Source organism: Isoptericola sp. S6320L (genome assembly GCF_023015685.1).
Taxonomy (GTDB): Bacteria; Actinomycetota; Actinomycetes; order Actinomycetales; family Cellulomonadaceae; genus Isoptericola; species Isoptericola halotolerans_A.
The window spans coordinates 57,672-98,701 of sequence record NZ_JALKAT010000012.1; the positions used below are offsets into that span (position 1 = coordinate 57,672).

Consider the following 41,030-nt stretch of genomic DNA (forward strand, 5'->3'; position numbering starts at 1 on the left):
AGGTCATCACCGACCGCGACGAGACGGGCGACCTGCCCGCCAACGTCCGCGAGGTGGTGCTCGACTACCTCGCGGCGGGCATCGACCCGCGCCGCACCACCGTGTTCGCGCACTCCGCGGTGGCGGCCCTGCACCAGCTCATGCTGCCGTTCCTGTCGCTGGTGACGGTCGCCGAGCTGGAGCGCAACCCCACCGTGAAGGCCGAGTCCGTCGACGCCGCCACCCGGCAGGGCCGGAGCATGTCGGGCCTCCTGCTCACGTACCCGGTCCACCAGGCCGCCGACATCCTCGCGGTGCACGGCAACCTCGTGCCCGTGGGTACCGACCAGCTGCCCCACCTGGAGACGTCCCGCACGGTCGCCCGGCGCTTCAACCAGCGCTACACCGCCGCGCAGCCGTACTTCGCCGAGCCGGAGGCGCTGCTCGCCGACATGCCGACGGTCCTCGGGAACGACGGCGCGAAGATGTCGACGTCGCGCGGCAACGCGCTCGAGCTGCGGGCGGACGAGGACGAGACGGCCGTGTACCTGCGGCGAGCGCGGACCGACTCCCACCGGCACATCACGTTCGAGCCGGGGTCCCGCCCCGAGGTGGCCAGCCTGCTGCGCCTCGGCGCCCACTTCGCGGGGACGACGCCGGAGGCCCTCGCGGACACGATCGGCGCGGACGGCGCCGGGCGGCTCAAGGAGGTCGTCACCGAGGTGGTGGTCGAAGGGCTCCGCCCGATCCGTGCCCGACGGCGGGACCTCGCCGCGGACGGTCGCGCCGTCGTCGGCGAGGTCCTCGCCCGGGGAGCCGCGCGGGCGACCGTGCTCGGCGAGGGCACGCTGGCCGACGTCCGCGAGCTCATGGGCACGGTGTACTCGTGACCGCCTCCGGCACCGAGCGCACCGTCAGCGGAGCCGCGCGGTGAGCCCCGCCAGCTGCTCCCGCAGCGCCGCCGGGGTGCGGTCGCCGAAGGTGTCGAAGAACTCGCCGGTCAGCTCGGCCTCGGCGAGCCATGCCTCCGCGGGCACGTCGAACAGGGCCGCCAGGTCGTCCTCGGACAGGTCGAGCCCGTCGACGTCGAGGGCGCCGGGCGCGGGGAGCAGGCCGACGGGGGAGGGGACGGCCCCTGCGTCGGTGCGCACGCCGCGGGAGCGGTCGATCTGCTCGGTGATCCACTTGACCACGCGGGAGTTCTCGCCGAAACCGGGCCAGATGAACGCCCCGTCGGCGTCCTTGCGGAACCAGTTGACCTGGAAGATCTTCGGGCGGGTGGCGGAGTCCAGGCCGGCGCCCACCTCGAGCCAGTGCGACCAGTGGTCGGCCATGTTGTAGCCGCAGAACGGGAGCATGGCGAACGGGTCGCGCCGCAGCTCGCCGACGGCGCCCTCGGCCGCGGCCGTGCGCTCGGAGCTGATGGTGGCGCCCATGAACACGCCGTGCTCCCAGCTCGTGGCCTGGGCGACCAGCGGCACGTTGCTCGCGCGGCGGCCGCCGAAGACGATCGCGTCGACGGGGACCCCGGCGGGGTCCTCCCAGACGTCCGCGATGGACGGGCACTGCGCCGCCGACACCGTGAACCGCGAGTTGGGGTGCGCGGCCGGCCGACCGGCCTCCCCGTCGGCCGGCGTCCAGTCGTCGCCCCGCCAGTCCACGAGGTGCTCCGGCGGCTCCGGGGTGAGGCCCTCCCACCAGACGTCGCCGTCGTCCGTGAGCGCCACGTTCGTGAAGATCACGTCGTGGGTGAGCGTCTCGATCGCCGTCGGGTTGGTCTCGACGCCGGTGCCCGGGGCGACGCCGAAGAACCCGGCCTCGGGGTTGATGGCGCGCAGCGTGCCGTCGGGGCCGGGGCGCATCCAGACGATGTCGTCGCCGATCGTCTCGACCGTCCAGCCGGGCACGGTGGGCTGGAGCATGGCGAGGTTCGTCTTGCCGCAGGCGCTGGGGAACGCCGCGGCCAGGTGGTACTGGCGCTGCTCGGGCGAGGTGATGCGGATGAGCAGCATGTGCTCGGCCAGCCAGCCCTCGTCGCGGGCCATCGCGGAGGCGATGCGCAGCGCGAAGCACTTCTTGCCGAGCAGCGCGTTGCCGCCGTAGCCGGAGCCGTAGGACCAGATCTCCCGCGTCTGCGGGTAGTGGACGATGTACTTGGTCTCGTTGCACGGCCAGGGGACGTCGGCCGTGCGCTCGCCGTGCTCGTCGACGAGCGGGGCGCCCACCGAGTGGACGGCGGGGACCCACTGCTGACCGCTCTCGATGAGGTCGAGGACCTCGCCGGAGACCCGCGTCATCACGTGCATGGAGACGACGACGTAGGGCGAGTCGGTGATCTCGATGCCGACCTGGGAGATCGGTCCGCCCACCGGGCCCATCGAGAAGGGCACCACGTACATCGTGCGGCCCTTCATGGAGCCGGCGAAGACGCCGTCCAGCTCGGAGCGCATCTCGGCCGGGGCGCGCCAGTTGTTCGTGGGGCCGGCGTCAACCTCGCGCTCGGAGCAGATGAAGGTGCGGGACTCGACGCGCGCGACGTCGGACGGGTCGGAGCGGGCGAGGTAGGAACCGGGACGCTTGGTCTCGTCGAGCCGGAGCAGGGTGCCTGTCGCCACCATCTGGTCGATCAGCCGCTGCTTCTCCTCGGCGGACCCGTCGCACCACACCACGTCGTCCGGCTGGGTCAGCTCGGCGATCTCGGCCACCCAGGCGAACGGGTCGCGGTGCGGCGCCGGGGCCGATGCGGCGAGCGGCCGCGGGAAGCCGGCCGCGTCGGTGCGGGCGAGGGTGTCCGGCGCGAGCTCGGCGACCGCGAGGCGCGTCCTGCGGGGATTGGCGGTAAAGGTCATGGTGGCTCCGTCCGTCGTGGTGTCCCGTCGCGGAGGACGAGCTTCCTGTCTCCAGCCTGTCCCGTGACTCCGGGGACTTTCCAGGTCAACGGCCGTGAAGAATCGCTGATCTTCACGTAGCGTGAAGCCATGACCGCGACGACGCCCTCGGAGACCCCGGACCTCATCACGTTGGGCCGCCGCATCCGGCACGCGCGCACCTCCCGGGGGCTGACCCTGGACGCCCTCGGCCGGGCCGTGGACGCCGCGCCCAGCCTGCTGTCGCTGGTGGAGAACGGGCGCCGCGAGCCGCGGCTCTCCCTGCTGCGGGCGATCGCCGAGGCGCTCGACGTCGCGCTCGCCGACCTCCTCGCGGACGAGCCGCCGTCGCGCCGCGCCGAGCTCGAGATCGCGTTGGAGCGCGCGCAGCGCGGGCCGCTGTTCGCGGCGCTCGGGCTGCCGGGGATCAAGCCGAGCCAGAAGCTGCCCGTGCCCGTCCTCGAGCAGCTCGTGGGACTCCACGGCGAGCTGGCCCGCCGTGAGGAGGAGGCGATCGCGACGCCGGAGGAGGCGCGCCGCGCCAACACGATGCTGCGCCACGAGCGCCAGGAGCGCGGCAACCACATGCCGCACATCGAGGAGATCGGCGAGGACATGGCGCGCCGCGCCGGGTACACGGGCGGCGCGCTGACGCACCGCACCGTGGCGCGGATCGCCGAGGACCTGGGGCTCACGATCCTGCACGTGGACGACCTGCCGCGTTCGGCCCGCTCGGTCACCGACTGGAAGAACGGCCGCATCTACCTGCCGCCTGCCTCGATCCCGGGCGGGCACGGACTGCGCTCGCTGGCGCTGCAGGCCGTCGCGCACCGCGTGCTCGGCCACGAACGGCCCCGCTCCTACGCCGAGTTCCTGCGCCAGCGCGTCGAGATCACCTACTTCGCCGCCGCCTGCCTCATCCCCGAGTCGGCCGCGGTGGAGTTCCTGTCGCAGCGCAAGCGTGACAAGGACCTCGCGGTGGAGGACTTCCGCGACGCGTTCGGCGTCACCCACGAGGCGGCCGCGATGCGGCTGACCAACCTCGCCACGGTCCACCTCGGCATCCCGCTCCACTTCCTGCGGGTCGGCGACGACGGTGCGCTGTTCCGCGGCTACGCCAACGACGGGCTGCCGCTGCCGCAGGACGTCACCGGCGCCATCGAGGGCCAGCTCGTGTGCCGCCGGTGGCCGGCGCGCGAGGCCTTCACCCGGCGCGACCGGGCCTCGGAGTCGTATCAGTACACCGACACGCCGGCCGGCACGTTCTGGGACTCCGTGCAGACGGGCACCGCGGCGGACGGGCGCCAGTTCTCCATCACCGTGGGCGTGCCGTACGCCCACGCCAAGTGGTTCCGCGGCCGGGACACCCAGGTGCGGCGCAGCTCGACCTGCCCCGACCCCGCCTGCTGCCAGCGACCGCCGACCGACCTCACCGAGCGCTGGCAGGCGCACTCGTGGCCGAGCGCGCGCATGCACCAGCAGGTGCTCGCGGCGCTGCCGCGCGGGGTGTTCCCGGGGGTGGACGACACCGACGTCTACCGTTTCCTCGAGCGGCACGCGCCGGCGTCCGACACGGCACCTGACGACGCTCCCTAGGATCGAGGCGTGACCACGAGCCCCGCCCCCCACGACGGTGCCCGACCCTCGCTGCGCGAGACGGCGTACGAGACGCTCAAGTCCCGCATCATCGGGCTCGACCTGCATCCCGGTCAGCGGCTCGTCGAACGCGACCTGGCGACCGAGACGGGGGTCTCGCGCGTCCCGCTGCGCGAGGCGCTGCACCAGCTGGAGCGGGAGGGGCTGGTCGTGCTCGTCCCGCGGCAGGGCGCGCTCGTGGCGCCGTTCACCCGTGACGACGTCGAGCACCTGTTCGAGGTGCGCGAGAGCGTCGAGGTGCTGGCCTTCCGGCTGGCCGCGCTGCGGCGTTCCGCGGCGGACCTCGCCGCGATGTCCGCCGCCGTCGACGCCGCCCGGGACGCCCTCGCCCGCCGGGACGACGCCGCGACGGCGGCGGCGAACGCCGGGTTCCACGCCGTGGTGGTCCAGGCGTGCGGCAACCCGCTGCTGCAGTCCATGCTGGCGCCGCTCGACGCCCGGGTGCGGTGGTTGTTCCACCTGACCAAGCGCCGGGACACGCGCGAGCAGTGCGAGGAGCACGCGGCGATGCTCGCGGCGATCGAGGCGCGGGACGCGGACGGCGTGGGCGCGCTCGCGCACGCGCACGTCGCCTCGGGACGGGAGCCGAGCCTGGCGCTCGCCGAGACGTGGGCGTCCTCGCCGATCGACCCCGTCGCGGTGACGCGCACGCGCAACCGAGGGCGGCACGGCTCCTGACCCGGGCACGCTCCTGGCTCCGGCACCGGCCGGACGGTCACGCAGCATTTACGGCCGCTTGATGCGTCGGAAACACTCGGCCAGCAGACTCCTCGATTAGTGGTATACCGCTAACTCGACCAGGAGGACACATGCGCTTCAGCCGCCCCACCCCCGTCTCCGGCTCGTCCGACCGCCCCACCCGTCTCCGCGCCGCCGCCGGAGCCCTGATCGTCGGCGGGCTCCTGGCGGCCTGCAGCACCGGCACGGCCGACGCCGACACCGAGGCCGGCGACGACGCGGCCGCCACGGAGGAAGCACTGACGGTCGGGGTGTTCCTGCCGGGCTCCACCTCCGACACCGGCTTCATGGAGTCGGCCTACCTCGGCTACGAGCGGCTCGAGGAGGAGCTCGGTGACGAGGTCGAGCTGTCCTTCGTCGAGGAGGTGGCCTCCGCCGACTACGAGCAGACCCTCGTGCGCTTCGCCAGCTCCTCCGACCTGGTGATCTCCGTGGGTGGCCAGACGGACGCCGACCTGCGCAAGGTCGCCCCGCAGTTCCCCGACGTGAAGTTCGTCGAGATCGGCGGTCCCGCGGACGCCGAGCCCCTCGAGAACCTCGCCTACTACGACCCGCAGCAGGCCGAGGCGGAGTACCTGTCCGGCGCCGTCGCCGCGCTCTCCTCGGAGTCCGGCAAGGTCGGGTTCATCGGCGGCGTCGAGCTGCCCGCCATCGTCAACGCGTCCTCCGCGTTCGCCCGCGGCGCCGAGGCGGCCGTGCCCGGCACCGAGGTCGTCACCCCGCAGTACCTCGGCGACTTCAACGACCCGGCCAAGGCCAAGCAGGCCGCCGCCGCCAACTACGGCGTGGGGGTCGACGTGATCGGCCAGATCGTCAACCTCGGCAAGCAGGGCATCGAGCAGGCCGCGCAGGACGCGGACGCCTCGATGATCGGCGGCCCGATCCCGGGCGAGTGCGCCGAGGGCAGCCCCTACGTCGGCTACGTCCGCACCGACATCGGCACCGAGGTCGAGCACGCCGTGCACTCCGTGCTCGACGGCACCTGGGAAGCCGCACAGGTGCCGTTCGGCCTGACGTCCGACCTCGGCGGCACCGAGTTCGTGCTGTGCAGCGAGGACCCGGAGACCGTCGCCGCCCTCGACGAGATCACCGCGTCGGTCGCCAGCGGTGAGGTCGCGCCGTACTGACCCGGGCCGAGACCAGCACCCCACGACACCGAGAGGAGCCCCCATGCCGACGACCCTCCCGCCGGCCCCGGCGGCGCACGACGTGCAGGACGGCGCGACGGCTGCGCCCGCCCTCGCACTGCGGAACGTGACCCGGGTCTTCGGCGCCCACACGGCGCTCGACGGCGTCGACCTCGAGATCGCCGGCGGGGAGGTGCACTGCGTGCTCGGCGAGAACGGCGCGGGCAAGTCCACGCTGTGCAACATCGTGTTCGGGTCGTTGCCGCCCACCTCCGGCCAGGTGCTCCTGGGTGGCGAACGGTTCGCACCCGCCTCCCCGGCGGACGCGCTCGCCCGCGGCGTGGCGATGGTGCACCAGCACTTCTCGCTGGTGCCGACGCTCACCGTCGAGGAGAACATGCTGCTGGGTCGGGGCGTGCGTCGGCTGCGCCCCGACCGGGCAGGGCTGGCCGCGCGGCTCGCCGCGATCGCCGAGACGCTCGGCCTGCGGGTCGACCTCGACGCGCGGGCCGAGGACCTCAGCGTCGGGGCGCGCCAGCGGGTCGAGATCGTCAAGGCGCTGCTCGACGACCCGAGGATCCTGCTGCTCGACGAGCCGACGGCGGTCCTCGGTCCCGAGGAGGTCGACAGCCTGCTCGCCACCTGCCGCCGCGTCGCGGCGGCAGGCACCGCCGTCGTGCTCGTCACCCACAAGCTCGGCGAGGTCATGCGGGTCGGCGACCGCGCCACCGTGCTGCGGGGCGGCCGGGTCGCCGGGAGCGGGCCGCTGGCCCGCGACGACGCTCCGGACCGCCCGGGCGGGCTCGGCGCCGCGGACCTCGTCGGTCTCATGGTCGGCCGGGACGCCTCGAGCCTCGACCCGGTGCTCGCCGCGAGCGTCGGCGTCGTCGGCCAGGAACCTGCACCGCAGGGCAGGCAGGGAGCAGCTCGGACCGCCGACCGGACCACCGACCGGACCGTCGTGGAGGACACGACCGGCGGCCGGGACGCCGGGACGCCGCCCGTGCTCGTGGTGTCCGGGCTCTGCGTCGACGACGCCGACGGTGCCCGCCGGGTCGACGACGTCGACCTGGCGGTGCGGCCCGGCGAGATCGTCGGCATCGCCGGGGTGGAGGGCAACGGCCAGAGCGAGCTCGTGGCCGCGCTGTCCGGCGCGCTGCGACCGTCGCGAGGGACGGTCCGGCTCGGTGGCACGGACATCACCGGTGCCGGACCGCGCCGCCGCACCGCGCTCGGGCTCGGCGTCGTCCCCGAGGACCGCCACCACGAAGGGGTGGTGACCGGGCTCAGCGTCACCACCAACCTCCTGCTGGGCCGGCTGCGCCGGTTCCGCCGGTTCGGGCTCCTCGACCGCCGGGCGATGCAGGACTCGGCGGCGGACCTGGCCCGGCGCTTCGACGTGCGCACCGCGAGCCTCGACGCCCCCGTGTCCTCCCTGTCCGGGGGCAACCAGCAGAAGGCCGTCCTCGCGCGCGAGCTCAGCCTCGACCCGCTGCGCTGCGTCGTCGCCGCCCAACCGACCCGGGGCCTCGACCTCGGCGCCGTGGACGACGTCGTCGGGCATCTGCGGGCCGCCGCCTCCGCCGGGGTCGGCGTGCTCGTCGTCTCGAGCGAGCTGTCCGAGCTGCTCGTGCTGTGCGACCGCGTCCACGTCGCCTACCGGGGAGAGCTGCGCGGCCCGGTCCCCACCGATGCACCCGACGCGCGCGACCGCGTCGCCCACCTCATGACGGGAGCTGCGGCATGACCGCCCCGACCTCCGCACCCGGTGCGGCCGCCGGCTCGCCCGGCCGTGACGCACCAGCCGACACCGGACGCCCGCCGGGCGGGCATCTTCCCGGCGCCCCCACCACCGCGTGGCGCGACCGTCTGCTGGACGCCCGGCCCGTGCTCGTCCCCGTCGCGGCCGTCCTCGGCGCCCTGGCCGTCAGCACCGGCCTCGCCGCGCTCGCCGGGGCGACCCCCGTCGAGGCCGCGACCGCCCTCTGGGAGGGCATGGTCGGCACCCCGTACGCCATCGGCTCCTCCCTCAACGTCGCCGCCGTCCTGCTGCTCGTCGCCACCGGATTCCTCGTCGCGCACCGGGCCGGCCTGGTGAACGTCGGCGGCGAGGGGCAGATCGCGGTCGGCGCGGTCGCCGCCACCGCCGTCGGCACCACGCTGCCGCCCGCGGTCCCGGCCGCCGTCGCCCTGCCGCTGCTGCTGCTCGCCGCGGCGTTCGGCGGTGCCGCCTGGGCGTCGATCGCGGCGTGGCTCGCCGTCCGGCGGGGGGTCAGCGAGGTCATCACGACCCTGCTGCTGAACTTCGTCGGCGTCGCCGTGCTCGTGCTGTCCATCCACGAGGAGGCGCTGCTGCGCCAGCCCGTCACCAGCTCGGAGACGCTGCCGCAGTCCTCCCCGCTCGTGGACAGCGCCCACCTGCCGTTGCTCGGCCTGCCCGACTCGCCGGCGACGACGGCGGTCGTGCTGGCCCTGGCGGGCGCCGTCGCCGGCTCGCTCGTCCTGCGCCGCACCGCCACCGGTGTCCGGCTCGCCGCCGTCGGGATGTCGCGGCCCGCCGCGCTGCGCCTCGGGCTCCCGGTGGACCGGCTGCGCTTCTCCGCCCTCACCACCGCCGGTGCGGCGTCCGGCGTCGCCGGCGGCGTGCTCGTCGCCTCCGTGCCCTACGTGCTCGACGAAGGGCTCGCCTCCGGCTACGGGTTCTCCGGGCTGGTCGTCGGGCTGCTCGCCCGCGGCTCCTTCACCGCGGCCGTCGGCATCGCCACCGCCCTCGGGTTCCTCGTCTCGGGCGGGATCAACCTCCAGCTCGCGGCGGGCGTCCCGGCGTCGATCACCCAGATCGCCGAGAGCCTCATCATCCTCGGCGTCGCCGGCACCGCGATCTGGACCGTGCGCCGCACGGCCCGCCCCACCGGCACCCGACCCTGGCGTCCGTGGCGGCGCCCGGCCACCCCCGACCGCACCGGCACGGAGGTCACCTCATGATCCCCACCCTCACGGACCTGCTCGTCGCGTCCGTCGCGCTCGCCGTCCCCGTGCTCGTCGCCGCCAGCGGTGAGCTTGTCGGCGAACGCGCCGGTGTCCTGACCATGAGCGTCGAGGGCATGATGCTCACCGGTGCGTTCGCGTCCGTGGTCGGCGCGACCGCCAGCGGCTCAGCGTTCTACGGGGTCCTGTGCGGCGCCGTCGCCGGCCTGCTCGTCGGGGTGCTGCAGGCCGTCCTGAGCGTCCTGCTCCGCGCCGACCAGATCGTCACCGGTCTCGCCGCCAACGCGCTGGCGCTCGCCGGCACCACCTTCGGTGCGCGGCTCCTGCTGGACCGCGGCACCACCGTCCCCGGCTTCGCCCGGATCGAGATCCCGCTGCTGGCGGACATCCCCGTGCTGGGCCCGGCCCTGTTCCGCCAGACCGGCCTGGCCTACGCGCTCGTCGCCGCCGTCGTCCTGCTGGCGATCGTGACCTCGCGCCGCACCGGCTGGGGCATCGCCGTCGACGCCGTCGGGCAGGACGCCGCCAGCGCGGACCGCTCCGGCGTCCCCGTGCTGCGGGTGCGCTTCACCGCGGTGCTCGTCGTCGGGCTGCTGTCCGGCCTGGCCGGGACACAGCTCGCCCTGTCCGAGGTGCACACCTTCACGGACAACATGACCGCCGGGACCGGCTACCTCGCCGTCGTGGCCGTCATCGCGGGCAGCTGGCGTCCCGTCGGCGTCGCCGTCGCGGCCGTCGTGTTCGGCCTGGCCCAGGCGCTGCAGTTCACGCTGCCCGCGCTCGGGGTCGACGTGCCGTTCGCGCTGCTGGTCATGCTCCCGTACGTGCTGGCGCTGCTCGCCGTGGCGGGTTTCGTCAGCCACAGCCGGCCGCCCGCCGGTCTCAACAGCGCGTTCGTGCGGCAGGGGCGGCTGGCGTGACGACGTCCCGTACCGCGTCGCTCGCTGGTCTTCCCGTCACCGCCCGCACCGTCCGCCCCGTCCGTCTCCAGGAGGTCCCGTGCCCCTCGTCCTGACCCGTTCCGACCTGATCGGGCTGGTGCAGCCCGCGGAGGTGGTCGACGCCGTCGAGCGGGCCTTCGCCGACCTGTCCGACGGCACGGCCGCGCAGGCCCCGCTCGCCGTCGCCGCGCTCGACGACGCCGCGCACTTCCTGCCGATGACGGCCGTCTCGCGGCGGGCCGGGCTCGCCGGGTCGAAGCTGCTCGCCGACGTCCCGGGCAACCGTGACCGCGGCCTGCCGGCGCAGCGGTCGGTCCTGGTGCTGGTGGACGTCGACGACGGCGGACCCGTGGCGGTGCTCGACGGCGGTCTGCCCACCCGGCTGCGCACCGCGGCGGCGAGCGCGGTCGCGACCCGGTGGCTCGCCCCGCCGTCGGCCCGGGTGCTCGGCCTGGTCGGCGCGGGTGGCCTCGCGCTGGAGCACGTCAGCGCGCTGGCCACGGTGCGGCCGCTGGAGCAGGTGCTCTTCTGGACGCGCTCCGACGCCACCGCGGCGACGTTCGCGGAGCGGACGGCGGCCCGTCACCCCGAGATCAAGGTGACGCGCGTGGGGTCGCCCGAGAGCGCCGTCGGGTCCGCCGACGTCGTGTGCACGCTGACGCCGTCGCGCGAGCCGGTGGTGCGCGGGGAGTGGTTCCACCCGGGGATGCACGTCAACGTCGTGGGCGCGCCCCCGCGCCCGGACCACCGGGAGGTCGACGGCGCGGCGATGGCACGCTCGCGGGTCGTGGTGGACTCGGTGTCCACCGCCCTGGGGGAGTCCGGCGACGTGCTGCTGGCGATCGCGGAGGGCGCGATCGACGCCGCGGCCTGTCGCACCGAGCTCGGTGACGTGGTCACGGGGCGGGCATCCGGTCGCCGGGCGGCCGCGGAGATCACGGTGTTCAACTCGGTCGGCCTCGGGCTGCTGGACGTGGCCGTCGGGCGGTTGCTGCTCGACGCGGCCCGAGCCGCGGGCCGCGGTCTGACCGTCGACCTGTCGGCATGAGCGCGCCGACGTCCGCGGCGGACCGCGAGCACCTGGCCGAGGCCCTGCGGATCGCCCGGGAGACGCTCGCCGACGGCAACAAGCCGTTCGGCGCGGTGCTCGTGGCGGCCGACGGCCGGGTCCTCGCGACGGGCCGTAACACGGCGGCGCAGACCGGGGACCCGACCTCGCACGCCGAGCTGGACGCCGTGCGCGCGGTGGCCCCGGCCGATCGCGGGGCCGTCGTCGGCGCGACGATGTTCGCTTCCGGTGAGCCGTGCCCGATGTGCGCCGCGGCGCTCGTGTGGTCCGGCGTCGCCCGGATCGTCTTCGGCACCGCCGCGGCGGACATCCGTGCCGTGACTCCGGGGCCACCCGGGTTCCGGTTGCGCTGCGCCGAGGTGGTCGCGTCGTCCGACGCCACGATCGAGGTGGTCGGCCCGGCGCTGGGCGACGAGGGCCTGCAACCCTTTCGCGAGCTCCCCGCGAGGTAGTGCACCGCCCGCCGAGGTAGTGCACCGCCTGCCGAGGTAGTCGGCTGGTCCGCGAGGTAGTTGACGCACGCGCGTGCCGGCCGTCGACGCCGCTACGTCGTCGTGCTGTGCTCCCAGGCATCGAGGCGCACCGTCCACGGCCAGGGCAGGACCGCCTGGAGCGCGTCGCGCAGCCGCTCGCCCTCGGCGCGGTGCTCCGTCGCCACGGCGTCGTCGTCCCAGCCGTCGACCGGGTCGTAGTGCTCCTGGAACGTCGCCGCCCAGGCGCGGAGCCGGTTCCGGAGATCGGCACCGAGCCCGGCCACGATGCGCGGCGGAACGTCCCACAGCGGCCGGTCGCAGGCGTACTCGTTCATCAGCCGAGCCTCGTACGGCGGCCGCGGCGCGGGCGTCGCGGCCGGGCCGTCGTCGGAGAACCTGGCGCGGACGGTGGGCGTACGGTCGACGTCCGCCGACCGCTTGTCGCCGGGGAAGTACAGCTGGCCGGACAGCGGGGCGTAGGCGAACCAGCCGGGTGACCGGTCCGTCTTCTCGCGCTCGGTGAGGGGGCCGCCGCGGGCGTCGAGGCGTTCCAGCAGCGTCGCGAACACGTCGCCGGCGCGCAGGCCGTCGTGCTCGAACTCGTTGGTGACCCAGGCACGGGCGTTGCCGACGCGGTCGGCGGTGTCGAGGGACAGCCCGGCGTCGACGAACATGTCGTCGTGGTACACCGCCGCCTCGAGCGGGACCTCGTTCGCGGCCAGCACGTCGAGGTCGTAGAGGTCCCGCCAGTCGTCGCGGGCCGCGAGCGCCTCGGCAGCGGCCCGGAACGGACGCAGGGCCGCGACCTGCTCGAACATCCAGGGGTAGATCATCTCGCCCGTGAACAGCAACGGCCGGGCGTCGACGGCGAAGGCGGTATCGCCGTCCCGCACCCGCTGCGCCGCCCACGCCGTCGGGCCGGTCGCGGCCTGGGCGTAGATCGACTCGTGCAGCACGGCGTACAGCGGGTTGGTCGCGAACCCGGTGGCGGCCTCCACCTCGGCGAGGAAGGTGTCGGTGAGCGTGTCGGCGGCGCCCGGTGCCGACGGATCGTCGAACGCCTCGTCGACGATCCAGTGCACCCGCTCGAACCCCGGGCCCATCCCGAACGCCATGCCGAGCGTCTGGAAGCGCTCGACGCTCAGCAGGTCCCCGCCCGGCAGGCGGACGTCCCCGACGGCGATCCGGTCGGCGATCCGGGCGATGCGCCCGACGTCGTCCGGGTAGCGCTCGTTGTAGAGCGCGTTCTTGGCGACGACGCGCTCCTGCGTGCGCCCGTAGACCTCGTCCGCGCTCGCGTCCAGGCCGGCGAGTCCGCCGGTGACGTACGAGGCCGCGACGCACTCGGGTGCGAGCGACAGGTACGTCAGGGTCAGGAAGCCGCCGTAGGACTGCCCGAGCGTGGACCAGCGCCGACCGCCGTAGACCTCGCGGCGCACGTGCTCGGCGTCGAGCACGATCGAGTCCGCGCGGAAGTGGCTCAGGTGCTCGGCCTGGGCCACGCCGTCGCCGAGCCGCTGCAGCGCAGCCGCCCGGACCGCCGTCGACCGCCCCGTACCCCGCTGGTCGAGCAGCACCACCCGGAACCGCTTCAAGGCCTCGCCGAGCCAGCCGTCCGGGCCGGTGGGCCGCGGGCCCTTGCCGCCCGGTCCGCCCTGGAGGAACACCAGCAGCGGCAGGTCCTCGCCGCGACGCCGGGGTGCGACCACCTCGCGCACGAACAGCGAGAGCGTGCGGTCGTCGTCGGGCGCGGACCAGTCGAGGGGGACCGTGAGGGTCCGGTCGGTGACGTGCGCGCCGGGGATCGTGTACTCGGAGGTCGAGGTGAGGCTCACCGCACCACCCTAGGTCGCCGTCACGCCGGAGGACGCCATCCGAGGATGCTCTCGAGCCCCTTCGCGGCCCGCGGCATCGCCCACCGGCCTACCGTGCGCAGGCCAAGGTCGCGCAGGCCCACCGCCACGGGCGAGCGCCACCGGGTGACGGCGCCGACGCGCGCGGAGGTGCGCGCGATCCTGCGGGTCCGGTCGCGGCGCTGGTCGGTGTAGGACGCCAGGGCAGCCTCGACCCGGTCGGGTCCCGCGGCGTCCACCGTGGCGGCCAGCACCACCGCGTCCTCGATCGCCTGGGCGCCGCCCTGCCCCAGGTTCGGGGTCATGGCGTGCGCCGCGTCCCCGACGAACGCCACGCGCCCGACGTCGTAGCGCGGCAGAGGGGTCCGCAGCCACCGCAGGTCGTGGTGCAGGACCTGCCCCGGCTCCAGGGCGCCGAGCAGCTGGTCGAGCGGGTCGTGCCACCCGGCGAACCGCCGGCGCAGCTCCGCGGCCCCGTCGTGCGAGCGGGTGCCCGGCGGCGCGGTGGCCGTGAGGTACCCGTAGACCCGCCCGTCGGCGAGCGGCATGAGGCCGACGACGGCGCCGCGCCCCCAGGTCTCCGCCAGCTGGACGGGGGCGGGCTCGGCGCTGACGAACCGCCACGCGGTCACGCCGGTGTACGCGGGGCCGGGATGGTCCGGGAAGAGCGCCGCACGCGTGGGGGAGTCGATGCCGTCCGCGGCGACGACGAGGTCGGCGTGCCAGGTGTGGTCACGGGTCGTGACCGTCGCGGTCTCGGTCGGGCCGCCGGCGACCACCCCGGTGACCTCGGCCCCGAGGCGGAGCGCCGCGCCCGGGAGCTCGTCGGTGAGCAGCGACACGAGCTGCGCGCGGTGCAGGAGCACGGTCGACCCGGCCCCTGCCATGGTGGTGTCACCGCGGACCAGCCAGGCGCCGTCGGGCCGGCGGATGCCGACCGCGCCCTGCAGGGACGCCAGCCCGTGCACGCGGTCCCCGGCCCCGACGGCCTCGAGCGCCCGCAGGGCGTTGGGGGCGAGCGCGATCCCCGCACCGACCGGCTCGAGCGATGCGGCCCGCTCGAGCACGCTCACGTCCCAGCCGCGGCGCCGCAGGGCTACCGCGGCGGTGAGGCCACCGATGCCGGCGCCGACGACGACGGCGCTCCTCGTCGTTGTCATGGTCCGATCATCGGGCACGGGCGGCGTGGGGTCGACGCCCGGTCGTGTGACCTTCGTGCCACGGTCGAGGGGACGCCGAGCGCGGCGTCCCCTCGACCGGTCGTGCTACTCGCCGGAGTCCTCGTCCACCCAGTCGAAGGTCTTCGTGACGGCCTTCTTCCACTGCCGGTAGAGGCGCTCGCGCTCGTCCTCGGGCATGGACGGGGTCCAGCGCTTGCCCTCGACCCAGTTCTCGGTGACGTCGGACTCGCCCTGCCAGAACCCGACCGCGATGCCGGCCGCGTAGGCGGCGCCCAGCGCCGTCGTCTCGGCGACCTCGGGGCGGACGACGTCGACGCCGAGCTGGTCGGCCTGGAACTGCATGAGCAGCTCGTTGGCCACCATGCCGCCGTCGACCTTGAGCTCGGTGAGGTCCACCCCCGAGTCCGCGTTCATCGCGTCCATGACCTCGCGGGTCTGGTACGCCGTGGCCTCGAGGGCCGCGCGGGCGATGTGGTTGCGGTCGACGTACCGGGTCAGGCCGACCAGCGCGCCGCGGGCGTCCGGGCGCCAGTACGGGGCGAACAGGCCGGAGAACGCCGGCACGAAGTACGCGCCGCCGTTGTTCTCGACCTTGCGCGCGTAGTACTCGACGTCCGGAGCGTCGGAGAACAGCCCCAGGTTGTCCCGGAGCCACTGGACCAGGGACCCGGTCACCGCGATGGACCCCTCGAGGGCGTAGACGGCGTCGGCGTCACCGATCTTGTAGCAGACCGTGGTGAGCAGCCCGTTCTCCGACGGCACCTTCTCGGTACCGGTGTTGAGCAGCATGAAGTTGCCGGTGCCGTACGTGTTCTTGGCGGTGCCGACCTCGAAGCACGCCTGCCCGAAGGTGGCGGCCTGCTGGTCGCCGAGGATGCCGGCGATCGGCACGCCGGGCACCATCCCGCGCGGACGGCCCCGGCCGTACACCTCGGACGAGGAGCGGATCTCGGGCAGCATCGACAGCGGGATGCCCATGTCGGCCGCGATGTCCTCACGCCAGCTCAGGGTGTCGAGGTCCATGAGCATGGTGCGCGAGGCGTTGGTGACGTCGGTGACGTGCACGCCGCCTTCGGTCCCGCCCGTCATGTTCCACAGCACCCACGTGTCGGTGTTGCCGAACAGCAGGTCCCCGCGCTCCGCGGCCTCGCGCGCCCCGTCGACGTTGTCGAGGATCCACTTGATCTTGGGCCCGGAGAAGTAGGTCGCCAGCGGCAGGCCGACGACCGACTTGTACTTGTCGGGGCCTTCGTCGCCGCCGAGCTCGTCGACGATCGCCTGGGTGCGGGTGTCCTGCCACACGATCGCGTTGTACACCGGCTTGCCGGTGTTCTTGTCCCACACGACGGCGGTCTCGCGCTGGTTGGTGATGCCGACGGCCGCGAGGTCCTCGTGGGAGATGTTGCCGCGGGTCAGGGCCAGGCCCACGACCTCACGGACGTTGTTCCAGATCTGCTCGGCGTTGTGCTCCACCCAGCCGGCCCGGGGGAAGATCTGGTCGTGCTCGATCTGGCCCGTCGAGACGCTGCGGCCCGAGTGGTCGAAGATGATGGCACGCGAGCTCGTCGTGCCCTGGTCGATGGCGAGGACGTAGTCCGCCATGGTGTGCTCCTTTGCTTGACGTGTTCAGGGGAAGAGGCTGCGCGGCGGGTCAGCCGAAGGCCACCGCGGGGGCGAGCAGGCCACCGAGGACGCCGCCGACGATCGGGCCGAGGACGGGGACCCAGGAGTACCCCCAGTCGCTGGACCCCTTGCCCTTGATGGGCAGCAGGGCGTGCGCGATCCGTGGGCCGAGGTCACGTGCCGGGTTGATGGCGTACCCGGTGGGGCCACCGAGGCTGGCGCCGATGCCGACCACGATGAGGGCCACGGCGAGCGGCCCCATGTCGCCCGGCCAGTTGCCGAACGACAGCACGAGGAAGACGAGGAAGAACGTGCCGACCACCTCGGTCACGAAGTTCCACCCGTAGGAGCGGATCTCCGGCCCGGTCGAGAAGACCGCGAGCTTGGTGGCGGGCGGCGCCTCCTCGTCGAAGTGCTTCTTGTAGGCGAGGAACGCCACGGCGGACCCGACGGCGGCGCCGGCCATCTGGGCCGAGATGTAGATGAACCCGTTCGCCGCGTTGACCGGGATGCCGGGGCCGAACTCGGAGGCGCCGCTGGCCCAGATCCCGAAGGTCACCGCCGGGTTGATGTGGGCACCGGAGCTGAAGGCCACGAACACACCGGCGAACACCGCGAGGCCCCAGCCGAAGTTGATCAGCAGCCAGCCACCGTTGAACCCCTTGGTCTTGGGCAGGATGACGTTGGCGACGACGCCGGCACCACCCAGCAGCAGGATCATCGTGCCGAGGAACTCGGTGATGAAGAGCTCACCTGACGACATTGTCGTACTCACCTTCTGTCGGACTTCGTTGTCGTGGCCCCGGCGGCGCCGGGGCCGTACGAGTGGGTGGAGAGGCCGCGCCGTGGCGGGCGGCCGGTCAGCTGCCGCGCAGCGGCTGCATGGGAGCCACGTCGGGAGCCTGGGCCCGTGCCTGCTCGGCGGACCCGTCGTCCGGCTGCCGCGCGGCGTCGTCCTCGGCGTCGGCGCGGGCCCGGTACGCCTCGATCTCGGCCTGCTTCTGCTCCTCGTCCCAGCCGAGCAGCGGTGCGACGACCTCGGCGATCTCGTCGAGGGCGGCCCGGCCCTTGTCGGCCACCTCGTAGACGAGGCGCGTGCGGCGCAGGAGCAGGTCCTCGAGGTGCAGGGCGCCCTCGTGGCTGACGGCGTAGTGGATCTCCGCACGCAGGTACGCCGGGGCGTGCTCCAGCGGGCGGGCGAGCGACAGGTCCTCCTCGCAGAGGGTGACCAGCTCGCGCAGCGCCGAGCCGTAGCGGTGCAGCAGGTGGTCGAGCATCGCGGGGCTCCAGCGGTAGCGCTGCGACCAGGCCCGCGCCTGCCGTCGCACCGCGGAGAGCCCGACGGCCCCGACCAGGGGGATCTGGTGCGTGACCGACGGCAGCGCGTGCGCCCGCTGACCGATCGCGAAGTCCACCGCGTCCTTGGCCATCACCCGGTAGGTGGTGAGCTTGCCGCCCGCGATGACGGTCAGGCCGGGGGCGGGGGACGCCACCGTGTGCTCGCGGGACACCTTGGAGGACCCGGTGCCCTCCTTCGTCCCGGGCTGGAGCAGGGGCCGCAGGCCGGCGTACGTGCCGATGATGTCCTCACGGGTCAGCGGGTGGGCCAGCACGGCGTTCGCGTGGTCCAGCACGTAGTCGATGTCGGCGGCGGTGGCCACGGGGTGCACGGGGTCCTGCTCCCACGGCGTGTCGGTGGTGCCGATGATCCAGTAGCGCGACCACGGGATGATGAACAGCACCGACTTCTCGGTCTGCAGGATCAGACCCACCGTGCCCTTGATGCGCTCGCGCGGCACCACGATGTGGATGCCCTTGGACGCGAGCACCCGCAGGCCGCCCTCGTCGCCGGCGAGCGCCTCGGTGTCCTCCGTCCACACGCCGGTCGCGTTGATCACGTGCCGGGCGCGGACGCTGATCTCGCGGCCCGTCTCCAGGTCGACGACGACGGCGCCGTTGACGGCGCCGGTGCCGCTCTTGGTCAGGGCCACCACCTGGGTGCGCGACGCGGCGTGGGCGCCGTAGTCGACGGCGGTGCGCACGAGCGTGCTCACGAGGCGCGAGTCGTCCACGGACGCGTCCCAGTACTGCACGGCGCCGATGGCGGCCTCGTGCGCCAGGTCGGGGAACTTCTGGGCGATCTGCCGGCGGCCGAGGTGGCGATGGAGCGGCATGGCCCGGCGACCTGGCGCGATCGCGGCCAGGGTGTCGTAGAGGGCGATGCCGGCGCCGACGTAGGCCCGCTCCCACACCCGGTGCTCGAGGGGGTAGAGGAACGGCACGGGCTTGACCAGGTGCGGAGCGATCTGCTTGAGGAGGAGGTCGCGCTCGGTCAGGGCCTCGTGGACCAGCGAGAAGTCGAGCATCTGGAGGTAGCGCAGGCCGCCGTGGACGAGCTTGCTGGACCAGCTGGAGGTGCCGGCCGACCAGTCCTGCGCCTCGACGATCGCGGTGGACAGCCCGCGGGTGACGGCGTCCAGGGCGATGCCGGCGCCGGTGACGCCTCCGCCCACGACGAGCACGTCGAGCTCGGTGGCGGGTTCCTGCGAGCTCTCCAGGGCTGCCAGGGCCCGGGTGCGTGACTCTGCGGTGAGGCGGGAGGCCATCGGTCGTGCTCCTCTCGGTGGGGACGACACCAGGGCAGCACTGCGGGAACGTTCTCGCAACCTGGGTGCACGAACGTGCAAAAAGAAGGTTCCTGCGTCATCCTGGAAAGGTGACGGTCACCCGGGAACGCGACATGGTCATGGCCGCGACCATGTACTACCTCCAGGACATGAAGATGGAGTCGATCGCGCGGCACCTGCGCACGTCGCGGTCGACGGTGTCGCGGCTCCTCAAGCGCGCGCGGGACACCGGCGTCGTCGAGATCACGCTGCGCCCCGCCCACTCCCGGGCCCCCGGGCTCGGGCGCGAGCTGGTCTCGCGGTACGGCATCGAGGCGTACGTCGTGCCCGTGGCGGACTCGGCCGACGACGCCGAGCGGCTCGGCCAGGTCGCCCGCACCGCCGCGCGGCTCGTCTCGCGCTGGTACGACTCCGACATGGTGCTCGGCGTCGCCTGGGGCACGACCCTGGGGGCGGTGGCCCAGCACCTCACGCACAAGGCGACCCGCGGCTCCTCGGTGGTGCAGCTCAACGGCGCGGCCAACACCCGGACCTCCGGCGTGAGCTACGCGGGCGGCCTGATCGACCAGATCGGAGCGGCTTTCGAGGCCAACGTGCACCACTTCCCGGTTCCGGCGTTCTTCGACTACGCCGAGACCCGCGCCGCCATGTGGCGCGAGCGGTCCGTGCGTCGCGTCCTCGACTTCCAGTCCCGCACGGACCTGGCCGTGTTCTCGGTCGGGGCGCTCACCGGGGTGCCGTCCCACGTGTACTCGGCGGGCTACCTGGACCCCGAGGACGTCGCCACGCTCGACCGCGCCGGGGTGGCCGGGGACGTGTGCACCGTGTTCCTGCGGCCCGACGGCACCTACCGCGACATCGCGATCAACGCGCGGGCGACCGGCCCGACGCCGGACCAACTGCGCCGGATCCCGCGCCGGCTCTGCGTCGTGGCCGGGGACAACAAGGTGGGTCCGCTGCGGGCGGCGCTCGCGGCCGGCGTCGTGACCGACCTGGTGATCGACGAGATGACGGCCGTGCGGCTCGCCGACGCCGAGGGCATGCCCTGAACATTCGTGCGTGGCGGTCATAGGGTGGGCGCGTGCCCGAGAGCTTCGCGGTCCGCCCCGCACTGCCCGCCGACGTCCGCGACGTGCGCCGGCTGGTCGAGCCGTACGCCACCGAGCGGATCCTGCTCGCCAAGGAGATGGTCGGCTACTACGAGGCGGTCCAGGAGTTCGTCGTCGCCGACGGCGGGCCCGACCACGGGGTCATCGGCTGCGGCGCGCTGCACGTCATGTGGGAGGACGTCGCCGAGATCCGGACGCTGGCCGTCGACCCGTCCTGGACGGGACGCGGGGTCGGGCACGCGCTCGTCACCGAGCTCGTCGGACGGGCCCGCGCGATGGGCCTGCGCCGGCTGTTCTGCCTGACGTTCGAGGTGGGGTTCTTCGCCGCGCACGGCTTCCAGGAGATCCAGGGGACCCCGGTCTCGCACGAGGTCTACGCCGAGCTGTTGCGCTCCCACGACGACGGCGTCGCCGAGTTCCTCGACCTGGCCCGCGTGAAGCCGAACACTCTGGGCAACACCCGGATGCTGCTCGAGCTCTAGGGAATCATGCCGGCAGCAGGTAGCGCCCGGCGTCGTCGGTCTCCGCCAGGCCGTCCTCGACGAGCCCGGCCAGGCAGCGGTCGAGCTGCCCAGCCGGTCCGGCGTCGGCCAGCAGCGCCCGGGGCACGGGAGCGTCAGCGCCCCGCAGCGCCGCCATGACGCGGCCCCGCACCTGCCGGTCGGTGCCCTCCCAGGCCTGGGTCCGCCGTCGGGCAGCGTGCTCGTCGGCCGGGAACCCCGCGAGCCGCCAGGCGCACACCGCCCGCAGCGGGCACGCGTCGCAGCGCGGGGACCGGGCGGTGCAGACGAGCGCGCCGAGCTCCATCGAGGCGGCGGCCCAGGCGGCAGCCGCGGCGTCGTCTTCGGGCACCAGGGAGGCCGCGAGGGCGCGCTCGGCCGCCGTGTACGACGGCGCGGGCAGCGCGACGCCGGTGACGGCCCGGGCCTGGACCCGGCGCACGTTCGTGTCCACGACGACGGACCGCCGCCCGAACGCGAACGCCTGCACCGCGCCGGCGGTGTACTCGCCGACGCCGGGCAGCGCGCGCAGCGACTCCTCGTCGGCGGGGACCTCGCCGTCGTGCCGCTCGACGACCGCCCGGGCGCAGTCCGCGAGACGCAGCGCACGGCGCGGGTAGCCGAGCCGGCCCCAGGCGCGCAGCACCTCCGCCGTGGGTGCGGCAGCGAGGTCCGCCGGGGTCGGCCAGCGCTGCATCCACGCGCGCCACACCGGCTCGACCCGGACCACGGGCGTCTGCTGCAGCATGACCTCGGAGACCAGCACGCCCCACGGCGTCCGGTCGGCGGCGCGCCACGGCAGCTCCCGGGCGGCGTCCTCGTACCACGCGGTGACCCGCTCGACCAGCTCCTGCACGGCAGCCATTGTGCCTGGTCCGCACCGGTGCCCGGGCACGCCGCCGACCCGGCGCGGCTGCGTGTCCCGGTACCCCGGACGACGTACCGTGGCGCCGGGAAGAGATGTCCAGGAGGCGGGGCGCAGTGGCGGCAGCGAAGGACCGGGGTCGAGCGGGCTCCTCCCGCGGGGGAGGGGCGTCGTCCTCGTCGCGGGCTTCGTCGTCGTCACGTTCCTCGCAGCGCACGACGGCCGCCCGCGGGTCGGCGGGTTCGGCCTCGGCCGCGCGCCGGCAGGGCGCCAGGAAGCCCGCGGCATCGCAGCCCGCCGCGAAGAAGTCGGCCGCCACCAGCAAGCCCAGCACCAGCAAGACCACCGCCAAGAAGCCCGCACCGAAGAAGTCCGCGCCCACGAAGCCGGCCCCGAAGAAGTCCGCGCCGAGCAAGCCCGCGGCGAAGAAGCCGGCCCCGAAGGCGTCGTCCGGGCAGCGGTCGGGAGGCCGGCAGCAGCCCCGGACGTCCACGGGCTCGCGCAAGGCGGCACCGCAGGGGGGTGCGCGGCGGTCGTCGGCCGGTCGCTCGACCGGAGGTTCCTCCGCCCGCACGGTGACCACGAACGGTCTCGTCGCCCCCGGCTCCACGCCGCGCCCCCGGCAGCGGCCGGCACCTCGCCAGGCACCGCAGCGGCGGCCGAGGAAGCCGACGGCGGCCCAGCTCCGCCGTCGGCGCTCGCTGCGCAACGGCGCGCTCCTGGTGCTGCTCTGCGCCGGGCTCCTCGTCGGGCTGGGGACGGCCGCCGGCTACGGCATCGGCCGGGCGGTCGACGGCGTGCGCGACCTGTGGCCCGACCCGCGCCCGGACCTCACCGCGGACAAGGCGGCACCGCCCGAGCCGCTCAACCTCTCCGGGCCCGCCGACACCTGCACCGCGAGCGCCGTCGCCCTGGACCTCTCCGCGGGGGCGACCACGCTGGCCGACGGGGACGTCGTGCCGTTGACGCTGCGCGTGACCAACGAGGGCCGCATGCCGTGCCTGCTGGACGGCCGCTCCTCCAGCATGCAGGTGGTGGTGAGCGACGCCGAGGGGGAGCGGGTGTGGTCCTCCGCCGACTGCGGTGGTGGTGGCGGCGCCGACCTGCTGCTGGGGGTCGGTGACCCCTGGGACACGACGGTCCGCTGGAGCGGCTCGACGTCCGCTCCCGGGTGCGAGGGCAAGCGCGAGCGCGTGCCGGCCGGCGACTACACGGCCGAGATCGTCCTGGGCGACGTCCCCGAGGCGGCCGGGGAGCCGGTGACGCTGACGGTGGCGGAGCCGCCCGCGGAGGAACCTGCTCCCGAGGCGTCCGGGAAGGCGGACGAGCCGACGGACGAGCAGGCCGACACGACGGCCGACGAGAAGAAGACCGAGAAGAAGGCCGACGAGACGGACCCGGCGGCCGAGGACCACGAGAAGAAGGACTGAGTCCTACACGTACCGCTCGAGGATGCTCGACTCCGCGAGGCGGGACAGGCCCTCGCGCACCGCGCGGGCCCGCTGGTCCCCGACGCCGTCGACGCCCATGAGGTCCTCCGCGCTCGCCGCGAGAAGCTTCTGCAGCCCGCCGAAGTGGGCGACCAGCCGGTCGATGATCGACGTCGGCAGGCGGGGCACCTTGGACAGCAGCCGGTACCCGTGCGGCGCGACCGCGGCGTCGAGCGCGACACCGCCACCGGGCAGGGCGAGGACGCGGGCGATCTGGGACAGGTCGAGCAGCTGCGCCGAGTCGAGCGCGGCCAGGTCCGCGTGGACGTCCTGGATGCTGCGGCCCGAGCGGTCCACGTCCACGTAGTCGCGCACGACGAAGTCCCGGTCGGCACCGATGCCGCCGAGCAGCTCGTCGAGCTGCAGGGCGAGGAGGCGGCCGTCGGTGCCGAGCTCGACGACGTAGCCGTCGATCTCGTCGGAGATCCGGCGGACCATCTCCAGGCGCTGCACCACGGCGCAGACGTCGCGGATCGTGACCAGGTCCTCGATCTCCAGCGCGGACAGGGTCCCGGAGACCTCGTCGAGCCGGGAGCGGTACCGCTCCAGCGTGGCGAGGGCCTGGTTGGCGCGGCCCAGGATCGTGTCCGAGTCCTCGAGGACGTGCCGCATCCCGCCGATGTAGATGGCGACGATGCGCATCGACTGGCTCACCGAGACGATCGGCAGGCCGGTCTGCTTGGCCACCCGTTCCGCGGTGCGGTGACGCGTGCCGGACTCGCTGGTCTCGATCGTCGGGTCCGGCAGGAGCTGCACCGCGGCACGGCGGATGCGGGTGGCGTCACGGTCGAGCACCACGGCGCCGTCCATCTTCGACAGCTCGCGCAGGCGGGTCGCCGAGAACTCGACGTCGAGCTCGAACCCGCCGGAGCAGATCTCCTCGACCGTCTTGTCCAGCCCGAGGACGATCAGCGCACCGGTGCGGCCCCGCAGGATCCGTTCCAGGCCGTCGCGCAGCTCGGTGCCGGGGGCGACGGCGGCGAGGGTCTCCCGCAGCAGGGCGTCGGGGTGCGCGTTGGAGGGAGCCACCTGGGCATTCTACGACGGATGGTCCCCGCGGCGCGGGGCCGTCCGCGCCGCGTCCCCCTGGGCCGCGAGCTCCACGGCCTCGGCGATGTGCCGGGCCTCGGCCAGGCGGAGCCCGGCCGGCGCCTTGGCGGCCGTACCGGCGGGGACGACGGCCCGGGTGAACCCGAGGCGGGCGGCCTCGGTGAGGCGTCGCTCCAGCCCGGTGACGGGGCGGATGTCACCGGCGAGACCGACCTCGCCGAGCGCGACGGTGCCCGCGGGCAGCGCGTCGCCGGTCCGGGCCGAGACGATGGCCAGGGCGGTGGCCAGGTCGGCGGCGGGCTCGGTGACCCGGGCGCCGCCGATGGTGGAGGCGTACACGTCGGAGTCGGCCAGCCGCAGGCCGGCGTGCCGGTGCAGCACGGCGAGGATCATGGCGAGCCGCTGCGACTCCACGCCGCTGGTGGCGCGGCGCGGGTTGGCCAGCGGTGAGGGCGCCACGAGCGACTGGATCTCCAGCGCGAGCGGGCGCCGGCCTTCCAACGTCACCGTGACGCAGGTGCCGGGGACGCCCGCGCCCAGGTGGGACAGGAACAACCCGCTCGGGTCGCTCAGCCCCACGATCCCGGACTCCGAGAGGTCGAAGCAGCCGACCTCGTCCGTGGGGCCGAACCGGTTCTTCACCGCGCGCACCATCCGGAGCCGCGAGTGCCGGTCGCCCTCGAACTGGCACACCACGTCGACCAGGTGCTCCAGGGTGCGCGGCCCGGCGACGGTGCCGTCCTTCGTGACGTGGCCGACCAGGAGGACGGGCACCTGCCGTGCCTTCGCGGCGGCGATGAGGGCACCCGCGACCTCGCGCACCTGGCTGACGCCGCCCGGCGCCCCGTCGACCTCCGCGGAGGCGATCGTCTGCACCGAGTCGACGACCAGCAGCGCGGGGTCCGCCGCCTCCAGGTGCCCGAGCACCGTCGCGAGGTCCGTCTCCGCCGCCAGCAGCAGGGTGTCGGCCAGCGCGCCGATCCGCTCGGCGCGCAGCCGCACCTGACCGGCCGACTCCTCGCCCGTCACGTAGAGCACGGGACGTGCCACGCCGTCCGCGCCCCGGGCCGCGTTCGAGGCGACGGAGAGCAGCAGCGTCGACTTGCCCACACCAGGCTCCCCGGCGAGCAGCACGACCGCTCCCGGGACGAGCCCGCCGCCGAGGACCCGGTCCAGCTCCTCCACACCCGTCGGGGTGGCACGGGCCGCGTCGACGTCGATCTCCGCGATCGGCCGCGCGGCCGAGCGCACCGGGTTGACCGCCGTCGTGCGCGGACCCGCCGAGGCCGGGCCCTCCTCGGCGACCGTGCCCCACTCCTGGCACTCGCCGCAGCGACCGACCCACTTCGCGGTGGTCCATCCGCACGCGCTGCAGCGGAAGGCCGGACGGGAGGACTTCGAGGCGCGCGTGCGCGCAGAGGTCGTGGAGCTCACGGACGTCACGCTAGGCGCCGCTACCGACACCGGGCGGCACCAGGCCGTAGGCTGCTGCGCGACGCCGCCGTCGGCAGCGCCGGAGGTGGCGGGAGCAACCAGGAGGACGTCGATGGTCGACCAGAGGCCCGGGTACATGTCCCCGGGATTCCGGACCCCGGGGGACAAGGTGCATCAGAGGAGCTCGCGGGCCGCCGCCGTCCGCCGCCGCAAGATCGGACTGGTCGTCGCGCTGGTGGTGATCGCCGCCGTCGCCGTCGTGACCGCGTTCGTGTGGCCCGGGTTCGCCCGCCAGGAGGCGGAGCCGCTGCCGGACGTCACCGTCACGGCCGCCCCGCCCACCCCGACGGCCGAGCCCGCCGACCTGCCCGAGGACGCCACCGAGCTCCTGTCCTCCATGCCGGGCTCCGTGCTGCAGCTCGTGCGTCTCGAGGCCGCCGAGGACACCGGGTTCGAGGAGGACACGGAGGCGGTCGAGGCGTGGGGCCTCACCTACGGCGACGGGTCCGACGGCGGCGCGGAGGTCGCGCTCCGGGTCGGGCAGTGGGCCGACGCCGACGCCGCCGGCGAGGTGCACGGTGCGCTCCTGGAGGCCGCGGGAGACACCACCGCCGAGGGCGACGTGACGGTCGGCGGCGAGGTCGTGGGCACGTACGCCGTGACCCCCGGCGAGCAGCCCGGCACGTCCGTCGTCACCTGGCGCAACGACACGGTCGTCCTCCAGGCGCGCGGCCCGGAGCAGCTCGTCCAGGACTTCTACCAGGCCTTCCCGCTGTGACAGGAGAGCAGATGACCACGCAGATCACCGGAACCAGGGTCGCGTTCCTCGGTACCGGCACCATGGCCGAGGCCGTCCTCGCGGGAGCCCTCGGCTCCGGGCTCGCGCCGTCCGACGTCGTCGCCACCGTCCGGCGGCCCGAGCGCGGCGCCGAGCTCGCCGAGCGGTACGGGGTGACCACGACGGCGGACAACGCCGAGGCGGTCGCCGGTGCGCGCGTCGTCGTGGTCGGCGTCAAGCCGAAGGACGTCGCCGCGATGCTCGACACGGTGGCGGGTGCCCTGGAGCCGGACGCCGTCGTCGTGAGCGTCGCCGTCGGGCTGCCGCTGTCGCTCTACGCGCGCCACCTGCCCGCGGGGCAGCCGGTGGTGCGGACCATGCCGAACACGCCCGCGCAGGTGGGTGCCGGGGTGACCGCCGTCGTCGCGGGCCCGACGACGGCGGAGGCGGACGTCGCGCTCGTCGAGGCGCTGCTCGCCGGCACCGGTGAGACCGTGCGGATCGCCGAGAAGGAGATCGACGCGTTCGGGGCGCTCGCCGGGTCGGGGCCCGCGTACGTGTTCTACGTCGTCGACGCGATGGCCGAGGCCGGGGTGCTCATGGGCCTGCCGCGTGACGTCGCGCGGCGGCTGGCCGTGCAGACCGTGCTCGGCTCCGGCCGGCTCCTCGCCGAGACGGGTGAGCACCCGGCGATCCTGCGCGAGAAGGTCTCCTCGCCCGGCGGCACCACCGTCCAGGCGCTCAAGCGGCTGGACGACGGCGGGGTGCGGTCCGCGTTCCTCAACGCCCTGGAGGCGGCGCGCGACCGGTCCCGCGAGCTGGCCGCCGAGCTCGGCTGAGGCGGGTCCCCGTGACCGATGACGACGCCCCCCGGCGCGGGCGGCGCCCGGCCGGTCAGGAGACCCGTGCCCAGGTGCTCGACGCGGCCCGGGCGGAGTTCCTCGAGCGCGGCTACGACGCGGTCTCGGTGCGGGGGGTCGCGCGGCGGGCGGGCGTGGACCCGGGCACGGTGCGGCACTGGTTCGCCGGCAAGCGGGAGCTGCTGACGGCCACGCTGGGCATCGCGCCCGTCGACCCGGCCGCGATGGTCCACCAGGTGCTGGCCGGACCGGTCGAGGGGCTGGGGGAGCGGCTGGTCCGGGGCGTGCTGGGGCTCTGGGACGGCGACGAGGGCGCGACGGTGCGGCTCGTGCTGCCGGCCGTGATGGCCGACCCGGGGCTGCGCGGACTGCTGCCGGGCTTCCTGGGGGCGGAGGTCCTGGGCCCCATCGTCGAACGGCTCGGGGTGGCGGACGCCCGCCGGCGCAGCTCCCTGGTCGCCTCCCAGGTCGCCGGCCTGCTCCTCACGCGCTACCTGGTGCCGATCGACCCGCTCGCGTCGATGCCGGCGGACGAGGTCGCGCGCCTGGTCGGGCCGAACGTGCAGCGCTACCTCGCCGGGGATCTGGCCTGACCTCTTGCGCCGGCGGGCCGGCAGGAGCAGAATTCACCACATGGAGAAAAACTGGACCGGGCCGGCGCTGCGGACGCGCGGGCTGGTCGTGGAGCGCGGCGGGCGCACGGTCGTCGACGGCCTCGACCTGGAGGTCCCCGCCGGGCAGGTGATCGGCCTCCTCGGCCCCTCCGGCTCCGGCAAGACCACGCTCATGCGTGCCCTCGTCGGCGTCCAGGACCACGTCGCGGGCGAGGTGACCGTGCTCGGCGAGCCCGCCGGGACCGCGGCGCTGCGACGGCGCGTCGGGTACGTGACGCAGGCCGCGTCCGTCTACACCGACCTCACCGTCGCCCAGAACCTGCGGTACTTCGCGCGGCTGTCCGGGCTGCCGCCGTCGGACGCCGAGGCCGCCGTCGCGGGGGCCGTCGCCACCGTGGACCTGGGCGGGCACGAGAGGCAGGTCGTCGGGACGCTGTCCGGCGGGGAGCGGTCCCGCGTGTCCCTCGCCGCCGCGCTGGTGGGCGACCCCGACGTGCTCGTCCTCGACGAGCCGACCGTCGGCCTCGACCCCGTGCTGCGCCGCGACCTGTGGGCCACGTTCCGCACGCTCGCCGCCGAGGGTCGCACCCTGCTGGTCTCCAGCCACGTCATGGACGAGGCCACGCAGTGCGACCGCCTGCTGCTCCTGCGCGACGGCGCGCTCGTCGCCGACACCACGCCGGACGAGCTGCTCGCCACCACGGGGGCACCGGACGCCGAGCGCGCGTTCCTCGTGCTCATCGACCGTGCGACCCAGGAGGCCCGATGATGCTCACCACCGCCGGGCGCGTGCTCGGTCAGCTGCGCGGCGACCGCCGCACCGTCGCGCTGATCCTCGTGCTGCCGTGCCTCCTGCTCGGGCTGATCGCCTGGATGTTCGAGGGCACGCCCGTGCTCGACCAGTTCGGGCCGCTGCTCGTCGGGATCTTCCCCCTCATCGTCATGTTCCTGGTCACGAGCGTCGCCACGCTGCGCGAACGGCAGTCCGGCACGCTGGAACGGCTCATGACCACGCCGGTGCGCAAGGGCGACCTCGTCGGCGGCTACGCGCTGGCGTTCGGCGGCCTCGCGCTCCTGCAGGCGCTCGTCGTGGTCGGCTTCGCGCTGCTCGTCGGGATGGACGTCGCCGGACCGCTCTGGCTGGTCGTGGTGGTCGCGCTGCTCAACGCGGTCCTGGGATGCTGCCTCGGCCTCGCCGCGTCCGCGCTCGCCCGCACCGAGTTCCAGGCCGTGCAGCTGATGCCCGCGACCATCTTCCCGCAGCTCATCGTGTGCGGGCTGCTCATGCCGCGCGACGAGATGCCCGAGGTGCTCGAGTGGATCTCGCGAGCCTTCCCGCTGACCTATGCGGTCGACGCCATGCAGCAGATCGCCGTGGGCGCCGAGTGGGCGGACGTCGCCGGGTCGGTCGGGGTGACGGCCGCCTTCATCGTGGGCGCCGTCGTGCTGGGCATCGTCACGCTGCGCCGTCGGACGCCGTGAGCCTCCCGCGCGGCGCCGCGGCGGGCGGGCCGCCGCGGCGCCGCACGGGCCGACGGCGTCAGGACCGCGCGGAGAACCGTTCCAGCAGGTCCGCGTGCCCGGAGCAGACCAGCAGGTCGTTGGCGCTGACGCGCGTCTCCGGGGTCGCGTAGGTGAAGTCGATGCCCGGGGACTTCACGCCGATGACCGTGACGCCGTACTTCTTGCGGATGTCCGACTGCGCCAGGGTGAACCCCTGCATCTCGCGCGGGGGTCGCATCTTGACGATCGTGAACCCGTCCTCGACCTCGATGTAGTCGAGCATCTTGCCGCTCACCAGGTGCGCCACGCGCGAGCCCGCGTCCGACTCCGGGAAGACGACGTGGTGCGCGCCGATGCGCGTCAGGATGCGGCCGTGCTCCGCCGACACCGCCTTGGCCCAGATCTGCGGCGTGCCGAGGTCCACGAGGTTGCCCGTGATGAGCACGGACGCCTCCAGCTGGGTCCCCACGCCCACCACCACGACGCCGAAGTCCCGTGCGCCGAGCTGCTCGAGGGCCTCCGGGTTGGAGGCGTCCGCCTCCACGACCGGGAGCCGCCCGGACCACTGGGCCACCAGGCGGTCGTCGCTCTCCACCGCCAGGACGTCCTGGCCGAGCCGGTCGAGCGTCGTCGCGATGGACGAGCCGAACCGGCCGAGCCCGATGACGAGCACGCCGGCATCTCGCTCCGATGCCTTCTTGTCTGCCACGGTTTCCTCTCTCGTTCCCGTCACCCGGTCGCCCCGACCGGTCTCACCCGATCCTGCTGTCGGGTGAGCCTGCGGCTCCGCTGCGGGCGGTGCCTCGTGCCTCGGACCCACCCTCCGCTGCACCTCCGTCTCACCCGATCACGGGGCGCTCCTCGGGGAAGCGTACGACGCGCCGTCGGTCCCGCAGGGCGATCGCGCCGAGCACGGAGATCGTCCCCACACGACCGAGGTACATGAGCGCGCACAGGACGTACTTCCCGGCGTCGGGCAGGTCGCCGGTGATCCCGGTGGACAGGCCCACGGTGGCGAACGCCGAGATCACCTCGAACAGCACCTCCGACAGCGAGAAGTCCGTGATGCGCAGCAGCGCGATGCAGGCGCCCAGCACCATCGTGGCGCCGATGAACACCACGGCGATGGACAGCCGGAGCGTGTCGCGCGGGATGCGTCGGCCGAAGACGTCGATGTCCCGGTCGCCGCGGGCCTCGGCGAGGATCGCCAGGAGCATGACGGCCAGGGTGGTCACCTTGATGCCGCCGGCCGTCGACGCCGACCCGCCGCCCACGAACATCAGGGCGTCGGTGACCAGCCACGTCTCCGGGTTCATCGCGCCGGTGTCGACCGTGCTGAAGCCGCCGGAGCGCGGCATGATCGAGGCGAACGACGCGGACAGCAGCTTGGTCGCCAGGTCCTGGCCGCCGAGGGTGCGGGGGTTGGCCCACTCCATCGCCCCGATGATCACGAACCCCGCCGCGAACAGGGCGACGCTCGTGGTCACGGTGAGCTTCGTGTGCAGCGTCAGGTGGCGGTACCAGCGCCGGCCGTACCGGCGGGCCTGCAGGACGTTCGCCATGACCGGGAAGCCCAGCGCCCCGACGAAGACGCCCAGCCCGATCGGCACGACGACGAGCCAGTCGGACGCGTACACCGAGAGACCCTCGGTGGTCGGGACGAAGCCCGCGTTGTTGAACGCCGAGATGCCGTAGAAGACCGCGTTCCACAGCGCGGTGCCGAAGCTCTCGCCCAGCGCGAGGAACCGGGGGAGCAGGACCAGGGCGACCGTCGCCTCGATCGTCACCGACACCACGATGATGAGCCGGATGAGGTAGCCGACCTCGCCCAGGCTGCTGGTGCGCACCTTCGCCTCGGACGCCGTGAGCAGCTTCTGGGTCAGCCCGATGCGGCGCGAGACCGCCATGCCGAGCAGCGAGGCGAGCGTCATGACGCCGAGCCCGCCGATCTTGATGCCGACGAGGATCACCGCGTGGCCGTAGTCGGACCAGTAGCTGCCGGTGTCGACGACGACCAGCCCGGTGACGCAGACGGCGGACACCGCGGTGAACAGCGCGTCGACGAACCGCGCGCCGTCACCGGACGCCGTGGCCCACGGGGGCAGCAGCAGGATGGTGAAGAGCGCGATGACGGCACCGAACACGGTCATCGCGAGGCGCGCCGGGTACTCCCGCGCGGTGCGGTCCACCCACTCGCGCACCGTCGCACCGCGATCGCGCCACCTCGTCGCCACCGACCGGATCCTCCGTCGTCTCAACCGCCAGTCGTCGGGCCCAGCCTGCCACGGGTTCCGCTACGGTGACGGGATGTCCGTCGCCCGGCTGCTGTGGAGCCCCGAGCTCCTGACCTACGACTTCGGGCCCGGGCACCCGATGGCGCCCGCCCGGCTCGACCTCACCTTCCGGCTCGCCGACGCGTTCGGTCTGTTCGACGAACCCTCCCTCGAGGTCGTGCGCATCCCGCCGAGCACCGACGACCTCGTGCGCACGGTGCACGACGGCGACTACGTGGCGGCGGTCCGGCGTGCGGACCGCACGGGCGAGCCCGACCTGGTGCGCGGGCTCGGCACCGAGGACAACCCGGTCTTCGCCGGTATGCACGAGGCGGCCTCGCGACTCGTCAGCGCGTCGGTCGCCGCCGCCGAGGCGACGTGGACGGGTGCGGCGGAGCACGCCGTCAACATCGCGGGCGGGATGCACCACGCACGGCGCGCGGGCGCCTCCGGCTTCTGCCTCTACAACGACGCCGCGGCCGCGGTGCAGCGGTTGCTCGACCTGGGCGCCCGGCGGGTCGCCTACGTCGACCTGGACGCCCATCACGGCGACGGCGTCGAGTCGATCTTCTGGGACGACCCGCGTGTCCTGACGGTCTCCGTGCACCAGGACGGTCGCTCCCTCTTCCCGGGCACGGGCAACCCCGCGGACACCGGAGGCACGGCGGCCGACTGCACCGCGGTGAACGTCGCCCTGCCGCCCCGCACCGACTCGGCGCGCTGGCTGCGTGCCGTCGACGCCGTCCTGCCGCTCGTGCTGCGGGAGTTCCGGCCGGACGCGATCGTGTCCCAGCACGGCACCGACGCCCACGGCAACGACCCGATGGCGGACCTGAACGTGGGGATCGACGCGCAGCTGACGGCGGCGTCGTGGGTGCACGACCTCGCCCACGAGCTCTGCGAGGGGCGGTGGGTCGCACTCGGCGGCGGAGGGTACGCCGTCGTCGACGTGGTGCCGCTGGTGTGGACCGCGCTGGTGGCCCAGGCCGCCCACGTGCCGCTCGCCCCGGCGACCCCGCTGCCCGAGGTCTGGCGCACGGCGGCGGAAGAGATGTCAGGGCTGACCCCCGCGAGGGCGCTCGGCAAGGCCCCGGTGGTCTGGCGGCCGTGGAGCGAGGGGTACGACCCGTCCGACGCCGTGGACCGCGCCGTCCTGGCGACCCGCCGGCACGTCTTCCCCGGGCTGGGCCTGGACCCGTTCCTCGACTGAGCCGCCCGTGCGGCCACGGCAGCGATTCGGGGCACGCGTCCGTGTCGGGTACTCTGGGAGACGGACTTTTTCGCGTTGGTCGGCAGTGCTTGGTCCCGGGAGTCTTCCAGGGAACAGGATCGTCGGGACCAACCGGCCTCCACCACCGATCAGCATTGTGAGGACCTCATGGGCTCCGTCATCAAGAAGCGCCGCAAGCGTATGGCGAAGAAGAAGCACCGCAAGCTGCTTCGCAAGACGCGTCACCAGCGTCGCAACAAGAAGTGACGCTCGGCCCGTCTGACGACGGGCCGCACGCACCGAGCCCGGACCTCGCCCGAGGTGCCGGGCTCCTTGCGTCCTGCGGGCGGACTCGGCGGGCCGGTTCAGTACCGCCGGAGCCGCTTGCGCACGCTGCGCTGGGCGGCGCGCAGCACGAGGCCGAGCACCCAGGCCGCACCCGCCCACGACGCCGTGCGCACGCCGCGTCCGGCCGCGCGCTGACCCCGGCCCCGGAACTCACGGATCGGCCAGCCGACCTCCTTCGCGTGCCGGCGTAGCCGCGCGTCGGGGTTGATGGGGCAGGGGTGGCCCACCGACCGCATCATCGGCAGGTCGTTGAGCGAGTCGCCGTACGCGTAGGAGGACTCCAGGTCGAGTCCTTCGCGCTCGGCGAGCTCCCGCACGGCCGCCCCCTTGGCCTCGCCGTGCATGAGGTCGCCCACCAGCGCGCCGGTGTAGTAGCCGTCGGCGTGCTCGGCGATCGTGCCCAGGCAGCCCGTCGCCCCGAGCCGGCGCGCGATGAGTCCGCCGATCTCCACGGGCGTCGCCGTGACCAGCCAGACCTCGTCGCCTGCCGCCAGGTGCTCGTCCAGGAGTCGCTTGGTCCCGGGAAAGATGCGCAGCTCCAGGACCGTGTCGTACACCTCCTCGCCCACGGCGGTGATCTCCGCGACGGACCGTCCGGCGATGAGGGACAGCGCCCGCGACCGGACCGTCTCGATCTGGGACCGCGACTCGCCGAACACCAGATACTTCGCCTGGATCCAGGCGAAGCGCAGCAGGTCGGAGGTGCCGAAGAACTTCCGCTGGTACAAGGCCCTGGCCAGGTGGAACGCGCTGGCGCCGCGGATGATCGTGTTGTCGACGTCGAAGAACGCTGCCGCCGTCGGTCCGGCCGGGGGTGCAGCATGAGACGACATGCCGCCCACTGTAGTAGCGCCGATACGCTGTGCTCGTGAGCAGGCCTGCGATCCGACCAGACGCGACGTCCAGGGTCGTCGTGTACAGCAGGGCGGACTGCCACCTGTGCGACGAGGCACGGGCGGTGGTCGCCGCGGTGTGCGCGGAGGCGGGGGAGACCTGGCAGGAGATCGACATCGATGCCGAGCCCGCTCTGGTGGAGCGGTACGGCGAGTACGTGCCCGTCGTCGAGGTGGACGGCGTGCAGCAGGGGTTCTGGCGGGTGGACGCGGCACGGTTGGCGCGTCGGCTCGCACGGCCCCCGGGAGGGAAGAAGAAGACGTGATCGAGATCGGTGAGGTGACGGTGCCCGCGGCGACGGTGGCGCGGCTTCCGTTCTACCTGCGTGCACTGCGCGACCTGACGCGCGAGGGTGTGGCGACGACGTCGTCGTCCGACCTGGCGGAACGGTCCGGCGTCGGCTCCGCGCAGCTCCGCAAGGACCTGTCCTACCTGGGGTCGTTCGGCACCCGGGGCGTGGGGTACGAGGTCGAGTCCCTGTCGTCGTACATCGCCGCCGCGCTGGGCCTCGGCTCGGAGCACCGGCTGGCGATCGTGGGCGTCGGGAACCTGGGCCACGCGCTGGCCAACTACTCGGGCTACGCGGCGCGCGGGTTCCAGGTGGTGGCGCTGCTCGACGCCGACCCCGCCGTCGTCGGCGGCCGGGCGGCCGGGATCGAGGTCGAGCACGTCGACCACCTGGAGCGGATCATCGTGGAGCGGCACGTCTCGATGGTGGTGCTGGCGACGCCCGGACCGCCCGCCCAGGGGATCGCCGAACGGGTCGTGTCGGCGGGCGTGCGCGAGATCCTGTCGTTCGCCCCGGTGGCGCTGCACCTGCCCGACGACGTGGTGGTGCGCAGCGTGGACGTGGCGGGGGAGCTGCAGATCCTGGCGTTCCACGCGGCGGCGCGCCACGCCAACGGCGTCGCGGCACCCGGCGCGGACGTCCCGGCGTCCTGACCCGGCCGCAGGGCCCTATCGCGCACGCCCAGGTAGTGCCGCGCACGCCGAGGTAGTAGCGGCAAGCGCGAGGTAGCAGCGCTCGGGCCGCGGTCGGGGGGACGACGGCGCCCCGACGCCGGGCGCACGGCCTGGCGTCGGGGCGCACCGCCCTATGGCGGGATCAGTTCTGCGAGATCGCCGACACGTCGAGCGCGATCTTCACCTTGTCGCCCACGAGGAAGCCGCCGGTCTCCAGCGTGGCGTTCCAGGTGAGGTCGAAGTCCCGGCGGGAGATCTCGAGCTCGGACTCGAAGCCGGCGCGGTCGTTGCCGAACGGGTCCTTGGCGGTGCCGGCGAACTCGGTGGGCAGGTCGACGGTCTTGGTCACACCGTTGATGGTCAGGTCACCGGTGATCACGTAGGCGTCGCCGTCCACGGAGATGTTCTTCGACGCGAAGGACCAGACGGGCTTCTCCTCGGCGTGCCAGAAGTCGGCGCTCTTGAGGTGGCCGTCGCGGTTCTCGTCGCCGGTGTTCACCGACGCGGCGTCGAGCTCGGCGGACACCGAGGTGGAGTCGAGGTCGTCGCCCACGGTGATGGTGCCCGTGGTGATGCCGATGGTGCCGCGGACCTTCGAGATGCCCGCGTGGCGGACGGTGAAGGACGCGGTGGAGTGCGCGGCGTCGATGACGTAGGTGCCGGTGGTCAGGCCCGTGGGCAGCGGCGTAGCCATGGAAGTGCTCCTCGTGTTGGCGGTTCCGAACGTGGTGCGGACGCAGGAGGCGGGACCGCCGTCGGCGATCCTGACTCCATCGGAATGCATGAACCGGGGTGGTGCGCGGACTATTCCCCGGCCCCGCGGCACGCGTCGACCGGCGGCGTGAGGCTGGTCACGGCATGGCTGTGGCGCTGCTGGGGAGCACCTGAGGACGCTCCCGATCTGGGACACTGGGGGCCATGGCCACCACCACCGTCCATCTCCTGCGGCACGGCGAGGTCCACAACCCCGACGGCATCCTGTACGGACGCCTCGCCGGGTACCGCCTGTCCGCGCTCGGCCAGCGGATGGCCCGGCGCGTCGCCGACCACCTGTCCCAGGGCGACCGGGACGTCGTCGCCGTCGTCGCGAGCCCGCTGCAGCGCGCCCAGGAGACGGCCGCGCCCGTGGCCACCGCGTTCGGCCTCGAGCTCGCCACCGACGACCGGCTCATCGAGGCCGGCAACAGCTTCGAGGGCACCTCGATCGGCAAGCACCCCGGCCAGCTCGCGCACCCGCGGTACTGGACCCGGCTGTGGAACCCGCTGCGGCCGTCGTGGGGGGAGAGCTACGCCGACCAGGTCGTCCGGATGCGTGCCGCCGTCGACGACGCGCGCCGCGCCCACCTCGGCCACGAGGTCGTGCTCGTCAGCCACCAGCTGCCCGTCTGGGCGACCCGGCGGTCGTTCGAGGGACGCACCCTGGCGCACGACCCGCGCCGGCGCGAGTGCGCCCTCGCGTCCCTGACCTCCCTGACCTTCGACGACGACCGGTTCGTCTCGCTGCACTACACCGAGCCCGCCGGCGCCCTGCTGGCCGGTGCCGACCCGGTGCCGGGCGCCTGATGGCACGCCGTCCCGCCACCCGCCCCGCACGCCGGGCAGCCGTCACCGCCGCCCTGGTCGCCACGGCCGGGCTGCTCGCCGGCTGCGGCGCGGCCGACTCCGGCGCGAGCGACGTCGTCGGCCAGGGCTTCGTCTCCGGCGACGGCTCCGTGCAGCAGTGGGAGCCGGGCGAGCGCGGCGACGCCGTCGTGGTCGAGGGCACGTCCTTCGAGGGCGACGAGGTCTCCACCGCCGACTGGAGCGGCGACGTCGTCGTGCTCAACACCTGGTACGCGGGCTGCGCCCCCTGCCGCGCCGAGGCCCCCGACCTCGTGGCGCTCGCGAACGACCGTGCGGACGACGGCGTGCACCTGCTCGGCATCAACACCGAGGACGACGCCGGCACCGCCCTGGCGTTCCAGCGCACCTTCGAGGTGCCGTACCCGTCGATCGAGGACCGCAGCGGTCAGGTCGTGGCCGGGCTCTCCGGCGTCGTGCCGCTGCAGGCCGTGCCGTCCACCGTGGTGCTCGACGGCGAGGGCAGGGTGGCCGCGCGGGTCGTCGGCCAGGTCGCGGGCTCCACGCTGGAGGGCATCGTCGACGACGTGCTCGCGGACGGGAGCGCCTGAGGTGGGTGAGGCCTTCGCCACCACGGCCGTGAGCGGCTCGCTGCTGCTCGCGGTCCTGGTCGCGCTGCTCGCCGGCCTGGTGTCGTTCGCCTCGCCGTGCGTCCTGCCGCTCGTGCCCGGCTACGTGGGCTACGTCGGCGGCCTGGCCGCGGCCCACGCGGGCCCGGCCGGCACGGCGCCCGGGGGCACGGCGTCCGGGACGACGACGGCGGCGCCGGCGCGCGCACCCGGCCGCGGCCGCGTCGTGGCCGGGGTGGCCCTGTTCGTGCTGGGGTTCACGGTGGTGTTCGTGGCCCTCATGGCGGCCGCCGGGGCCGTGGGCTCGTACCTGGTGCGGTACGAGGACGTGCTCGTCCGGGTGCTGGGCCTCGTCGTGATCCTCATGGGCGTGGCGTTCCTGGGCGGCATCGGGTTCCTGCAGCGCGAGCGCCGGCTGCACGTCAGCCCGCGGGCCGGCCTGTGGGGTGCGCCGCTGCTGGGCGTCGTCTTCGGTCTCGGCTGGACCCCGTGCCTCGGCCCGACGCTGGCCGCGGTGCAGTCCCTCGCGCTCAACGAGGCGTCCGCGGGCCGCGGGGTCGTGCTCGGCATCGCGTACTGCGTCGGGCTCGGCGTGCCGTTCCTGCTGGTGGCCCTGGGGCTGCAGTCCTCCGAGCGCATGCTCGGGTTCCTGCGCCGGCACCGGCTGGCGATCATGCGGTGCGGCGGAGGCCTGCTGGTCCTCATCGGCCTCGCGATGGTCACGGGCGTGTGGGGCACGCTGACCAGCACCCTGCAGAGCTGGATCAGCGGATACACGACGGTGGTGTGATGAGCGAACGGACCTACCGTCCCGAGGGCATCGCGGACGAGTTCACCCAGGGCACGCGCGGCGGCGAGAGCGAGGCCGGCGCGGCGCCGTCGGGCACGCCCAGGGCGCCCCGGATCGGCTGGCGCGGCATGCTGCGCTGGGTCTGGCGCCAGCTCACCAGCATGCGGGTCGCGCTGATGCTGCTCATGCTGCTCGCCGTCGCGGCCGTACCGGGGTCGATCCTGCCCCAGCGCAGCCAGGACCCCGCCGCGGTGGTGGAGTACCTCGGCGAGCACCCGACCACGGGGGAGTGGCTCGACCGGTTCGGGTTCTTCGAGGTCTACTCCTCGCCCTGGTTCTCCGCGATCTACCTGCTGCTGTTCGTCTCGCTGGTGGGCTGCATCGTGCCGCGCACCGTGGCGCACGCGCGGGCGGTCCGGCACCGGCCGCCGCGCACGCCGGCCCGGTTCGCACGCTTCCCCGCCCGGGCGACCGGGACCACGTCGGCCACGCCCCAGGAGGTGACCGACGCCGTCGCCGCGCACCTGCGGGGCCGGCGGCGGTGGCTGCCCACGTTCCGCGTCGACACCGGCACCGAGGAGGCGCGCGAGGCGCGGGGCAAGCTCCCCGCCCGACCGGCCGCCGTCACCGTCGCGGCCGAGCGCGGCTACCTGCGCGAGACCGGCAACCTGCTGTTCCACCTGGCGCTGCTCGGGCTCGTCGTCGCGGTCGGCGTCGGGCAGATGCTGCACTACCGCGGCCAGGCGATCATCACCGAGGGCCGGGGGTTCGCCAACGCGGTCGTGGACTACGACACGTTCGAGAGCGGGGCCTGGTTCCAGCCGGAGTCGCTGGTGCCGTTCTCGATGACGCTGGACTCGTTCACCTCCGAGTTCGCGACCGACACCGTCGCGTTCGCCCAGTCCCGCGACTTCACGGCGGCCGTGACGGTGACCGAGCCGGACGGCTCGACCTCCGCCGAGACCATCAAGGTCAACCACCCGCTCGTGATCGACGGGTCCAAGGTCTACCTGCAGGGCAACGGGTACGCGCCGGACATCACGGTGCGCGACGCCGAGGGGGAGGTCGCGTTCTCCGGTCGCGTGCCGTTCCTGCCGGAGGACCAGGTGTACACCTCACGGGGCGTGGTGAAGGTGCCCGACGTCTCCCCGGGGCTCGACCAGGTGGGCCTCATCGGGTACTTCCTGCCCACGGCCGTCATCGAGGCGGACGGGTCGGCCCGGTCGGTGTTCCCCCTGCCGGAGGACCCGCTGCTGATCCTCGAGGTGTACCGCGGGGACCTGGGCCTGGACGACGGCGTGCCCCAGAACGTGTACCGGCTCGACACGGCGAACCTCACGCCGTCGGTGGACGACGACGGCGAGCGCGTCCAGCTCCTGCTCGAGCCGGGCGACACCGTCGAGCTGCCCGACGGGCTGGGGACCGTGTCCCTCGGCGAGGACGTGCCGAGGTTCGTCGCGCTCGACCTGCGGCACGACCCGTCGCTCGGCTGGGTGCTGGCGTTCGCGCTCACGGCCCTCGTCGGCCTGACCGGTTCGCTGTTCCTGCCGCGCCGCCGCGTCTGGGTGCGATCATGGACGCACGACGGCGTCACCCACGTCGAGGTCGCGGGCCTCGCCCGCGGTGACGACCTGGGGCTGCAGCCCGAGGTGGACCGGACGCTGGCGGCCGTCCCCGACCTGACCGCCGGGCCCGCTGATCCCGGCTCCGGCTCTGACCCCGGTGCCGGCTCCGGTGCCGCACCGACGCACGACCCCGAGAGAGGCTGACCATGGAGATCGCCGAGCTGAGCGACCTGCTCGTCTGGGCTGCCGCGACCGCGCTGACGGTCGCGATGATCGCGTTCGCCGTCGACCTGGGCCGGCGCACCGACGAGCGCGTCGGCGCCCGCGCCACGGCGGACGTCCCGGCCACCGTGGGTACCGGGTCGGACGACCCGCGGGTGCCGGCGAGCGGGACCGACGGGCCCGGGCCGCACGGCGGGCCGGAGCCGCGCCGTCGGGCCGCCGGCATCGCGATGTCCACGACGTGGCTCGGCACGGCGATGCTGCTGCTGGCGATCGTCATGCGCGGCGTGGCCGCCGGTCGCACGCCGTGGGCCAACATGTACGAGTTCACGATGGTCGGCTCGTTCATCGCCCTCGTGGTGTTCCTCCTGCTCAACCTGCGCCGCGACGCGCGGTTCCTCGGCGCGTTCGTCACCGGGCTGGTCATCCTGTTCCTCGTGGTGGGGCTGAACTCCTTCCACGTCGCGGCGACCGGCGTGCAGCCCGCCCTGCAGAACTACTGGCTGGTGCTGCACGTCGGGGTGGCGATCGGCGCGACGGGCATCTTCACGGTCTCGTTCGTGATGTCGGCGCTGCAGCTCCTGCGCGACTCCCGCGACGCCGGATCGCCGTTCCTGACGCGTCCGGGCTTCCGCTGGCTGGACCGCACCCCGGAGCCGACGACCCTGGAGTCGATGTCGTTCCGCCTCAACGCGATCGGCTTCGTGGCGTGGACCTTCACCGTCATCGGGGGAGCGATCTGGGCGGAGGACGCCTGGGGCCGCTACTGGGGCTGGGACCCCAAGGAGGTCTGGAGCTTCGTCATCTGGGTCGTGTACGCGGCCTACCTGCACGCCCGCACCACGCGCGGCTGGTCGGGGCGCCGGGCCGCCTGGTTCGTCGTCGTCGGCTACGCCTGCGTGCTGTTCAACTTCACCGGCGTGAACCTCATCTTCAACGGCAAGCACTCCTACTCGGGCATCAGCTGACGCCGAGGTAGTGGCGCTCGCCCCGAGGTAGTGGCGCCCCCGCCGAGGTAGCGCCCCACCCGCCGAGGTAGTAGCGCGCTCGCCGAGGTAGGGCGACGTTCGGCGAGGTAGTGGGCCAGGCGCCGAGGTAGTACCGAACGCGCCGCGGTAGTGGCGCTCGCCCCGAGGTAGCAGCGATCGCCCCGAGGTAGTGCCCGACGGCGTGAGGTAGCGCCGGGCGGGAACGTCGAAGCCGGGTGTCGGGTCCCGTGCACGGTCGTCAGTCCCGAAGTGGAGGGCGCCC

The 41,030-nt window shown here is 74.0% G+C and carries 39 protein-coding genes (1 of these 39 only partly in view); 26 read left to right on the top strand and 13 right to left on the bottom strand.

All coding sequences use genetic code 11. The features are described from left to right. Positions 1-869: the 3' portion of a tryptophan--tRNA ligase gene (trpS, locus tag MWU57_RS09210; protein WP_246908873.1), read on the top strand. The gene continues 241 nt to the left of window position 1, outside the view; 869 of the gene's 1,110 nt are visible here — the last part of the coding sequence; its start codon lies beyond the left edge, outside the window; its stop codon occupies positions 867-869. Positions 870-893: 24 nt separating this feature from the next. Here the strand turns inward: trpS and MWU57_RS09215 are convergent, their stop codons facing one another. Then, positions 894-2,828, bottom strand: coding sequence for a phosphoenolpyruvate carboxykinase (GTP) (locus tag MWU57_RS09215; protein WP_246908875.1), 1,935 nt, complete (start codon positions 2,826-2,828; stop codon positions 894-896). A 129-nt stretch (positions 2,829-2,957) separates the two neighbouring features. Here MWU57_RS09215 and MWU57_RS09220 point away from each other — a divergent pair, with 129 nt between their 5' ends. The 8 genes from MWU57_RS09220 to MWU57_RS09255 all read left to right on the top strand — a co-directional run bounded on the left by MWU57_RS09220 (position 2,958) and on the right by MWU57_RS09255 (position 11,817). Then, positions 2,958-4,442: an XRE family transcriptional regulator gene (locus tag MWU57_RS09220; protein WP_246908876.1), complete on the top strand. Its 1,485-nt coding sequence runs from the start codon at positions 2,958-2,960 to the stop codon at positions 4,440-4,442. A 9-nt stretch (positions 4,443-4,451) separates the two neighbouring features. Next, the gene (locus tag MWU57_RS09225) at positions 4,452-5,180 is read left to right on the top strand and encodes a GntR family transcriptional regulator (protein ID WP_246908878.1); all 729 of its coding nucleotides are present in this window, start codon (positions 4,452-4,454) and stop codon (positions 5,178-5,180) included. A 131-nt stretch (positions 5,181-5,311) separates the two neighbouring features. Beyond that, positions 5,312-6,367: a BMP family ABC transporter substrate-binding protein gene (locus MWU57_RS09230; RefSeq protein ID WP_246908880.1), complete on the top strand. Its 1,056-nt coding sequence runs from the start codon at positions 5,312-5,314 to the stop codon at positions 6,365-6,367. 43 nt (positions 6,368-6,410) lie between these two features. Continuing rightward, on the top strand, positions 6,411-8,114 hold the full coding sequence (locus MWU57_RS09235) for an ABC transporter ATP-binding protein (protein WP_246908882.1): 1,704 nt from the start codon (positions 6,411-6,413) through the stop codon (positions 8,112-8,114). Beyond that, entirely contained in the window at positions 8,111-9,352 is a 1,242-nt protein-coding gene (locus MWU57_RS09240; RefSeq protein ID WP_246908884.1) for an ABC transporter permease, read from the top strand. Before MWU57_RS09235 ends, MWU57_RS09240 begins: the two co-directional genes overlap by 4 nt. Next, entirely contained in the window at positions 9,349-10,275 is a 927-nt protein-coding gene (locus MWU57_RS09245) for an ABC transporter permease (protein ID WP_246908886.1), read from the top strand. Before MWU57_RS09240 ends, MWU57_RS09245 begins: the two co-directional genes overlap by 4 nt. Before the next feature lie 79 nt (positions 10,276-10,354). Continuing rightward, complete coding sequence (locus MWU57_RS09250; RefSeq protein WP_246908887.1) at positions 10,355-11,344, top strand: ornithine cyclodeaminase family protein; 990 nt, start codon at positions 10,355-10,357, stop codon at positions 11,342-11,344. Next, positions 11,341-11,817 carry a nucleoside deaminase gene (locus tag MWU57_RS09255; protein WP_246908888.1) on the top strand — a complete coding sequence of 159 codons (477 nt, stop codon included), beginning with the start codon at positions 11,341-11,343 and terminating at the stop codon, positions 11,815-11,817. Before MWU57_RS09250 ends, MWU57_RS09255 begins: the two co-directional genes overlap by 4 nt. 92 nt (positions 11,818-11,909) lie before the next feature. Here MWU57_RS09255 and MWU57_RS09260 read toward each other — a convergent pair whose 3' ends face one another. The 5 genes from MWU57_RS09260 to MWU57_RS09280 form a co-directional block, all read right to left on the bottom strand. After that, entirely contained in the window at positions 11,910-13,673 is a 1,764-nt protein-coding gene (locus MWU57_RS09260) for an alpha/beta fold hydrolase (RefSeq protein WP_308221165.1), read from the bottom strand. Positions 13,674-13,693: 20 nt separating this feature from the next. Beyond that, complete coding sequence (locus tag MWU57_RS09265) at positions 13,694-14,851, bottom strand: FAD-dependent monooxygenase (protein ID WP_246908889.1); 1,158 nt, start codon at positions 14,849-14,851, stop codon at positions 13,694-13,696. A 105-nt stretch (positions 14,852-14,956) separates the two neighbouring features. Further along, positions 14,957-16,474 (bottom strand): glycerol kinase GlpK, encoded by a 1,518-nt coding sequence (glpK, locus tag MWU57_RS09270; RefSeq protein ID WP_106264942.1) that lies wholly within the window; start codon positions 16,472-16,474, stop codon positions 14,957-14,959. Between the two features lie 49 nt (positions 16,475-16,523). Beyond that, complete coding sequence (locus MWU57_RS09275; RefSeq protein ID WP_106264944.1) at positions 16,524-17,258, bottom strand: MIP/aquaporin family protein; 735 nt, start codon at positions 17,256-17,258, stop codon at positions 16,524-16,526. A gap of 97 nt (positions 17,259-17,355) precedes the next feature. After that, on the bottom strand, positions 17,356-19,101 hold the full coding sequence (locus tag MWU57_RS09280; protein WP_246908890.1) for a glycerol-3-phosphate dehydrogenase/oxidase: 1,746 nt from the start codon (positions 19,099-19,101) through the stop codon (positions 17,356-17,358). A gap of 110 nt (positions 19,102-19,211) precedes the next feature. Between MWU57_RS09280 and MWU57_RS09285 the strand changes: the two genes are divergently transcribed. Next, on the top strand, positions 19,212-20,171 hold the full coding sequence (locus tag MWU57_RS09285; protein ID WP_106264947.1) for a sugar-binding transcriptional regulator: 960 nt from the start codon (positions 19,212-19,214) through the stop codon (positions 20,169-20,171). Positions 20,172-20,203: 32 nt separating this feature from the next. Next, the gene (locus MWU57_RS09290) at positions 20,204-20,713 is read left to right on the top strand and encodes an amino-acid N-acetyltransferase (protein ID WP_106264949.1); all 510 of its coding nucleotides are present in this window, start codon (positions 20,204-20,206) and stop codon (positions 20,711-20,713) included. A gap of 4 nt (positions 20,714-20,717) precedes the next feature. Here the strand turns inward: MWU57_RS09290 and MWU57_RS09295 are convergent, their stop codons facing one another. Then, on the bottom strand, positions 20,718-21,596 hold the full coding sequence (locus tag MWU57_RS09295) for an A/G-specific adenine glycosylase (protein ID WP_374108540.1): 879 nt from the start codon (positions 21,594-21,596) through the stop codon (positions 20,718-20,720). A 116-nt stretch (positions 21,597-21,712) separates the two neighbouring features. Here MWU57_RS09295 and MWU57_RS09300 point away from each other — a divergent pair, with 116 nt between their 5' ends. Further along, on the top strand, positions 21,713-23,026 hold the full coding sequence (locus tag MWU57_RS09300; RefSeq protein ID WP_246908893.1) for a hypothetical protein: 1,314 nt from the start codon (positions 21,713-21,715) through the stop codon (positions 23,024-23,026). 3 nt (positions 23,027-23,029) lie between these two features. Here MWU57_RS09300 and disA read toward each other — a convergent pair whose 3' ends face one another. Next, positions 23,030-24,115, bottom strand: a complete 1,086-nt coding sequence (gene disA / locus MWU57_RS09305; protein WP_246908895.1) for a DNA integrity scanning diadenylate cyclase DisA — start codon at positions 24,113-24,115, stop codon at positions 23,030-23,032. A 9-nt stretch (positions 24,116-24,124) separates the two neighbouring features. Beyond that, positions 24,125-25,570 (bottom strand): DNA repair protein RadA, encoded by a 1,446-nt coding sequence (gene radA, locus MWU57_RS09310; protein ID WP_243400808.1) that lies wholly within the window; start codon positions 25,568-25,570, stop codon positions 24,125-24,127. Between the two features lie 169 nt (positions 25,571-25,739). On the opposite strand from radA, the gene MWU57_RS09315 reads away from it, so the two are divergent. From MWU57_RS09315 to MWU57_RS09335, 5 genes are read left to right on the top strand one after another with little or no spacing between them, the layout of a single operon-like run. Beyond that, a complete protein-coding gene (locus MWU57_RS09315; RefSeq protein ID WP_246908897.1) occupies positions 25,740-26,348 on the top strand; it encodes a hypothetical protein in 609 nt (202 codons plus the stop codon). An 11-nt stretch (positions 26,349-26,359) separates the two neighbouring features. After that, positions 26,360-27,187 carry a pyrroline-5-carboxylate reductase gene (gene proC, locus MWU57_RS09320; protein ID WP_246908898.1) on the top strand — a complete coding sequence of 276 codons (828 nt, stop codon included), beginning with the start codon at positions 26,360-26,362 and terminating at the stop codon, positions 27,185-27,187. An 11-nt stretch (positions 27,188-27,198) separates the two neighbouring features. Beyond that, positions 27,199-27,801 (top strand): TetR/AcrR family transcriptional regulator, encoded by a 603-nt coding sequence (locus MWU57_RS09325; protein WP_106264961.1) that lies wholly within the window; start codon positions 27,199-27,201, stop codon positions 27,799-27,801. A 40-nt stretch (positions 27,802-27,841) separates the two neighbouring features. Beyond that, complete coding sequence (locus MWU57_RS09330) at positions 27,842-28,591, top strand: ABC transporter ATP-binding protein (RefSeq protein WP_106264962.1); 750 nt, start codon at positions 27,842-27,844, stop codon at positions 28,589-28,591. Beyond that, positions 28,588-29,304: an ABC transporter permease gene (locus tag MWU57_RS09335; RefSeq protein ID WP_106264964.1), complete on the top strand. Its 717-nt coding sequence runs from the start codon at positions 28,588-28,590 to the stop codon at positions 29,302-29,304. Before MWU57_RS09330 ends, MWU57_RS09335 begins: the two co-directional genes overlap by 4 nt. 58 nt (positions 29,305-29,362) lie before the next feature. Here the strand turns inward: MWU57_RS09335 and MWU57_RS09340 are convergent, their stop codons facing one another. Both MWU57_RS09340 and MWU57_RS09345 read right to left on the bottom strand, forming a co-directional pair. After that, on the bottom strand, positions 29,363-30,034 hold the full coding sequence (locus MWU57_RS09340; protein ID WP_106264966.1) for a TrkA family potassium uptake protein: 672 nt from the start codon (positions 30,032-30,034) through the stop codon (positions 29,363-29,365). Positions 30,035-30,164: 130 nt separating this feature from the next. Next, positions 30,165-31,559, bottom strand: coding sequence for a TrkH family potassium uptake protein (locus tag MWU57_RS09345; RefSeq protein WP_246908899.1), 1,395 nt, complete (start codon positions 31,557-31,559; stop codon positions 30,165-30,167). 73 nt (positions 31,560-31,632) lie between these two features. On the opposite strand from MWU57_RS09345, the gene MWU57_RS09350 reads away from it, so the two are divergent. Both MWU57_RS09350 and MWU57_RS09355 read left to right on the top strand, forming a co-directional pair. Further along, positions 31,633-32,808, top strand: a complete 1,176-nt coding sequence (locus MWU57_RS09350; protein WP_246908900.1) for an acetoin utilization protein AcuC — start codon at positions 31,633-31,635, stop codon at positions 32,806-32,808. A 168-nt stretch (positions 32,809-32,976) separates the two neighbouring features. Further along, the gene (locus MWU57_RS09355) at positions 32,977-33,075 is read left to right on the top strand and encodes a 30S ribosomal protein bS22 (RefSeq protein WP_003792170.1); all 99 of its coding nucleotides are present in this window, start codon (positions 32,977-32,979) and stop codon (positions 33,073-33,075) included. 98 nt (positions 33,076-33,173) lie between these two features. Here the strand turns inward: MWU57_RS09355 and MWU57_RS09360 are convergent, their stop codons facing one another. Continuing rightward, the gene (locus tag MWU57_RS09360) at positions 33,174-33,989 is read right to left on the bottom strand and encodes an HAD family phosphatase (RefSeq protein WP_246908901.1); all 816 of its coding nucleotides are present in this window, start codon (positions 33,987-33,989) and stop codon (positions 33,174-33,176) included. 35 nt (positions 33,990-34,024) lie between these two features. Between MWU57_RS09360 and MWU57_RS09365 the strand changes: the two genes are divergently transcribed. Both MWU57_RS09365 and MWU57_RS09370 read left to right on the top strand, forming a co-directional pair. Then, positions 34,025-34,315, top strand: a complete 291-nt coding sequence (locus tag MWU57_RS09365) for a glutaredoxin family protein (protein WP_243400810.1) — start codon at positions 34,025-34,027, stop codon at positions 34,313-34,315. Then, positions 34,312-34,992: a redox-sensing transcriptional repressor Rex gene (locus MWU57_RS09370; protein ID WP_106264971.1), complete on the top strand. Its 681-nt coding sequence runs from the start codon at positions 34,312-34,314 to the stop codon at positions 34,990-34,992. The genes MWU57_RS09365 and MWU57_RS09370 overlap by 4 nt, the downstream gene beginning before the upstream one ends. A gap of 163 nt (positions 34,993-35,155) precedes the next feature. Here MWU57_RS09370 and MWU57_RS09375 read toward each other — a convergent pair whose 3' ends face one another. Further along, positions 35,156-35,707, bottom strand: coding sequence for a YceI family protein (locus tag MWU57_RS09375; RefSeq protein ID WP_106264973.1), 552 nt, complete (start codon positions 35,705-35,707; stop codon positions 35,156-35,158). Between the two features lie 224 nt (positions 35,708-35,931). Here MWU57_RS09375 and MWU57_RS09380 point away from each other — a divergent pair, with 224 nt between their 5' ends. Genes MWU57_RS09380 through ccsB form a run of 5 tightly spaced genes read left to right on the top strand, consistent with a single transcriptional unit; the run spans position 35,932 to position 40,747 of the window. Then, positions 35,932-36,576 carry a histidine phosphatase family protein gene (locus MWU57_RS09380; protein ID WP_246908902.1) on the top strand — a complete coding sequence of 215 codons (645 nt, stop codon included), beginning with the start codon at positions 35,932-35,934 and terminating at the stop codon, positions 36,574-36,576. Next, positions 36,576-37,184, top strand: a complete 609-nt coding sequence (locus tag MWU57_RS09385; RefSeq protein WP_246908903.1) for a TlpA disulfide reductase family protein — start codon at positions 36,576-36,578, stop codon at positions 37,182-37,184. The genes MWU57_RS09380 and MWU57_RS09385 overlap by 1 nt, the downstream gene beginning before the upstream one ends. Position 37,185: 1 nt before the next feature. Continuing rightward, complete coding sequence (locus tag MWU57_RS09390; RefSeq protein WP_246908905.1) at positions 37,186-37,992, top strand: cytochrome c biogenesis CcdA family protein; 807 nt, start codon at positions 37,186-37,188, stop codon at positions 37,990-37,992. After that, on the top strand, positions 37,992-39,761 hold the full coding sequence (locus tag MWU57_RS09395) for a cytochrome c biogenesis protein ResB (protein ID WP_246908907.1): 1,770 nt from the start codon (positions 37,992-37,994) through the stop codon (positions 39,759-39,761). The genes MWU57_RS09390 and MWU57_RS09395 overlap by 1 nt, the downstream gene beginning before the upstream one ends. Before the next feature lie 2 nt (positions 39,762-39,763). Further along, entirely contained in the window at positions 39,764-40,747 is a 984-nt protein-coding gene (ccsB, locus tag MWU57_RS09400) for a c-type cytochrome biogenesis protein CcsB (RefSeq protein ID WP_246908909.1), read from the top strand. Positions 40,748-41,030 lie beyond the last annotated feature (283 nt).

Bases quoted from the DNA above. Each gene is read 5' to 3' on its own strand.
- MWU57_RS09240 (WP_246908884.1), top strand. From the start codon at position 8,111: ATGACCGCCCCGACCTCCGCACCCGGTGCGGCCGCCGGCTCGCCCGGC.
- MWU57_RS09395 (WP_246908907.1), top strand. From the start codon at position 37,992: ATGAGCGAACGGACCTACCGTCCCGAGGGCATCGCGGACGAGTTCACC.
- MWU57_RS09330 (WP_106264962.1), top strand. From the start codon at position 27,842: ATGGAGAAAAACTGGACCGGGCCGGCGCTGCGGACGCGCGGGCTGGTC.
- MWU57_RS09245 (WP_246908886.1), top strand. From the start codon at position 9,349: ATGATCCCCACCCTCACGGACCTGCTCGTCGCGTCCGTCGCGCTCGCC.
- MWU57_RS09230 (WP_246908880.1), top strand. From the start codon at position 5,312: ATGCGCTTCAGCCGCCCCACCCCCGTCTCCGGCTCGTCCGACCGCCCC.
- MWU57_RS09360 (WP_246908901.1), bottom strand. From the start codon at position 33,989: ATGTCGTCTCATGCTGCACCCCCGGCCGGACCGACGGCGGCAGCGTTC.
- MWU57_RS09350 (WP_246908900.1), top strand. From the start codon at position 31,633: ATGTCCGTCGCCCGGCTGCTGTGGAGCCCCGAGCTCCTGACCTACGAC.
- glpK (WP_106264942.1), bottom strand. From the start codon at position 16,474: ATGGCGGACTACGTCCTCGCCATCGACCAGGGCACGACGAGCTCGCGT.
- MWU57_RS09375 (WP_106264973.1), bottom strand. From the start codon at position 35,707: ATGGCTACGCCGCTGCCCACGGGCCTGACCACCGGCACCTACGTCATC.
- MWU57_RS09385 (WP_246908903.1), top strand. From the start codon at position 36,576: ATGGCACGCCGTCCCGCCACCCGCCCCGCACGCCGGGCAGCCGTCACC.
- MWU57_RS09215 (WP_246908875.1), bottom strand. From the start codon at position 2,828: ATGACCTTTACCGCCAATCCCCGCAGGACGCGCCTCGCGGTCGCCGAG.
- MWU57_RS09255 (WP_246908888.1), top strand. From the start codon at position 11,341: ATGAGCGCGCCGACGTCCGCGGCGGACCGCGAGCACCTGGCCGAGGCC.
- MWU57_RS09235 (WP_246908882.1), top strand. From the start codon at position 6,411: ATGCCGACGACCCTCCCGCCGGCCCCGGCGGCGCACGACGTGCAGGAC.
- MWU57_RS09335 (WP_106264964.1), top strand. From the start codon at position 28,588: ATGATGCTCACCACCGCCGGGCGCGTGCTCGGTCAGCTGCGCGGCGAC.
- MWU57_RS09380 (WP_246908902.1), top strand. From the start codon at position 35,932: ATGGCCACCACCACCGTCCATCTCCTGCGGCACGGCGAGGTCCACAAC.
- MWU57_RS09295 (WP_374108540.1), bottom strand. From the start codon at position 21,596: ATGGCTGCCGTGCAGGAGCTGGTCGAGCGGGTCACCGCGTGGTACGAG.
- MWU57_RS09355 (WP_003792170.1), top strand. From the start codon at position 32,977: ATGGGCTCCGTCATCAAGAAGCGCCGCAAGCGTATGGCGAAGAAGAAG.
- MWU57_RS09265 (WP_246908889.1), bottom strand. From the start codon at position 14,851: ATGACAACGACGAGGAGCGCCGTCGTCGTCGGCGCCGGCATCGGTGGC.
- MWU57_RS09275 (WP_106264944.1), bottom strand. From the start codon at position 17,258: ATGTCGTCAGGTGAGCTCTTCATCACCGAGTTCCTCGGCACGATGATC.
- MWU57_RS09280 (WP_246908890.1), bottom strand. From the start codon at position 19,101: ATGGCCTCCCGCCTCACCGCAGAGTCACGCACCCGGGCCCTGGCAGCC.
- MWU57_RS09220 (WP_246908876.1), top strand. From the start codon at position 2,958: ATGACCGCGACGACGCCCTCGGAGACCCCGGACCTCATCACGTTGGGC.
- ccsB (WP_246908909.1), top strand. From the start codon at position 39,764: ATGGAGATCGCCGAGCTGAGCGACCTGCTCGTCTGGGCTGCCGCGACC.
- proC (WP_246908898.1), top strand. From the start codon at position 26,360: ATGACCACGCAGATCACCGGAACCAGGGTCGCGTTCCTCGGTACCGGC.